This window comes from Prosthecobacter gellanilyticus (assembly GCF_007992435.1).
In the GTDB taxonomy this organism is placed as follows: Bacteria; Verrucomicrobiota; Verrucomicrobiia; order Verrucomicrobiales; family Verrucomicrobiaceae; genus Prosthecobacter; species Prosthecobacter gellanilyticus.
In genome coordinates, this window is record NZ_BKAG01000057.1 from 1 (window position 1) to 43,488 (window position 43,488).

Here is a 43,488-nt window from a genome sequence, read left to right on the forward strand (position 1 = left end):
TTCGCGACTTCGACGTCAAGCAATCACCCTTCCCAGCCACCGCCCATCGCCTTGTAAATGCGGACCCAGGCCGCGGCGGCACGCGCGCGACTGAGGACGACATCGTTCTGCACATTGATGGCCACGCGCTCGGCATCGAGCACGGCGAGGAAGTCGGCGATGCCGTCTTGATAACGCTGGCGGGCCAGCGTGGCGGCTTCGCGGGCACTGGAGGCAGAGGCCTCAAGGTGACGAAGGCGAACACGCTCGCGATCATAGGACGTGAGCGCATTCTCCGTCTCTTCGAGAGCCAGCAACACCGTCTGCTCGTAACGCGAAAGCGCGGCATCGGCACGATGACCGGCGGCTTTGATCTGCTGGCGCACGCGACCGAGATTCAGGAAGGCCCAAGTGATGCGCGGACCGAAGGTGAAGGCATCCGCACCGCTCTGGCCGAGGCTGGCGATGGTCTGGCCCTCCAGGTTGATGCGGCCATTGAAGGTCACACGTGGAAAGAGATCCGCGACAGCGATGCCGACACGATGAGTTTCAGCCGCGAGTGCATTCTCCGCCGCGCGGATGTCCGGACGACGGCGGAGCAGATCCGCAGGTGAGACGATGTTGATGCGTGAAGGCACCGAAGGCTGTCTCTTGCTCACACCGAGCTGGGGACGCAGATCAGACGGCTGACGTCCACACAGGACCGCGATGCGATGAATGGACCTCGCAACGTTCTCCTCATACGTCGGGATCTGCGCCTGCGTGGAGTTCCAGAGGGAATTCGCACGAGCCACATCGAGCTGCGTGCCTTTGCCCCCCTTGAGCGAGACTTCCGCGATGCGCATGGCCTCAGCCTGGTTGGTGGCGTTCTCACGAGCGACCGCGAGCTGCGCCTGCGCGCCACGAAGCTCGAGGTAGTTCAGCGCTACTTCAGACTGCAACGTGATGAGCAGGTCATTTAAATCAGCCTCGACCGCCGCCGAGGTGGCTTTGGCAGCCCTCACGGAACTGCGGACACGTCCAAAGATGTCGATCTCCCAGTCCGCATCAAAGCCGACTCGATACAACTCATTGTTACGCGCCTGACGCCCCGCCGGCGTGGTGAGACCGTTGCGGGTCTGCGAGTAAGTGTTCCCGACCGTGACAGTGGGCGCGTAGTTGAAGACCGCTTCACGCCACAGCGCGCGGGCTTCGAACAGACGCGACTGTGCTGCCGCGATGTCCTTATTCTGCGCACTCGCCTGCGCGATCAGATCATTCAGCGTGCTGTCATTCAGCTTGCGCCACCAGGCGGCATCCACGGCATCACCTCTGGCCGCACCGGCGCGCGAGGCGAAGTCGGCCGGCATGTCGGGCTGAGGTTTTTTGAATTTCGGCCCGACCGTGCAACTGGTGGCGGAAGCTGCGCACAGGATGAGCAGGAAAGGTTTAGTGAGCTGCATGGGGAGCGGGAGTGGTGGAAGCAGAGGCGAGACGACGTTCACGGCGTTCCACAAGGGCGCGCAGGATGACGTAGAACACAGGAGTAAAGAGCAAACCAAAGATGGTGACACCAATCATGCCGAAGAACACCGCCGTGCCAAGCGCCTGACGCATTTCAGCGCCCGCACCGGTGGCCAGCACCAGTGGCAGCACGCCGAGGATGAAGGCAAAGCTGGTCATCAAGATCGGGCGCAGACGCAGGCGGCAAGCCTCGACAGCGGCCTGTGCACGATCCATGCCCTCATCCTGGAGCTGCTTGGCGAACTCGACAATGAGGATGGCGTTCTTCGCCGCGAGACCCACCAGCACCACCAGACCGATCTGAGTGAAGATGTTGTTATCCAGCCCGCGCAGCCACACACCGCCGATGGCGGAGAGGAGACACATGGGCACGATCAGGATGATGGCCATGGGCATGCTCCAGCTTTCATACTGGGCGGAGAGCACCAGGAAGACGAAGACCACGCACAGCGGGAAGATGTAGATCAGCGTGTTCCCTGCCAGGATCTGCTGGTAGGTCAGGTCCGTCCACTCGATGGCGAAGCCGCTCGGCAGATGATCCTTGGCGAGACGCTCGATCTTCTCGATCATCTGACTGGAGCTGACACCTGGGGCGGTATTGCCATTGATGTCGGCGGAGTAATAGAGGTTATACCGCTGCACACGGTCGGCACCACCCGTCTTCACGACCTTCACCAGAGCGCCCAGAGGCACCATCTCGCCACTGTGATTGCGGATCTTGATGCGGGCCACATCGGTGGGGTCTTTGCGGAACAGCGGATCTGCCTGCGCGGTGACCTGATAGGTGCGGCCGAACAAGTTGAAGTCGTTCACATACACGGAGCCGAGATACACCTGCAGCGCCTCATTCAGATCTGCCAGGGACACCCCCATGGTCTTGGCCTGGGCACGATTGATCTCCAGCTTGAACTGCGGTGTGCGGGCGCGGAAACCCGTGACGAGCGAGTTCAGCCCAGGCTCATTTTGCGCAGCGGCGAGGAGCTTCTGCGTGGCACCTTCCAGCGCCTCCAGACCTGCGTTGTTGAGGTCCTGCACCTGGATTTTGAAACCACCGGCATTCCCCAGACCACGCAGCGGCGGTGGTGGCAGCACCAGCACGCGCCCATCCTGGATGGAGGCAAACTTCTGCCGGATGGTCGCCAGCAAACGATCACCTTTCAGTTCAGGTGTGGTGCGCTTGTCGAAGGGATCAAACACAAGGAAGGCCGCGCCGACGTTCGGCTGGTTGGCCTGCAACACGGAGGAGTAGCCGGAGATCGCGAAGGTGTGGGCAATGCCGGGGATCTTCAGCGCCATGGCCTCCATCTTCTGAACGACCGCATCCGTGCGCGCAAAGGCGGAAGCATCCGGAAGCTGCACAAGCACGATGCAGTAACCCATGTCCTGGGATGGGATGTAACCACCAGGCACCGTATTGAAGACCTTCTGCGTGAGGAAGAGCAGTCCCACGTAACCGATGACCACGATCACCGCGAGGCGGATCAGCCGGCGCACCAGGCCCGCATAGAGATTGGAACCGAACTGGAAGACTTTGTTAAAGATACGGAAGAACCAGCCAAAGAGCAGGTTAATGCTCTTCGTGAGCAGATCCGCCTTTGCCCCATGAGGCTGCAGCAAAAGAGCACACAAGGCCGGGCTGAGCGTGAGCGAGTTGAAGGCCGAGATGACGGTGGAAACAGCGATGGTGAGCGCGAACTGCCTGTAAAATTGCCCGGTGATGCCGCTGATGAAAGCAGTGGGAACGAACACCGCGCAGAGCACAAGCGCCACGGCGATGACCGCGCCGCTCACCTCCTTCATGGCCTGGATGGCCGCCTCACGCGGAGCCAGCCCCTTGGCGATGTTTCGCTCGACGTTCTCCACCACCACGATGGCGTCATCGACAACAATTCCGATGGCGAGCACGAGGCCGAAGAGGCTCAGGTTGTTCAGCGAGAAGCCGAAGACCTGCATGACCGCCAGGGTGCCGATCAATGACACCGGCACGGCAAGCAGCGGAATGACGGACGCGCGCCAGGACTGCAGGAAAAGCACGACCACAAACACGACCAGCAGCACCGCCTCAACGAGTGTGTGCAGCACCGACTCGATCGAAGCGCGAACGAACTGCGTGGTGTCGTAGTTGATCGCGTAGTCGATCCCTGGCGGGAAGCGCAGCTTCAACTCCGCGAGCCGTGCATAAACGGCATCCGCCGTATGAATGGCATTGGTGCCCGGAAGCTGGAACACACGGAGGGACACCGCGTTGTAGCCGTCCATGTAAGTCTTGCTGGAGTAGTCACGCGAGCCGAGCTCGATGCGTGCGACATCACGCAGACGCACGACATCTCCCTGCGCGCCAGTCTTGAGCACGATGTCACCAAACTCCTCAGCCTTTTTCAGACGGCCGGGAGCCGTGAGGGTATACTGGAACTGCAGCCCCTCCGCAGCGGGTGGCTGGCCGAGAGCACCGGCAGCGACCTGCACGTTTTGCTCGCGGATCGCCCGAACGACATCTCCGGCTGTAAGGCCGAGTCCGGCGGCTTTTTCAGGATCAAGCCACACGCGCATGGAGTAGTCCAGACCACCGAGAGCGGAAGCCTCGGCAACACCAGGCAGACGGGCGAGCTCGTTCTGAATCTGCAGCGTCACATAGTTGCTGAGATACGAGACATCACGCGAACCATCAGGGCTGAAGAACTGCGCGGCCAGCGTGAGGTCAGGCGAGCGTTTGTTCACCACCACACCGAGACGGCGCACCTCCTCAGGCAGACGCGCCACGGCAGCGTTCACGCGGTTTTGCACCAGCACCTGCGCCTTGTCGAGATCCGTGCCGAGACGGAAGGTGATGGTGATCTGCACCTTGCCATCACTGGTGGAGGATGATGACACATAGAGCATGTCCTCCACACCATTGATCTCCTGCTCCAGCGGCGTGGAGACGGTCTCAGCCAATGTGCGCGCATCCGCACCAGGATAAGTGGCCGCAACCACCACCGTGGGAGGAATGACCTCCGGATACTGCGCCACCGGCAGACTGAAGTAGGACAAGGCGCCCAGCATCGTGATGACGATGCTCAGCACCGCCGCGAAGATCGGGCGGTCCACGAAAACACGGGCGAAATTCATGGCTTCTTGTCCGGGGTGGAATTCGCAGCCGGGGCTGACGGAGCAGACGGCGTCATCTCTGCCAGGGTGGGCTTCACTTTCGCGCTGTTACGCACGCTCATGAGACCGAGAATAACAACGCGTTCATCCGCCTTCAATCCCTCACGCACCACACGCAGCCCATCCACCAGCGGACCGAGCTTCACCGGACGATAGGAGGCCTTGTCCTCCGCATCGATCACCCACACGTAGCTGCTGCCCTGGTCATCGCCGACGGCAGAGTCACGAATGAGGAGACCATCATATTCACCACTGCCTGGAATGCGCACCTTCGCAAAGAAGCCGGGTGACATCAGGCGGTCGGCATTCGGGAACACACCACGCGCACGGATGGTGCCGGTGGCAGGATTGATCTGGTTGTCCACGAAGTCGATCTCACCCACATGCGGCCAGCCGTCTTCATTGATCAGAGACATCTCCGCCGCGATGGTGCCGAAGAGGGCGCTCTTGCGCTCGCCCGTCTTGTGCATCACGCGATACTTCAGCACGTTCCGTTCATCGGCTTCAAACTCGAGGTAGATGGGATCGATGGCCACAACGTTGGTTAGCAGGGTGGCGATACCGGCTCCACCCGTGACAAGGTTCCCCTCCGTGACTCGGGCATCACTCACACGACCGCTGATGGGGGAGCGAATCTCAGTGAATTCGAGTTCCAGCTTTGCCGCAGTGACATTGGCTTCGGCGGCACGCACGGCAGCCAGCTCTCCAGCCGCGCTTTTCAGACGACGCTCGGATTCTTCCGAGGAGATCACCTGCCCGGCACGGAGTTTCGTGGCGTTTTGCGCCTCCACCTGGGCGAGATCGGCTTCCGTTTTCGCCTGGGCAAGCACAGCTTCGGCGCGCTGCGCAGCAGCCTCATAGGGACGCGGATCGATCGTAAAAAGCGGGTCGCCCGCCTTCACCTCCGCGCCTTCCTTGAAATGAACTTTGGTGATATAGCCGGACACACGGGCCCGGATTTCGACCTTGTCACGAGCGGTCAAACGGCCCGTGTATTCATCCCAATCGGTCAGGCGACGAGCCACAGGCTTGGCCACAGTCACCTCAGGAACAATGGCTTGCGGAGGCCCACCAGCAGTAGAGGCTTCCTTTTTACATGCCGGCAAAGCGAGGGCGATCAGCGCCCCCACGAGAAGTGGCTGACATAAAAGATGGGGGGAGGAGAGAGAGAATGACTGGGGTGTCATGGGATACGATTACGAACGTGGATGCATCTTAAATAGCGCATATACGACATATCGCTTATACAGTATTTGAATGACCAACCTGAATGACCTCCAGCAGATCCGCGAGTTTGTGCAGATCGCCGACTCCGGCGGGATCTCGGCGGCGGCGAAGATTTTAGGCATGTCCCAGCCCACGCTGAGCCGGCATCTGGCGGCCCTGGAAACCCAGATTGGCTCGCCGCTGATCCGGCGTGATACGCACACGATGAGCCTCACGGAAGCCGGGCGCATCCTGCTTTCGGATGCGCGGGAACTGCTGACTCTGGCTGATCGCATGGGCAGCCGGCTGCGGGCAGAAAGAGGCTCTCTGCGCGGGCACTTGCGCATCGTTTCCACGGTGGATGTGGGCCAGTGGATCATCTCGCGCGTGATTTCCCGCTTTCAGCGCATGCATCCACATGTGACCACGGAACTGCACCTGCTGAACCGCGCCACGAAATTTGTGAAGGAAGGTTTCGACTGCGGGATCACGGTCGGCGTGCCTTCGGACCGGCGGGTCGCCGTGAAGAAAATCGCGGAGCTGCATCGCCGCATCGTCGCGGCTCCATCTCTTTTAAAGGACCATTCGGTGCCCCAGCACCCGCAGGATCTGAACCACCTGCCCTGGCTGGGCATCCTGCAGCCGCATTTCTATTCCCGTGACCGCCTGGAGCTCTGGCAGGGCAAGAAGGTCGTGCGGCTCAAACTGCCGCCGGTGATGCTGCTGGATACCGTCACGGCTCTGCGGGAAGCCACGATCGAGGGCGCAGGGTTCACGACACTGCCCGAGTGGATGGCGGCGCGGGACATCTCCGCAGGTCGGCTGGTGGAGCTGTTGCCAGACTGGCAAATGCATCCCATCGACCTCCAGCTCGCCCATGCCTCTCATGAGCAGCTGCCCCAGCGGGTGAAGAGCCTGCTGGAGTTCCTGGAAAGCGAAGTCCCGGCTGAAATCCATCGGCTGGACCTGAATGAGAGGTGAGAAATGGCCTCTTTCCTGCCCTGAAGCGACACCAATTGACCCTTGCGGGGAAGCCCCACTTGCAGGACTTTGCCAGTCCCTCTCTCCTCCATCTCCATGCTCAAAAAGAACTGGTATCTCTTCACCCCCCTGCTGCTCATCGGCATGCCTGCCGTGATCCTGGCATATTACATCCTGGCCTTCGGTTATCCCGTGAACGAGGCCGTGGAGGCCACCAGCCACTTCCTGCAGTCGAACACGCGCTACGCGATGAAGTATTCGGACAACCACTTTGCTCGCGTGAAGCCGGGCATGACCGGCAAGGAGGTCTTTGACTGGCTCGGCGTTCCGTTTGAGCGTCGTGACAACGACACCGAGTGGCTCTTCTCCCTGCCCCAGGGTTCCACGAAGTATTATCATGAGCGCAAGGTCATCCTGGCCAAGGACAAGGGTGGCATCCCCCGCGTGAAAGAGGTGGTGCGCGCTTTCCACGCAGATTGATCGATCGAGACAACATCTGTGAGCACAAATCCCCCATCACAAGCCCTGCCTTCCCTCCTCGGCACCAAGCCTGAGGAGGTGGCTGCGGTCGTGACCAGCCTCGGCGAGCCAGCCTTCCGCGCGAAGCAGATCGTCGAGTGGACCTTCAAGAAACGTGCGACGGGCATCGAGGCCATGTCCAGTCTGTCCAAACCTTTGCGTCAGGCTTTGGCGGAGAAGTTTGTGACGCGCAGCATGACCCTTTCGAATGTGGCTGGGTCAGAGGACACCACGCGGAAGATCCTGCTGAAACTGCATGACGGCCGCTATGTGGAGACCGTGCTCATCCCAGCAAGCCCTGCGCTCTATAGCGAGCGCTCGGACCGCCTAACACTTTGTGTGTCCAGCCAGGTCGGCTGCGCCTATGACTGCAAATTTTGCGCCAGCGGTCTCGCCGGCTTTACGCGCAACTTGACCGCTGGAGAGATTGTGGAGCAGATCGTGCAGGCAGAGGCCTATGCCGCCGACCGCGTGGACAATCTGGTCTTCATGGGCATGGGCGAGCCGCTGGCGAATTTCTCCAACCTCGTGAAGGCCATCGAGATCCTGAACGCGGAGTGGGGCATCGGCATTGGTGCGCGGCACATGACGGTGAGCACCAGCGGCCTGGCCCCGCAGATCAAGAAGCTGGCGGATGTGCCCCTGCAAATCCGTTTGGCCATTTCCCTGCATGGCGCGAGTGACGAGGTGCGCAGTCAGATCATGCCGGTGAACAAAAAGCACAACATTGCCGAGCTTTTTGAGGCGCTGCAATACTGGCGCACGAAGCACAAGCAGCGCATCACCCTGGAATACATCCTCATCGAAGGTGTGAACGACATGCTGGAGCAGGCCCGCCTGCTGGCCAAGCGTGCCCGGTCCATCGATGCACGCGTGAACCTGATCCCTTATAACACGGTGGAAGGACTGCCCTGGGTTCGTCCCTCTGAAGCACAGTGCATTGCTTTCCGCGATACACTCGCCGCTGGCGGTGTGACAGCTACACTACGTCTCGAGAAAGGTCACGACATCGCCGCTGCTTGCGGACAGCTTCGTCTGAAGCAGGAGACCGAGGAAGGCATCATCGAGTCACCGATTCCCGAGAAGCGAATTACCATCGGGGCTGGTGCTGCATGAGCTTTGGTAGAAAGATCGAGGGTAGAAAAATTTAAATCTTTCTACCCTTCATTTTTCTACCAACCAAAGCCTCAAGCACACTTCGCAGCAGCGCTGGTTTCCATGGCTTCCCAGACGGCGTTGACGACACGCATGTAGCAGACGCCTTCGGTGAAGTCGGGCTTGGGACGAGGTGCAGAGGTATCACGGATGGCTTGGATGAAGTCGCGCTCGACAGTCCAATCACGCTGCATCTCGGAAGGCACGGGCACGAGCTCGGCCTTGGCGCCGGGTTTGCCGAGTGTGATCTCATCGGTCACGAAGTCATAACTGAGCGTGCCCGCGCTGCCGAAGATCCACAGCTTGTCCGTGGGGCCATGGGAGGCTACGCCGCTGAACATGAGGGTGGCTTCGACACCACTACGGAAACGGGCCATGACATTCACAAAGTCGGGTGTTTCGACACTGCAATCTCCACGTTGAGGAATGACGACATTGCCACGCGCTTCCACCTCGACGATGTGGCCGAGCCAGCGCTGGATGACCTCGATGTAGATGCCAAGCGTGAGGATCTGGATACCACTGATCTCCATCTTCTGCCGCCAATGCGCAGGCTGTGATGCATCGAGCCATCCACTGCCGAAGCTATGCAGCATGGCATGAAAGGGCGTGCCGATGGCACCTTCCTCGAGGAGCATCTTCATCATCTCACCATTCTTCATGCCCTGCGGTGCGGGGCAGATGCCGGTGACGAGCTCGGGGTAACGCTGTGAGGCTTCCCACATCCGCTCTGCCTGCTCCAGCGTGGCTGCCATGCGGGCCTGGGTGAAGACATGCTTGCCGCAGTCGAGCCCGAAACAGGTGGCATCATGATGCATATACGGATGCGCGCCCACCCAGACGATGTCCACGTTGTCATTGTCCACCACATCCTCCCAGCGGGCGATGGGACGCGCCTCGGGAGCAAATTCGCGGCAGAAGGCCTCGGAACTAGCGAGGGATGAGTTCGCCACGGCTGTGATCTGAATGCCAGGAAGCGCAAGCAGTCCGGGGAGGTGGCGCTGCTTCACGATGCCACCTGCGCCCACAATGCCGATGCGGAGAGGAGTGATGTCGGAGTTCATGCCCTTCCTTTGGCACAAAAGCTGGCGGGGCGGAAGCAGGAGTTCATTGCCTGCCACACGGCTCCGCCCCTCATCAACCGGCTTTCACAGACGAATGAGGCGTTTTCATGTGCAAGCGGGGATTCAACCGTGGAGTATCATGGACTCCTCGTTCTCTTCACCGTGAAGCTCCTCCACATCTACATCTCACCTGAGCACAACTACTTCGGTCATCATGGCAAGCCTCCTGGCGAGGCTCCGATGATCGAGGTGGATGAGGTGGAGTGCGTGGCAGAGAAAGGGCTGGTTGGAGACCGTTTCTTTGGTTGGAAAGAGGACTACAAGGGCCAGGTCACCTTCTTTGCGCATGAGGTCTATGAGCGTCTTTGCGAGCAGTTTCAGATCATGGGCGTGCCGCCATCGATCTTCCGGCGGAACATCATCACGAAGGGCGTGGATCTGAACACGCTGATCGGCCAGGAGTTTGAGGTGCAGGGGGTGCGCTTTCTCGGTATGTGCGAGTGCTCCCCCTGCTACTGGATGGATCAGGCCTTCGCTGAAGGTGCCGAGGCAGCGATGAAAAATAACGGCGGTCTTCGGGCGAAGGTGCTGAGCACCGGTGCGCTGAGCAAAGAAAGCTAGAGCGTCACAGGCACTCGCCGGGCAACTCCTAACCTTATGCTCGCTTTCACCTTATCACCCTGGATCCTTGTTCAATTTTGGGGTCTTGTTCTGCTTCCAGTTTTGCCCGGCCTCATCGTCTGCATCATCGCGCTGACGAAAGCCAGGCGAGGCCGAGCAGGAGTGCGCAAGACCTTCGGTATCGGCCTCGCGCTGCTGCTGATCGGCATCATCCTGGCCACCTGGCTGTTTCAGAACGCGTGATTACGCCTGATCAGCCAGCACATCCTTGCTCACGCGATACGAGTCCAGATCCAGCTTGGCCTTCATGGCCGCGTAATGGCTGGCGATGCGGCTGCGGGTCAGCTTACCGAAGTAGCTCATCATGCGGGTGAGCTTGTCGACTTCCGTCGAGATCATCGAGGCATCGGTGATCTTCGTTTCGGCATAACCAATAGCACAGGACCAGACGAAGAGCTCCGAGCCAATATCCACAAGGTGGCCGAGCAGGACCTGGCGCTTCTCCAATGAAGGACCATTCGCGGCCATCTCATGGAACAAGGTGCGGGCAAGCCTGCGGCTTTCCACAGCGATGGTGTTCAACTCCTCACGCAGAGCGGGATGCAGCTTGTCAGCGGCATCGCCAGCGCCAAAAGGCAGCCACATGCGTGGATACCATTTCGCGTAGCTCCAACCGGCACGCAGAGCGGCCTTCGCGCGTTGCTTCATGGGCAGTGTGCTGTTCACCACTTCCGCACCGATCTTCAGATGCGGCTCAAGGGCTTCACGAGCGATGAAGAGGCGCATGATCTCACTGCTGCCTTCAAAGATGGTGTTGATGCGGCAGTCACGCATGAGGCGCTCCACCGGTTCAGGCTCCTCACCACGAGCGCGCAGTGAATCAGCGGTCTCATAACCACGTCCACCACGGATCTGCATGGTTTCATCGACAATCTGCCAGGCATGCTCGCTGCCCCAGAGTTTGGCGATCGCGGCTTCGAGACGAACATCGGCATGCTTGTCTTTGTCCACCAAGGCCGAGACATAACGAACAGTGGCTTCCATGGCGAAAGCATCGGCGCTCATGCGAGCCAGCTTGTCCGCGATGGCGGCATGCTTGCCGATGGGCTGGCCCCACTGCACACGACGAGCTGCCCAGCGTTTGGAGATATCCACGCAACGTTTTGCGAGGCCCACACAAGCAGCGGGCAGCGTGATGCGGCCCGTGTTCAGCGTGGTCAGAGCCACTTTGAGCCCCTTCCCTTCACCGCCGAGGATGTTCTCACGGGGCACGCGGACGTTTTCAAAATGCACCACGCCATTGTAGAGAGCGCGCAGGCCCATGAAGCGGCAGCGGCAGATGATCTCAACACCTGGGGACTTAGCCTCGACAATGAAGGCCGTGGTCGCATGCGGCTTCTCTTTCGTGGGAGTGCGGGCCATGACCACGATGAGTCCCGCCTTGAGGCTGTTTGTGCACCAGACCTTCTCACCATTGATGATGAAGTGATCCGGGCCATCAGGCACCGCCATGGTGGTCATCTTGGCAGGGTCACTGCCGACATCGGCTTCCGTCAAAGCGAAGGCACTGATCTCTCCTTTCGCCACACGTGGCAGGAACTTGGCCTTCTGCTCCTCCGTGCCGAAAAGGATGAGCGGCTGTGGCACGCCGATGGATTGATGTGCGGAAAGCAGAGCCGCGAGATTGCCGCACACGCCACCGAGCAGCATGGCGCCGCGAGAATAGTTGGTTTGCGAAAGCCCCAAGCCACCATACTTGATAGGAATCTTGATGCCGAAGGCTCCGAGGGCGGCGAGCTCGTTCAGCAGGACATCTGGGATCTCACCGGTGCGGTCGATGGCATCAGGATCCGCATGAGCATCCAGCACCGCGCGAAGACGAGTGAGGAAGGCATCGCCCTGGTCCTTGTCCACATCCGACTGTTTTGGAAAAGGCACATGGCGGGCGAAGTCGGCATCGCCAAAGAAGATTCCGGCGGCGAGGCCGGTGTTGCTACGTTCATCACGTGCTGCTTCAGCCATTTCGAGAGCCGCCCTCTGGCCCTCGCTCATCTTCGAGGTATCGATCATCGTGACCGGGAGATCGGGAGTGGTGGATGTTTTCATGGGAGTTTAGTTGATGCATGATTGGTTAGGAACTTTGGCCGAAACGTTCAATAACTCCGACTGACTAATGCATGCTCGGACTCAGCAGCGGACGGAGGACCGGGAACCCAGTCCCCAAGGTCATGGCGAGTTCGATGTCCTCGTTGCTGCGGGCGATGCCTTCCTCCGAAATGCGACGGGCCTCCTCGCCAATCAGACCCCCGAGACGTTCGCGCACGCGCTCCATCAGATGATGATCAGCTTCCGAGAACGAGGTGTGATGCGAATGCTTGTCCGGATAGGTGTAGAAGCCCTCACCAGTCTTCTTGCCCAGCTTGCCCTGGCTGATCATGTCATGGATCATACTCGTTTTGGCAAAACGGCCTGGGAAAGCTTCATCAAGCGTGCGGCCCACATGAGCGGCGACATCGAGACCGATCTCGTCCAGCAGGCGCATGGGTCCCATGGGCATGCCATAGTCGAGCATGGCTTCATCAATGAGTTCAGCAGGCACACCGCTCTCATGCAGATGCACTGCCTCCATCAGGTAGGGCACCAGGATGCGGTTGACGATGAAGCCGGGGCTGTCACTGACCACCACGGGCACCTTGCCGAGGCGCTGCACAAAGCTCACCATAGTGGCGATCACGTCATCCGAGGTATGCGGAGTGGTGATGATCTCGACCAACGGCATTCGATGCACCGGATTGAAGAAATGCAGGCCGATGACACGTTCCGGATGCGGCACAGTCTCCGCCAGTTCTCTCACCGAGAGGGCCGAGGTGTTCGTGGCCAGGATAGTGTCGTTGCTGGCGCGGGCGGCGAGGTCCGCGAAGATCTTCTTCTTCACGCCCATGCTCTCCGTGGCAGCTTCAATGACCAGTTGCTGATGATTCAGCGGCACGCGCTCATGCTCGGGGATGATACGGTCCATGGTGTCTCGCAGGTTCTGCTTCGTGATGGCGCGGCGTTTGAGGCCTTCATCCAACAGACCTTTGATGCGCTCGATGCCTTTGCCGAGCGACTCGGTGCTGATGTCCTGCATCAAGACCTTGTTACCCCGCGTGGCGATCCAGTGCGCGATGCCTGAACCCATGACACCGGCGCCAATGACCGTCACATCGTGCACGGTCAGCGCGACTCCGGTCGGCCAGGGTTTCTTGGAGGCATCCTCCTTGCGGAAGAAGAAATCGATCAAGCGCTCCGTCTCCGGCGTCAGCGCCAGATCAAGGATGGCATGCTTCTCGAGTTCCATGGCCTTCGCCATCGAGGTGAAAGGCGCGCGCCTGACGACTTCCAGCGCGCGGAATGGAGCCGCATAGAGGCCGCGCATCTTGTGATGCAAGACCGACCTGGCCTTGCTGGCAATGAAAGGAGCGAACAGGCGATCACGGAAGCGTGCGACCGGCATTTCATGCTCGACCTCACTCATCATCTTCTTGGCGACCGTCTCCAGATGCTCACGAGGAGCCACAGCACTCACCAAGCCGACCCGCTTGGCCTCACTAGGCTTCAGTAGTTTGCCGGTCAGGATGAGATCCAGAGCCTTGGGAAGCCCGAGCAGCTTCGGCAGACGTGTGCTGCCACCCCAGGCAGGGATCAGGCCGATCTGCGTTTCTGGAAGGCCGAGGCGTGTGTAATCACTATCGCTGGCAATGCGGGCATCGCAGGCCAGCGTGAGTTCCAATCCACCGCCGACGCAGGCTCCGTGGATCAGGGCGATCTTCGGCATCTTCATGGAGGCCAGACGATTGAAGGTAGCCTGACCGAGGTCGATCAGTTCCTCCAGCTTGCGAGCGGCCGAGCTGCGCAGAGTTTTCAAATCCGCGCCGGCAATGAACACCTTGTCCTTCGCACTGCGGATGAAGAGACCTTTCACACTGCTGTCATGCACCACATGATCCAGGCAGTGGTTGAACTCCCGCAGCGTGGTGGTGTTCCAGACATTCGCCGAGCTTCCGGCCATGTCGAAAGTGATCCAGGCCCAGTGGTCGGCATCCACCTCCAGGCGGAAGTGCTTCAGCGGAGCATCAGAGTGCTCCGACTCCGGATGGATAACCAACGATTCGAGAAGGTGAGTTTTCATGATGAGCGAATGTGTTGAGATTCAGACCCTTTCGAGGATGGCCGCGCCACCCTGACCGCCGCCGATGCACAGGCTGACGAGCGCACGCTGGGCCTTGCTTTCGCGAAGCTGGTCTAGTGCGGTGAGGACGAGCCTGGCTCCCGTGGCTCCCACGGGATGACCGAGGGCGATGGACCCGCCGCGCGGGTTGAGTTTAGCCTCAGGGAGGTCGCCAAGAGGCTCCTCCAATCCGGCACGGCGGGCGCTGGCTGGGTTTTTCAAACATTGCCGCACCGCCAGCACTTGTGCAGCAAAGGCTTCGTTGATCTCGACGACATCTATGTCGTCGAGCGTCAGTCCGGCGCGATGCAAGACAGCATCCATGGCGCGCACCGGGCCAAGGCCCATGCGGCGCGGATCGCAACCGGTGTAAGTGTATTCGACCATCTTGCCGATGGGTTCCCAGCCGTGATGGTTCACAGCCTCCTCGCTGGCCACCAGAAGTGACACAGCGCCATCGGTGATCTGGCTGGAGTTGCCGGCAGTCACAGTGCCGTTCTCACGGGCAAACATGGGCTTGAGCTTGCCCAGCTTTTCCATGCTGGAGTCCGGGCGGATGCCATTGTCCGCCAGCACGGGCTGCACGCCCTTGCCGACTATGTACATAGGCGTGACCTCGCGCTGAAGGGCAGCGGCAGCCGCGGCAGCTTTGCGATGACTGCTCAAAGCGAACTCGTCCTGCTCCTCGCGGCTGATGCAGAACTCGCGGGCAAGCAGCTCTGCTGTCTCGCCCATGTTCATCTCCACCACCGGATCTGTGAGACCAAGCTTCAGACCAATCACCGGCGAGAAGTCGGCGGAGCGGAAGGCCGTCATGGCCCCAAACCTCTCGGAGAAGCCCTTCGCCTTGCCGAGATTGGTAAATTTATCCACCGCGCGGCGTGAGAAGTAGAGCGGCATCTGGCTCATGCTCTCCGTGCCACCGACGACGAAGACCTCCCCCTGCCCTGCGCACATCTTGGCATGCGCGGTGGTGAGAGCCTCGAGACCCGACGCGCAGTTACGATGCACCGTCATGGCCGGACGAGACTCCGGGAGACCGGCACGCAGGCCGATGACGCGGGCGATGTTCTGCGCATTCGCGGGCTGGCCCACGCAGCCAAAGATCACCTCGTCCACCACATGCGGGTCGATGCCGCTACGCACCAGCAGAGAGGAAACAGCCGATTTACCAAGATCCACAGCATCCAGAGATGCCAGTGAAGATCCAGCACGTGCAAACGGAGTGCGCGCAGCAGCGATGATGAAAAGAGGTTTCATGGCAGGTCGCTTAGTTGGATGTTTTTAATATACGGGCCGCGTCCTTCGGGCGGCTGTCCAGGATCTTGGCTTCTTTCAAAAGGCGTCCTACGCCCAGGCGATCCCGAAGTTCAGCCACATCGTGGAACTGGATCTCGTTTGGCCGGATCTCGGTGACCTCGGCGAAGCGACGGCCCAGGCGATGTTCGAGCTCGCCCGTGTTCATGCCATCTTCCGGAGCCACGTGGAGGAGGAGCTCATCCACCTCATGCGGATCGTCATGCAGCTTGCGCAGTTCCACCTGCCAGGCAGCCACGCCCTTCATGTCATCCAGCAAATGTTCGAGGATGTTAAAGTTCACCAGCGTGCCTTTGATCTTGTCAAACTGCAGCTCGCGCACTTCGCTGACGCGACTGATGGGGCCGAGCAGACGGCCACACATGCGACCGCAATGCGGGCACTGAGCCCAGCTCAGGCCACCCTCGGCAATATCACCCGTGCGATAGCGAATGACGACCGTGCCGCGTGCATCCAGCGGCGTGAAGACGATCTCGCCCGCATGACCTTCCGGCACGGGCAGACCCGTTGTGGGATCCACCAGTTCCACCAGACCGAGATCTGGACTGAGATGGAAACCGCTGGCTCCTACTTCCAGACTGGTGGGGCATTCCGGGAAGGCCATCTTGGCTTCCGTAAAACCGTAGGTGCTGATGATCTTCACATCGTCAGCGCCGAGTTCCGTGGCGAGCGCGTGCAGACGGGCACGCATGCCCTCCGCCACTTTCTCGCCACCGAGCACGATGCGCTTCATGTTAGGCCAGTGCTTGCCCGTTTCCACCGCCTCACGCAGCAGATGGTAAAAGAAGGTCGGCATGGCAATGATCACCTCAGGCCGCACCTTTTCGATCATGTTCATGTTCCCCTCGGTGCCGAGCACCTTGCCGCCGCCTGTGCTGACCATGAAGGTGCCGAAACCGAGACCGGCATGATGCGCCTGCCAGAAGGCCAGATGCGGCGCATAGGGGAAGGCGTTCACATGCTTCCATTCACGCTGGGAAGCACCAACCTCCATGAGGCGACGGCCCGTGACGTCCAGATTCGCGAGATCATGCTTGGTGAAAGCAAAGGGCACGGGATCTGAGGAACGCCCCGTGGTGCTAGTCATCATCACGGGACGGAATTCGCGCTCGATCTGCTCCTTGGCATAAGCAGAGCCGTGCGAGATGGCATTCCAGATGACTCCCCATTCGCGCTTCAGCGCCTTTTCATTGGGGATCAGCACAAATCCGCGCTGCTCCTCCTTGGACACGGTGAGGTCCTTCTTGGAGCTAAAAGGCACCCGGGCCCAGTCTTCATAAGTCTGGATGTCTTCCGGATGGATGTCATTCTCCGCGAACAAACGTTGATAGTGCGCGCTGAAGGGGAGCACACGATGACTCAGGTAGGTGCGGAGACGCTGAAGCTGCCAGTCATGCCAGACTTCAGGCCGCGAGGCATCCCATCTCGGTGGAGCAGAAAACAGTTTCATGGTTGGGGTTGGGTTGAGGTGATGTTCTTGAAAGCAAAGCACGAATGGCCGGGAGGGCTGCCTCCGCGGCATGGCGCCCGGTCTCGATGTAGCGGGCGTGGTTTTCGAAGTCGTTCCAGGAGCTGCCGCTATGGTAGGGATGGATCAGCACCTCGGCTTCACGTCCCTCTTTCTCACCAAGCCCGACCTGGGCACACATGAGGGCGCGGCGAAAGGTGTCGAGCACGTTGCCATCAGCCAGAAGGTTGATGGGACGCAGCAGTCGGGAAAGGAAACTCGGCTTCTTGGTCAGCGGAGCAAAGGAGGTGTCTCCACAAAGGGAGATGTCCTTGTGCGTGGGCATCACGTTCACCGCGATGACGGCATCGAGATTGAATTTCTGACGCAGCACGGTGACGGGCAGCGGGTCAGCGGCACCACCGTCGGTGAAGCGCTGATCACCCAGAGTCACCGGGATGCAGATGCCCGGGATGGCAGCACTGGCGTGGATGGCAGGCGCCACAGGGCCAGATTCGAAGACATAGGGCTGCATGGTGTCCAGGTCCGTGGCCACCACCAGCATGGGGATCTTCAATTGTTCAAAAGTTTGTTCGCCCAAGGTCCGCTCGAGGTGCTTGCGGATCTTGTTTCCCCGGATCAGACCAGCGGTGGGAGGGATCACAAAGTCCAGCAGACGCCTCAGCGCCTTCTTGTCCGTGATCTCCTTGGCGAGCCTTTCCAGCTCCGCTCCATCATAGCCGGCCGCATAGATGGCGCCGACATAGGCACCCATGCTGGCGCCAGCGATGGCGGTGATGGGGATGTTGTTCTCCTCCAAGACCTGGAGCACGCCGACGTGGGCAAGGCCACGGGCGCCTCCGCTTGAGAGAGCCAATCCGATTCGGGGGGGGGATGCCGGGGTGATCGAGGAATTCGATCCGTGCTCGGCAGCGTCGTTGGCTGAACGCAAAATTCCCGGCCCTGGCTTTTGGGTGGGATAGGTGTTTGTCATGGTGACCTCCTTGTTCTATTCGACGGAGGTCCCCCCTATGGATGTTCAATATGGAATGCTGATTTATGCGCGCAGAGTGGCACATTTCCAGACATCCAAAAGGGACGCCATAAACGTTCAATCTTTTGCAGGACGGTCATCCGCCGCCTCAATGACGCTAATGTTGGTTAGCGGTTGCTGGCGGAGCGGATAAACTTGGAAAGATCGTCCTTCTGCTTTTTGAGGTCCGGCAGATTCAGGTACATCATGTGGCCGGCGGTATAATCCGAATGGGTGATGTTCTTGAGAAGATCCGGGTGCACGCGCAGGTGGTTGAAGGTGTAGCGGCTGGCGAAATACGGCGTGGCCATGTCAAAGTAGCCATTGGAGACATGCACTTTGAGGAAGGGATTGGCCGTCATACTTTCGGACAGCACTTCAGACACATCCGCGAACTGGTTTTCCGCATCCCAGTTCCATTTACCCACGCTGGCGAGGATGTGATAGGGGCGGTCGTCTTCAAAGCTTAGTTCATTGCGCACATAGTGATAAAAGGTGGAGGCATAGGCGCTGAACACCGCATCCGCGCTCGGATCACTCTCCGCGCTCTCGCTGAGCGGATCGCGGACATAGTTGGTGTAGCGGCTGTCGAAGCGACCGGTGACGAGGCGCTTGTCACGCAACAGCTCGGCATTGAAGCGGTGCAGCGGCACGCGGAGGTTCGAGCCATCCACAAAGGCTTCCGAGAGTCCGGTGAGTTGCGCCATGCGCTTCACGATCTTTGTGCGCTCCGCAGCCGGCAGTCCGGCACCCATGAGCAGGGCACGGTTGTAGTCCCCGGAGGCGAAGGCCTCGGATTCAGCGAGCACTTCCGTGAGCGGCTTTTTCAGCAGCTCCGGAGACAGCTTCTTGTGATACCAGGCCGCCGCTGTGAAGCTGGGAAGGTAAAGTAGGTTAGGCAGGTCATTGCCCTCACCACCCCAGATGGTCTGAAAGTTCAGCACGGTGGAGACGAGCATGATGCCGTTCAGATTGAGACGATGAGAGCGCATCAACTCGCCGCTCAAGGCAGCGGCGCGTGTGGTGCCGTAGCTTTCGCCGATGAGGAACTTCGGTGAAGGCCAGCGCGAGTGCTTGCTAATATAGAGACGGATGAACTCGCCGATGCTCTTCGCGTCCTCGTTCAAGCCATAGAAGTTCTTGGCATCTTCCGGCTTGGCTGCGCGACTGTAGCCCGTGCCCACAGGATCAATGAAGACGAGGTCGGTTTCGTCGAGAAGGCTGAACTCATTCTCCACAAGCTGATAAGGCGGCGGCAGCGCGAAGCCATCATCACGCAGCTTCACGCGCTTCGGTCCCAGCAGACCCATGTGCATCCAGACGGAAGAAGAACCCGGACCACCATTGAAGGAGAAGGTCAGAGGACGAGCCGCCGCATCCGAGGCGCCCTTTTTCGTGTAGGAGATGTAGAAGATGTCCGCCGTGGTCTTGCCCGTGGCATCCTTGAGCGCCAGCGTGCCAGCCGTGGCCGTGTAGTCGATCTTCTGGCCGCCGATGGTGACACTGTGTTCCGTGGAGGACTTCTTGTCTGCCTTGTCTGCCTTATCATCTTCCTTCTTCTCTTTGTCCTCCTTCTTGTCTTCGGCTGGAGGTGGCTGCTTGGCCGGTTCCTGGGCTTGAACAGCGAGGGTGGTGAATGCGGAAAGGGCGCACAGAAGCAGTGGTCGGAGCGGGGTCATGGTGGTTAGGATAGCGATACGTAAAATAAAGACATCTTTTCCCTTGCACAATCTCTGCTTTATAGCAATCTCCGCGCCCGCTCAACAGAGCATGACCCCTTCGTCTAGCGGTTAGGACACATCCCTTTCACGGATGCGACACGAGTTCGATTCTCGTAGGGGTCGCCACTCTCCTCAGGAGAGTGTGAGGACTGGAAGCAAAGCTTCCCAAGTCTTGGCAACATGCAGGACCCGCAGTCTTCTCATCTCAAGAGAACCCGGCACATGCTCGACAAGGTACTCATGCGCTTTAGCGCGTGAGGTGTCGTCGTCACCGTAGCAGACGGTAATTTGTGACTCGGGAACATTCGATCCTTCCACCTCAGTGCGGGCTGAAGCCCTGCACTACTTTCACCGGAAGCCTTGCAGTTTCTAACCTGCCTGCTCTAAATAGTGTGTCTTTTCACGATCCTCTCCCCCCGCATGACCACCGACGCACCCGCCCCAGCTCCCAGCAAGCGCCGCGTGTTTGCCTCCCGTTTGTTCAGCACGCTCATCTTGTGGGGTGTCATCGCCACGGCGCTGCAGTGGAAGAGCCACTGGATGATCGTGCTGCTCACAGGCTTCTTCGGCGTGGCAGGTGCCTTTGAATACTTCCGCCTGCTGCGGCTGGACAATCACATCCGCGGTTTCAATCTGCTCGGCCTCAGCATCTGCCTGGGTTACTGGATCACCACCACCTGGTGGGTCACAAGCCAGAAGAGCGCGCCGCCCATGTGGCTGGAGCTCGCCGCGCTGACGGCCAGTGTGCATGGCTCCTTCCTGCTTTGCTATCGCCATCAGCTTGAGGGCATCGTCACGCTGCAGCGCATCTTCCACAATGTGTTTGGCGTGGTCTACACGGTGATCTTCTTCGGCTTCATCGTGCGGCTCATGTATTTCAAGCCGGACGGCAGCACGATGACGGGCCTCTTCCTGGTGCTCTATCTCATTGTCGTGACCAAGTTCAGCGACATGGGCGCTTACACGGTTGGCGTGTTGTTCGGGAAGCATAAGATGATCCCGCACATCAGCCCGGCAAAGTCCTGGGAAGGATTGGTCGGTGCGTTCATCGGTTCTTTTGGTGCGGCGGCGATCACTCTCTGGCTTGCCGGACCAAAGCTCGCACCGCTGAACTGGATGCATGGGCTGCTGCTGGCTCCGGTGCTCTGTGCCACGGCGGTTTCAGGCGACCTGGCCGAGTCCGTGCTGAAGCGCTGCGTGTCTATTAAAGACAGCGGGCACAAGCTTCCCGGTATCGGCGGCATCCTGGATCTCACGGACAGCCTGCTTTTCACCGCGCCGGTGTTTTATTTTTATCTGGAGGCCATCACGGCCTGAGGCATTGGAGAACGAACGACGCATGATCAAACGACGCAAAGTCCTCCTCCTCGGCTCCACAGGCTCCATCGGCACCAGCGCGCTCAAAGTGGCACGCGACATCCCGGAGCGCATGGAGATCGTGGGCCTTGCCGCGCAGCGCAGTGTGGAGGCTCTCGTGGCCCAGGTGCTGGAGACTGGCGTGAAGCAGGTGGCGCTGACCGATGAGGCCGCTGCTGCCAAAGCGCGCGCTCTGCTGCCTGCTGATGTCACTTTGCATGTAGGTGCCAGCGGTCTGGTGGATCTGGTTCGCGCCAGTGATGCGGACATGGTGCTGGTGGCGATCGTGGGTGTGGCAGGGCTCGCGCCGGCTCTGGCAGCGATTGAAGAAGGCAAGCATCTCGCAGTGGCGAGTAAAGAAATCCTGGTGATGGCAGGCGAGGCGGTGATGGAAGCCGCGAAGCGCAAGGGCGTGGACATCCTGCCGGTGGACAGCGAACACAACGCCATCTTCCAATGCCTGGAAGGGCATCGTGGTTGTGAGGTGCGGCGCATCCTGCTCACGGCGAGTGGCGGACCTTTCCGCCAGCTTCCTGCCGAGCAACTTCCGGATGTCACGCTCGCTCAAGCGCTGAAGCATCCGACTTGGACGATGGGCCGGAAGATCACGATCGACAGCGCCACGCTCTTTAACAAAGGCCTGGAGATGATCGAGGCGCGCTGGCTCTTTGATGTGCCCATGAGCAGCATCGAGGTGGTGGTGCATCCGCAGAGCATCGTGCACAGCATGGTCGAGTTCACGGACAACAGCGTGATCGCCCAGCTCAGCCACAGCGACATGTGCTTCCCCATCCAGTATGCGGTGACCTGGCCGGAGCGCGTGCCTAACAATCTTCGCCCACTGGATTTTGCGCGGCTGGCCTCGCTGACCTTTGAGGCACCGCGCACGCAGGACTTCCCTGCCCTGGACCTGGCCCGGCATGCGGGAGAGGTCGGTGGCACGCTGCCAGCCGTTTTGAATGCCGCCAATGAAGTGGCGGTGGAGGCTTTCCTGAACGAGCGAACGAGCTTTCCGTCCATCTGGAAGACCGTGGCGCGGGTGATGGAGAAGCATCAGGTCATCCAGCACCCAGGCCTGGAAGCGCTGATCGAGGCAGACGCCTGGGCTCGTCGAGTGGCGGCAGAGTAGTAGAATCCCTACCCTGTGCAGGCTTGACTCCGGGAGAGAGAGGGAGGATGAAATCGACCATGAACACCTCATGGAAAACCGTCGGAATCCGCATGGCATTGATCGCTGCGATGATCGCCATGGGAGCAAGCTGTGCATCGACTCACGTTGAACCTCTGCCGGGTGTGCCTCCGGGCGCCACCGCGAAAGACGAGCTGGGCTCGATCGGCAGCGGCGCGTATGTGGTATTGAATTCGCCCAACAACGAGATTGTCCTGCCGAACGGCAAGCGCTGGACGGGACGCGTGCGCGGCATTCGCGACCTCATGCTGGTCCGTGACAACACGATCACCCCTGCCACCGAGGTGCCTGAGGCCATGCAATCCAGCTACCAGGTGATGGTGGATTTCCAGCGGAACGGCATCAAGTACAGCTTCTTTGATGTGAAAGAGGGCGGTGTGTATCCGAGAAAGTGACTGAAGCCACAGGCTTTCCCAATCACACCTTTGGTTAGCCCTAGGGCTCAGCGCGCGGAGAGCAGGTAGCCCAGGATCATCACGGCCAGCAAAATGGCCGCAACGATCTTCCACATCTGCTCCTTACTCAGCGAGGGCCTTCCCTCTCTGTCCTCGCCAAACTCACGTTTGACGAAGTCATCATAATCAAAATCATCCTCATCATCCGGAAGATCCACGCCGTCATAGGTGTCGGCATCAGCCTTCCAGCCGGACTTCGCGCAGGCGCCGCAATCATCACAGGCCACGGCACCTTTGGGCACCCACTCGCCACAGTTGGGGCATTGACCGGGTGGTTTGAAGGCAGGCATGAGAGTTCGGAGGGCTGAGTCCGGAAGTCGGAGTTAGGAAAAGGGTGCCTCGTGAGAGTCTGGCGCAGCTTGGGGAAGAGTCTGGGGCTGAAAACTACCCCAGCATCAAAGCGAAATCTCCCATGTTCATTCCGCCCCATAAGGCTGAATTTCCCACTCTAAACTCCGCCTTCCGAACTCAGAACTAAATCAAATCATCCCGAGCTTCATTTTGCCCTCGATGGAGATCATGCCCTGGTTCCAGGCAGGTTCCCAGACGAGTTCCACGGCGGCGTCATCCATGTCTTCGATCGTCATGATGCGGCTCTGGGCATCGGCAGCGATGGTGGGCCCCATGCCGCAGCCAGGGGCGGTGAGCGTCATCTTCACGAGCGCCTTGCTTTTGCCGTCTTCGGTCTGCTCGACATGGCAATCATACACGAGGCCGAGGTCCACGATGTTTACGGGGATTTCCGGGTCGTAGACGTTTTTGAGCTGGTTCCAGACCTGGGCTTCGAGGTCGCTGGCATCATCCGGGATGTTGGAGGAGCTGCTTTCCTGCTCCTTTTTCTGCGCCTCGGGGTCGATCCCCAGGGCATCAACATCCTTGGCGCTGATTCGGGCGAGGCCAAAGTCGGTCGCCACGGTGTAAGTGCCGCCGAGGGACTGCGTGATGATCACCTTCAGGCCGAGCGGCAGTTTGATGCTTTCCCCGCTGGGGATCTGGACGGCTTCGACTTCGCGCTTGAGTTCGAGGGAGGTGTGCATGGAAAGGGGGAGGAGAGAGGGTCTGGCCATGGTGGCGGCCTTTTAAAACAAACGAAGGCCGCCAGTCGGCTGGATGCTCCGAGAATGCCGCCCTGGGGAGGGGTGTCAACCCTGTGAGCCACTCTTCTCCTCGGATCCCTGGTAGATTTCCTTCTCGACGCCCGATTTGAGTGTCGCTATTTCGTCTCCCCTCTCAACCTTCCCTTTCCCCCTCCCCCCATCATCATGCGCAAAGGCATCCTCGCAGGCGGCAACTACATCATCGACTACGTCAAACTGATCAACGGCTACCCGGAGCAGGACATGCTGGCTGACATCCGCAGCGAGACCTCCAGCAACGGCGGCGGCCCCTACAATGTGCTCAAGGACCTGGCCGCCATGCGTGCGGACTACCCGCTGGCTGCCGCCGGACTGGTGGGCAAGGATGCCAATGGTGACTGGATCCTCCGGGACTGCCAGAAGGCGGGCATTGATACCGCTCAACTCCGCCAGACGGACCGCGCGCCGACCTCTTACACGGATGCGATGACAGTGATCAGCACGGGACGGCGCACTTTCTTCCACCAGCGTGGAGCGAATGCACTGCTCGGCGAGGCGGACTTTGATTTCAGCACCACCACGGCGCGGGTGTTTCATCTGGGCTACCTCATGCTGCTGGATGAGATGGATCGTCTCCTGCCGGATGGCAGCACACCGGCGGCCCGGGTGCTGGCCAAGGCGCGTGCGGCGGGACTGATCACGACCGTGGATGTCGTCAGCACGGAGAACCCGCATTTTCAATCCATCGCCGAAGCGGCGCTCCCGCATACCGACTACCTCATCATCAATGAGGTCGAGGCAGGAAAGATCGTCGGCATGAACCTCAAGACGGTGCCGGTGAATGTGTCCGCTGTTTCCGATGCGGCGCGTGCCTTGCTGGCCAAGGGCGTGCACAAGCAGGTGGTGATTCATTTCGAAGCTGGGGCCGTGGTGGCTGACAGTGAAGGTCATGTGACCATCCAGTCCTCTCTGAATCTGCCTAAAGGCTTCATCATCGGTGCCACGGGCGCGGGCGATGCCTTTGCCGCTGGCTATCTGCACGGAATCCATGAGGGCTGGCCGATCGTAGACTGTTTGACGCTCGCCGTCTGCACGGCAGCGAGCTGCCTGACTCATCCCACGCCTTCAGAAGGTCTGCGCCCTGTGGCCGACTGCCTCCGACTGGCTGACGAACACGGATTCCGACTGTCATGAAAACTCCTCTGCTCAGCTCTGAAGAACTCACCGCGAGCCTCGCCACTTTGAATGGTTGGGCCGTGGAGGGGAAAGAGATCGTGAAGACCTTCAAGTTTGCGGCCTATCTGGCAGGCATCGACTTTGTCTCGAAGCTTGGGCACGCTGCTGAAGCGATGAATCATCATCCCGATCTCATTGTCGGATGGAGAAAGGTCACCGTGAAGCTCAGCACGCATAGCGCGGGTGGCTTGACGGAGCTGGACTTGACCTTGGCGAGGGAGGCGGAGAAGATTGCTTCAGCGTAGACAAACCCGCCAGAGTGCGGGGTTTGATGAGCTCATGCATCGCCACTGACCTCGTTCTGGCGAACGAGCCTACAACAATAGGCCGGTCGCCCCAAAGAGGAGCGGCCGGCCGTTCTGGTTGGACACACTAACAAAGAATGCGTTTAGTCGTCGATGACAACGCGGTTGATCACGCGGGTCTCGCCTTCCAGGCCGTAGTGAACACTGACGGGGATGCCCACCTTGATGCGGGTTTTCACATCATCGTCGGTCAGGATCTTGCCGCTGCGGGTGACATAGGCCACCTTGGTGCCGTAGCGATAGGTGATCGGGCCGCTGGTTTCCTTCACAATGAAGGTGGAGCCAGGGGTATACTCGGTGAGAGTCCCGGAGGTGGTGACGGTTTTCGTGGAGCGTGAGGCCGTGCCGTCTTCATTGACGGTGGTCGTGGTGGTCTGGGTGGTGCTTTGAGCCTGGACGCTGAAGGCAACGGCCAGAACAGCGAAGGCGGCGCTTTGGAGGAGTGTTTTCATGTTGGGTTCGATGGTTTGTTCGTCTTCCCATCTTGAAGGATGGTTTCCCTCATATCGCCCTGACTCCGGCATCCGGTTGGAGTGGATATCCCCTAGCGTGACATCAGGCCCGCCTGATGCCTTGATCAGCCCAATGGAGCCCAACCTACTTTCCAACAGCGCGCTTCAGCTCGTGCTGGGCGGCATTGAAGTTTGTCACTGATTGCACGCGGCTCTGACGGGCACGGGTGAGTTCCTCACGGGCCAGCAGATACTCCAGCACCACGCCGAGCTGGCTGGCCTGTCGATCCTTGGCCAGCTTTACCATCTCCTCGGCAGCATCCACCGCCTCATCATTGATGCCGACCTGATCATAGGCGCTTTGGGATCTGGCAGCGGCCTCCACGACCTCACGACCAATGGCGGCTTTGATCTGGCCGGTTTGGAGCTGCGCGGCTTGCTCACGTGAATCCGCGATGACCTGCCGCTGACGATCAAAAAGACCACCGGGGCCAATTTTCCATCCGAGTCCGACAAAAAAGTCCTGGGTGGTGCCCGAGTTGCCTGTGCGACCTCCGTAACCACCGCCAAGCCCGCCTGCGGTATAACCCGCCTGCACGTTGGGGATGAGCGGTGCCACACGTGCGCGATCGCTTTCAAGCCCAGCTGCCTGGTTCATAGCCTCCGCCGCTTTCATTTCAGGGCGATGCTGCGAAGCCTGGGAGATCAGCGTGGCGACACCCGTTTTGCGATCCAGCAGGCGCACCGGAACCAGGTCTGCTTTCGCAGGACGCAGTTCGGTTTCCGCCGGCAGGCGCAATGTCTCAGCGAGAGCCGCAGCGGCAAGATCGCGCTTCTCCTGATGCTGGCGGATGGCGAGCTTTTCACGACTGACCTGTGTCTTCACCCGCAGAAGATCGGCACGAAAGGCCGTGCCTGCATCCACCGCTCCACCGATCTGCTTTTCATAGTCCTGGGTGAGGCGAAGATCATCCTCAATGATGGCCAGGGAGGCCTCAGCGCCTAACAAATCATAATATCGACCTGTTGCCTGAGTGACGATGTCTCGTCGTGATTTCTCGGCGAGTTGCTCGGCCGCGAGGACCTTCTGTTTCGCCACCAGCGCGGAATAATAGATGTCTCCCGGCGACCAGTCGATCATGATGGACGGCCCCAGCGTGTATTGCTGCTTGCTCGCATCAAAGACCGCTCCTGCCACATCCTGGATGCGTCCGTCATGGCGCTTGTAACCTGCGCCGAGGCTGAGGCCAGGCCAGAAGCGCTGCCAGGCGAGCTTGGATTCCGCGATGGCTTCTGTGTGCTTCACTCGAGCGAGTTCGATCTCGTCATTGTTAGCACCCGCGAGCTTCATCACGGTGGGAAGGTTCACATAAACGGGAGCAGCCATGCTGGAACATGTGACCGCGAAGATGCAGAGCCAAAGAGGTCGGAGAACAGAGGACATGGCGTTCATTTGGCGGTGACGGCTTGCTTGTCCGTGAGGGTGACGGTGCCAGGAACGAGAAGGACATCATCGGCCTTGAGCTCGGGGACTTCGACGTTGGTGCCGTCGTTGAAACCGATCTTCACGGCGGTCTTCATGGCTTTGCCATCGGTGTGCTTGAAGACAAAGGCGTTGGTCTTTTCCATGACCAGAGCGGCGACGGGGATAAGCGTGGCGTTGTCGTGCTTCTCAACGGCGATCTTGGTCATGGCATACATGCCGGGGCGCAGTTTGAGCTCAGGGTTCTTGAGGTCAGCCTCGGCCAGCATGGTGCGTGTGGCGGGATCAAGCGCATAGGCGATGCGGCTGATGCTGGCCTCCACCGGAGTGGCGGCGGCACCGAGGGCATCAATCTGCGCTTTGACGGGCTTGCCGACGGCGACGAGTCCCGTCTCGAGTTCCGTCACAGGGATCTGCAGACGAAGGGTGCTCAGGTCTGTGACTTCCAGCAGCTTGGAAGTATTGGCCGTGGCAAGCGAACCGGGGTCGGCATGGCGGGCGGTGATGATGCCGTCAAAGGGCGCTTTGAGGGTGGCGAACTGGATCAAGGTCTCCACCCGTTCGAGACTGGCTTTCGCAATGGCGAGCTTGGCTTCGGCATCATCCACGGCCTGAGGCAGCACGAGGTCGGGTGACTTCGCGCGGGCCTCGTGAAGGCGCTTCACCTCCACCTGCGCCGCGGTAGCCTCGGCCTTGGCTTTGGCAATGTCTGCCTGAAGTTCAGGAACTTCCAGAGTTGCGAGCACCTGCCCTGCTTTGACGGCATCGCCCTTGTCCACGGTGATGCTGGCGATGTAACCCGTGACCTTCGAGTACAGCGTGGCCTGCTGCCAGGGAGCCAGCGTGGACGGCAACGACACCCAACGATGGATGGTGCCGGTCGTGGGCTTGGCCGTCGGAAGCTCAAGAGCTCCGGCGAAGGTGGTGAAGGCTAGGAAAAGCAGGGGGCGCATGAGATGGCAAAAAGATAAAAACCAGGCTCTAGAGATGCTCCATCCAGTCATCGAGTCCGACGATGTGCATGAAGTCACCAATGTATTTCCCGACCTGTTCGGCTTCCTCGGCGTTCTCTTCATCAAACTGCTCCTGGAGTTCCTCGGCTGCCCTGTAGAGAACATGGGCCGCCGTGCTGCGGGAGAGCAGAGCTTCGCACTTGTCGAGGAAGGCATTCACACGCTTCTCACAGCGGACGCGGGTTTCTTCATCGACGGCACCGGGATAGTATTCAGCCTCGAGAAACTTCTTCTCGAGCTTGAGGGCTTTGATCTCGGCCTGGTATTTGGGGGTGAGCTTCATGTCAATCGTTGAGGGGTTCGAGGGACGCCTCCTTGGCGTTCTTCGAAGCTAGTAGCGCATACACCGCAGGAAGCACGAGAAGTGTGGCGACGGTCGCGAGGGCAAGGCCGCCGATCGTGGCGATGGCGAGCGGGCTGGTCTGGCTCTTCGCCATCGCCATGGGGATCATGCCGGCGATCATGGCCAGGCTAGTCATCAGGATGGGGCGAAGGCGGGTGGTGGCGCTTTCCAGGGCTGCATCACGTTTGGTTAGGCCGGTCAACTGGGCGCGATGCGCAAAGGTGACGAGCAGGATGGCGTTCGCCACGGCCACGCCCACTGCCATGATGGCACCCATGAAGCTCTGGATGTTCACCGTGGTGCCGGTGAGCATGAGCGCCAGCAGCACACCGAGCAGGGCCGCAGGAATGGTGGTGAGCACGATGAAGGCGAGACGGATGCTCTGGAAGTTCGCTACGAGCAGCAGGAAGATGGTGATGATGGCGATGAGGAGGCCGGTTTGCAGACCGCTCTGCAGTTCCTTCATCGGCGGCACCTGACCGCGGAGGGCGACATTCACACCTGCAGGCGCGGGAGTATCGGCGATGACTTTCTCGACCTGCTTCGCAATGGTGCCAAGCGGCTTGTCATGCAGGTTCGCCAGGACTGAAACCGTGCGGGACATGTTGTAGCGGTCGTATTGACCGATGACACTGCCTTCGCTGATCCTGGCGATGTTGCGCAGCGGAATGGGCGGCCTGTCTTGGGCGGAGACAGGCAGGTTGCGGAGGTCTTCGAGGCTCTTCATCAGGGTCTGCGGCACTTGAATCTGCAGACTCATGCTCTGGCCGGTCTTGGGGTCCGCGTAGTAATTGGGCACCGTGAAGCGGCTGCTGGCCGTGGCAGCGACGAGGCTGCGTGTGGCATCACTCATCTTCACGCCGAGAAGACCGGCGCGCTCGCGGTCGATATGCACGTCCACGCTGGGATAGTCGAGTGTCTGGCTGAACTGCACGTCACGCAGATCCTTGAGCTCAGCGAGCTTCGCACGCAGCACTTCCGCGTGCGCACGGCTGGCGGCGTAATCCTTGCCGCTGACGGCGACCTCGATGGGTGTCGGCGAACCAAGCGCCATGACGCGGCTGACGATGTCCGCAGGCTCAAAGGAGAAGAGGACGTTCGGGAACTCCTTCGCAAAGCGGGCACGCAGTGTCTCACGAAGTCCATTGATCGGCTTCGAACCGGGCTTGAGCTGGATTTGCAGCATGGCTTCCTCGGGGCCGCTGTTCCATTGATGGATGAGGTTCACCGGATAGTTCGGCGCATGCACACCGATGAGGCCCATGCTGGTGGCAATGGGTGATTCCTCCGCGATGATGGCCAGCACGCGCATGGCGATCTGCTCGGTGGTTTCAAGACGAGTCGCAGTCGGCGCGCGTAGGCGAAGCTGAAGCTGGCCGGCATCGATGCGCGGGAAGATCTCGGTTCCGAGGAATGGCAGGATGACGGTGATGGCGAAGATCACGCCGCCGAGATAAGCCGGGACGAGGATGTGACGGATGGTGAGCGATGGAAGGAAGAGCCAGCGCAGAGCCGACTCGTTGGCGGGCTTGGGCTGAACCGCATGCTTGGGTTCTTTGTGCCACCAGATGCTCAGGATGGGCACGAGGGTAGAGGACAGCAGGTAACTTGAGATCATGCTGAAGCCCACGGCCAACGAGAGCGGCATGAAAAGAGCCTTGGCAGCGCCGGTCATGAAGAAGCTCGGCACGAACACAGCGAGGATGCAGAGCATCGACAGCGAGCGCGGGCCGATGGTTTCTTCGGAGGCATCCAAGACAATGCGGCGCAATGTCGGACGAACTTCACTGTTCGTCCCCTCGGTGGTGCCTGCGGGAGACCGAACTGGAAAGTTCGGTCTACGCATGCGGCGATGGATGTTCTCGATCTCCACGGTGGCCTCATCGACCAGGATGCCGACAGCGAGGGCGAGACCGCCGAGGGTCATAAGATTGACGGTGTAACCGGTGATCCAAAGCGCCAGGAGAGCCCCCGCAATGGCGATGGGGATGTTCAGCACGACAATGAAGACGCTGCGCAGATCCCGCAGGAAGATGAGGACCATCAAGCCCGTGAGGCAGGCACCGAGGAGGCCTTCCTTCACAAGGTCATCGATGGCGCGGATGATCCAGGGGCTTTGGTCGAACTCGAAGGTGACATTGATGTCCTCGGGACAGGCGGCTTTAAACTTGGGGATGTTTTGCTTCACCAACTCCACCACACTGAGCGTGGAGGCATCACTGCGCTTCGTGACTGGCATGTAGACGGTGCGGCGGCCGTTCACAATGGCGATGCTTGTGGTTAGGTCGCTGCCGTCGCTGACCTCGCCCACATCCCGCACATAGACCGCGCCTTGGTCCGTAACCTTCAGCGGCACGGCGGCGAGGTCCTGGATGTTCTTCACCACGGCATTCGTGGGCACGATGGGATAGCTGCCGGGCAGTGCCAGATTGCCGCTGGGGCTCATCGTGTTGGCCTCGGTCATGGCCTTCACCACATCATCCGGAGAGAGGCCGTAAGCGCGGAGGCGGTCGGGTTTTACGTTGATCAGAATAGTGCGGGCACTACCGCCGAAGGGTGGAGGCGCGGAAACACCCGGCAGCGTGGCAAAGAGCGGGCGCACCATGTTTAGCGCGGCATCCTGCATCTGGCCGACGGTGCGGGTGGGGTTCTCGGTGGAGAAGACGAGATTTCCCACGGGCACACTCCCCGCATCAAACCGTGTCACGAAAGCTCCCGGCGTGCCGGGAGGCATGAAGGAGCGGGAGCGGTTCACATAGGCGATGGTCTCCGAAAGGGCGGCCGACATGTCCGTGCCGGGATGAAACTGTAGCTTCATGATCGAAGCGCCCTGGATGTTCTTTGACTCCACGTGCTCGATCCCGGCGATGTAGAGGAAGTGATACTCGTAGTAGTAGGTCAGATAGCCCTCCATCTGCGCCGGGTCCATGCCGCCATACGGCTGCGCGACGTAGATGGTGGGAATGCCCAGCGGCGGGAAGACATCTCGTGCCATTTTTTCCTCCGCCTGCCAGGCCCCGAGCAGAATCGCCACGACGATGACGATGATGGTCCAGGGGTGACGGAGAGCGAGGCGTGGGAGAGACATTCGGGAGGAGACGAAACAAAGAGGGCGAACAAGAAACTGTCCAAAAGACTGGTTCTTTCAGTCAAATCATGACCATAGGTGCTGCGCAAGTCCCGCCAGGGCGCAGGCGCCGATCACGGGCATGAGACCGACCTTGAAGCGCTGCATGGCGATGAAGGCGACGACGGCGAGAATGGCAATGAAGGCATCAAATCCGCCGCTGGCAGGCCACAAGGCGTGAAGGGTAAATTTGACACCGAGATTGAGGATGACTCCTACCACGGCGGCGGTGATGGCGGTAAGAGCGGCGCTCAGTCTGGGTTGCTCTCCTAGCTTCTCGATATGCGGGGCCCCGAGGAAGATGAACCAAAAGCATGGCACAAAAGTGACCCAGGTGGTGATCAAGGCACCGAGCACGGCTCCGGCATGGGGCGACAGAACTCCCGGATTCTGCCAGCCACCGACAAAGCCGACGAACTGCAGAACCATGATGAGCGGACCTGGGGTGGTCTCAGCGAGGGCGAGGCCGCTCATCATCTGTGGATGCGTGAGCCAGCCGTGGGTCTCCACCGCCTGCTGAGCGACATAGGGCAGCACCGCGTAGGCCCCGCCGAAGGTCACGAGGGCTGCTTTGCTGAAGAACAGCCCCTGCTGGGCCTGGGTGCTGCTCCAGCCCAGCCAGGCGGCGATGGCAAGGATCGGCAGCCACCAAAGCGTGAGGCACAAGGCCGTGATGCGGAAAGCCCGTGACCAAGAAGCCGGCTGAGCTGGTGGCAGCTCGAGCGCTGGCAAGGAGTCCTTGGCGGCTCCATGACCTTTGCCGGCTGGAAACTGCTTGGGAGACACTCGATTCCCAACATAACCAAGCACGGCGGCCGCGAGGATGATGAAGACGAAGGAGATCTTGAAGACAAAGATGGCGACGAAGCTCAGCGCTGCCAATGCCCAGAGCGTGGGGCTTTTGAGAGCTTTTTTGCCAATGCGCAGCACGGCCTCCGCCACCACGGCGATGACCGCGGCGAGCAGACCGTGGAAGATGGCGGCGAGCCAGGGCAGATGTCCGCCTGCCATATAGAGCCAGCTCAGGCCTAACAAAATAAACACTGACGGCAGCACAAACAGAGCTCCCGCAGCGAGGCCGCCCTTCGCGCCATGCAAGCGCCAGCCTAGATAGGTGGCGAGCTGCTGGGCCTCCGGTCCCGGGAGGAGCATGCAGAAGTTCAGCGCATGCATGAAGTGGGTCTCACTGATCCAGCGACGTTTATCGACGAGCTCATTGTGCATGATGGCAATCTGCCCCGCAGGACCGCCGAAACTGATGAAGCCGAGCTTGAGCCAATAGCGCAAGGCTTGGGCAAAGGTAGGCATGGGAGGGAGTTCGGAGTTCATCACTTGGCGGGAGTTTTGCGGGTTCGTGTGGAAAGCTGGCGATACAGGGCATCGAAACACTCAAAGCCATGGGCGAGGATCTCGTGATCACTCCAGCCCATTAGCGCCCAGCCGCGAAAGATGGCGAGCAGGCCGTGGCCTTCTTGCGTGCCGTGGCGGCCATCGCCCAGATCCGCATCGTGAATGATGGCGGCGACTTGCTGAAGCGCCGGATCCTTGAGAGCGAAGCGTTTGATCAGGGTCTCGAAAGTGCAGTCGTCCCCTTGATGACCAAACTCCACGCCGACCATGTCATAAGGCAGGGCTTCAGGATGGGCGGATGTCTCAGAGGCAAAGATAAAGGTGGCCTGAGCATCAATGAAGCGCTGGATGAGCCACGCTGATCCCACGCGATCCACCTCCGGCTTCGGACGAGTCAGCCAGACTCGGATTTGGTAGTCTTTGATGGTGAGTTTCTTAGAGGAGGCGCTCGCGGGTTCATCGCCGACACGGCGCAAGAGATCCTGCACTTCATCGCCCTTGGGGCAGTCAAAGAAGTCGATCTGGCGCACGGCTTGATAGCGAGAGGCGATCTTCTCCACCTCCTCAGGACTTGCCTTGGGCTTTTTCGCTTTCGCTGGCAGCAGAGGACGAATGGTTTCCAAAATCTCTGCATAGTCCGCCGCCCGGGCTTCCTGAAACATCTGGATCAATTCGGCATCGCTGATGCCGTCCACGTCTTGAGAACGCACGAGGGTGGCATTGCCTCCCTGCTCTCGCACACGCTGAGCCAGCCACTGGAAGCTCTCATAGAGCTCGGGACGGTCTGGCAGCACGGAAGCTGCAGTCTTCAAAGACACTGCGCCGAGCCGTTTGAGCTGACGCCATAGGGACAAGCGGAGTGCGCCGCTGTTGGGCGGCAGGCTGTGCAGGAGCAGGAGCCAGGGGAGTTTCGTCATTTGTAACACTTGTTACAAACAAGAAACAAACGTTGCAAGAGTAAGTTTTTGACGTGGCAGAGGTTCGCAAGCTGTCTCAGAAAGACAGTTTCAAGCCTGAACCACTTGGGCTCTTTAGACACGCATCCAACGCCAAGTTTTGACGTGTTGAGACGGCTTCACGCAGTCGCGACTTCGGGAGGGCTGTTGTCCTCCAGAAGCGCTGCCAGCAGATCCGCGATAGGCAGAGACACGATGGCCGTGGCTTTGTCACTCATGGCATAGGGGAGGATGAGCTGACCGCCATGGACGAGGGAGCCACAACTATACACCACGTTAGGCACGTAGCCTTCACGCTCCACGCCCTCCGGGCAAAGCAAAGGGTGGCGCAGGCGACCGATAACGCGGGTAGGATCATCCAGATCCAGCAGCACGGCACCGATGCAATATTTGCGCATGGGACCGACACCGTGGGTGATGACCAGCCATCCTGCATCGGTCTCGATGGGCGAACCGCAATTGCCGAGCTTCACGGATTCCCAGGTCTCCGCAGGACGCAGGATGAGATGCGGGTCGGCCCAGTGGTGCGAATTGTCGCTGAACATGACGAAGAGGTTTTCATCATCCTGGCGGGAGAGCATGACATAACGGCCGCGGATCCGGCGCGGGAAGAGGGCCATGCCTTTGTTCTGGACGGCGGTGCCATTGAGAGTGAGCACGCGGAAGTGCAGGAAGTCCTTTGTCTCGATGAACTGCGGGAGGATGGCCCGGCCATTGTAGGCGGTGTAGGTGGCACAGTAGGTCACGGTGCCGTCATCATCCACAAAGCGCACGAACCGGGCATCCTCGATGCCATTGCTCTCGTTTTGAGAAACCGGAAAAAGGATGCGCTCACTGACGGCGAGCTTGGAAGAAAAACACAGCTCATAGTTGGAGTCGGCAAGCCACTGCACACACTCCAGAGTGCGGCGGCTCTCATGGGAGAGCGGCAGGCTTTCACGACGCACGCTGGCGACGCGGGCAGCGAGCTCGCTGCGGGAGAAATCGTCGGCCAGTATGTCCATGACCGAGGCCGTGCATTCGTTGTCAAAGCCCATCTCATGAAGCTTCACGATGAAGCGCTTCTTCCGATAAGTAGGGTTTGGCAGCACCTCAGGGAGACTGACGTAACGCGAGACCGGCACGAGTGTGATGTGCCCGTCAGGCGAGATCGAGCCCTCACGAAACTCAATGGAGGAAATGTGTCCCTCACCCGTGGCGCGGAGACTCATGATGAAGCGCAGGCCGCCTTCAGGCACGCCGCTTTGATCAGGATGCGAGACGATGGAGGGATTGAAGAGGGCCGCAGCCTCCAGTGAGTATTCACCACTGAAGATGGCGCCGATAAGGAGCTGCCGCGAACGTGTGAGCGGCCGCTGGGTGAAGATCTCTGACTGCACTTTGGCAAAGTGGCTCATGAGCACGGGCTCAATGTCCAGATGACGGCTGTCGAAGTCCGCGTGCACGGCGGCGAGCTCAGTCTCCACCTCCTCCTCAGTCAGCGCGAGCGCACGGCCGATGATGGTGGCGAGGCGCTGCGGATTGGAGGGGATGAACGGGCGGATGATGACGCGCGCGCTCTCCGGCTGCAGCATGATGTGATGGCGGCGAAGGGCGAGGCAGGTCATACGCGGGCGGGAAGCGGATACTGGGCAAGGGTCATCTCAGCGAGAGCGATGTGGAAGGCGAGGGTGGACTCCGCGCCCTGATTTTGATTCACGCGATCAGGGTGCAGCCCATCAGCACAGCCACCGGTGGCAGCATCATAAAGAGGCAGCCCCAGGTCATTGCGACCGAGGAACCACTCAAAGGCACGCCGCGCCTCACGTGACCAGACTGCATCGTTGGTTAGCTGATATGCCGTCACACAAGCCGAGACCATGGCCTGGGCCTCGACAGGCTGCTGGTCAAAATGGGCACGGGCGCCGTCACGAATGCAGAAGCCCTCGCTGCCGATGGGCCTGAAACTGCCATTCGGCGTTTTTTGGATGGAGACGAGCCAGGTCAATGACTTCAGGCCGGCATCCAGGGCTTCCTCATTTTGCAGAGCCTGGCCGGAAATCATGAGGGCCTGGCTGAGACGGGCATTGTCATAGGTGGCACCGGGCTCAAACCACGGCCAGTCGTCACTAGCGCATCCCTTCCATAGCCGGAGAAGATCGCCGGTCAGCACCTCGCGCGCAGCTTTGGCAGCGCTGTTGTCCGGAAACTGGCTCAGATACTCATGAATGCCCAGCAATGTGAAGGCCCATGCGCGCGGAGAGGTGAAGCCCTCCACACTCGCCAACCCGACATCGAAAATCTGGGCGCAGAGCGCGCGATGACCTTCATTGCGCGCGCGTGCCGCACCCAGCCCTGCGGCCCAGATGCCACGGCCATGACTGTCCTCGCTGCCCGCCGTCTCCAGCCACTGCCGGTCAAAGCTCATGAAGTTACGGAAGCGTCCGCTTTCGCGGTCGAGCGCCGCGGAGAGAAACGCCAGATAGCTTGTGGAAAGATCATCCAGAGCACCGACAGGCTGGCTGCCGCCGATGTTGTCCCGCAAACAGCAAAGAATGAATCCGCGAGCATTGTCGTCCGTGCAGTAACCATGCTGGAAATCAGGCACGGTATAAAGGGCATGCTGAAAGATGCCGGTGCTGTCCGTCATGTGTCTCAAGTGATCCAGTTTGAGACGTGGCAGCTCGGCCTTGTGCCCCACGGTCCAGCCTGCAAAGGCCGTGCGTGAAGGCACGCGGTAATCCGCGCGGGCGTGCTGGAAGACCTCCATGTACTGCTTTGCCACGGCTGACCAGATCATCTCCCGCCCGGCATGCCAGGCGGCCTTCTGCGTCCTGAGCATCAGCCCCGGACGCTCCAGATACTCACAAACTGCTCCTGTGATGGCTTCCGGCTGGCTGAAGGGCACCAGGATGCCGCGCCCCTCCGCCAGGAGTTCCTCGGCGTGCCAATAGTGAGTGGAAACCACTGCGCGTCCCGCACCAAACACCTGGGCCAACGTGCCTGATGTGATCTGCTCCCGGTTCAAGTAGGGCGTCACATAAATGTCCGTGGCACTGATGAACTCCTGCAGGTCTCCAGGAGATACAAAGCGGTTGTCAAAGATCACGTGATCCTTCACTCCGTTTTCCTCCGCCAGCCATTCCAGGCTGCTGCGGTAGCGCTCTCCCTCACGGGCCAGCAGATGCGGGTGCGTGGCCCCCAGCACAATATAAAGCGCCTCGGGATGCCGCCGGACGATGCCCGGCAGCGCCTGGATCGCGGTTTCGATCCCCTTCCCCGGACCGATCAGGCCGAAGGTCAGCAGCACTGTGCGCCCGGCGATGCCGAACTGCGCCTTCGCCGCCTCCGTGCCGCCAAAAGGCACATCCGGGATGCCATGCGGGATCACATGGATCTTCGACTTCGGCGCCCCATACGTCTCTTGCAGGATCTCTGCCCCCTTCCGGGCCATGACCACCAGCCGGTCGCTGCGGCGGATGATCTCGTCCATGACCTTGCGCTGGGCGGTGCCTGGTTCGCGCAGGACCGTGTGCAGGGTGGTCACCACTGGCATGCGCACCTCTTTAAGAAGTGCCAGCAGATGGCTGCCCGCCGGGCCACCATAAATGCCGAACTCATGCTGCACACAGAGCACGCCGGTGTTGTTAAAATTCAGGTAGTCCGCCGCACGCCGGTAGGAATCGATGTCCTTCTCCAGCAGCTCGAACCGCACTTCCTGCGGGTAGTTATAACCCTCCGCCTGATCATTCACCGCCCCCACGTAGCATTCCGCCTCCGGAACTGCAGTGCTGACAGCTTCACACAGATCCCGTGTGAAGGTTGCGATTCCGCAACGACGGGGAACATAGTCCCCGAGGAAAGCCACCCGTCTTAATGACGGCTGACTGCTCACGAGCCGAAGCTCCGGTAAATTAGCATAAGACAGCAGACAGCCCGCCCAGGGAATAGCAACCGGTCATTTGCACACTATCCGAGGCGTGAAGCGTGCCAAGGCGCGCTCTTAACAGACCTGGCCCCGGAAAACCTTTTGTCCGACTTATTGACAGACTGTTTGACAGGCGGGGGAAGACGTCTACTATCGCCCCCCCTCGCCCGTGCTGGGCGCATACTTTTATGGCAAACGTCGAAGTCATCCTCAAAGAAAAAATCAAAGGTCTCGGAGCCGAGGCCGATGTCGTCAAAGTGAAGCGTGGCTACGCTCGCAATTTCCTGGTCCCTCAGGGCAAGGCCTTCGAGGCCAGCTCTGGCAACCTGCGGAATCTCAACCACCTGAAGGCAGCCCGCGCCGAGCGTGAGGCTAAAGAACTCCAGGAAGCTGAGAAGATCGCTTCCAAGCTGAAGAAGCTGAAGCTCAAGCTGACCCTCCAGACCGGTCAGGCTGGCAAGGCTTTCGGTTCCATCACCAACATGGATATCGCCAAGGCAGTGCTTGAGAGCTCCGCGAAGGTGGAACTGGACCGTCACCAGATCCAGCTCGACAAGCCAATCAAGAACACCGGCACCTTTGAAGTGCCTGTGAAGCTTCACGGCGACGTGAACTGCTTCCTGAAGGTCACCGTCACCGCCGCTGACGGCGAAGGCGCGACTGAAGAAGCCGCTGACAGCGAAGATTAATCTTCCATTTCCTCTTTTCCAAAAAGCCGCCTCCTTCACGGGATGCGGTTTTTTGTTTGGGATTCGGTTCGCGGTTCAGCGTTCTCGGTTCACAGTTCCCTGCATTCGAATCTCCAACATCACCCGCCATGTCCGACCTGCCCAAAGTTTATGACAACAAGCCCTGTGTCCTGGAACTGGAAGCGGGTGACCACTGGTGGTGCGCCTGTGGATTGAGCGGACATCAGCCGATGTGTGATGGATCGCACAAAGGCACGGGACTAGGCCCGAAGAAGTTCACGCTCACGGAGCCGAAGAAGGTCTGGCTGTGCAACTGCAAGCACACGAAGACCCCGCCCTTCTGCGATGGGTCTCACAAGACGCTCGGCTGAAGTGTCAGCCTTGAGCGCAGCCATCATGCGGTGCCGGCTTGATTCACCAGAGAGGCTATGGCGGCTGGAGTGGTGAAGTGCTCACGTTTCACCATGATGGGGGGGATGGTGACGGCAAAGGTGCTCTCGAGATGAAGCATGAGCTGCATGGTGGCGAGGGAGTCCAACCCCAGCGCAAAGAGGTCGCTGTCAGCGCGCACTTCCTCCTCGATGTCGAGGATGTGATGCTCCTCCATGAGTGTGATGATGGACTGGGCGGTGATGGCAAGAGGCATGAGCAGATGACAGAAAAAGCTGGGAGCAGGAAAAACAACGCCTGCCGGGGCCGTCAAGGACTGTGTGATTTCTTGCAAGCCTGCCCCGAACGCCTACTGTCGCCCCCACATGCCCTCCCGAAACTTCTCCGCTTTGGCCCTGATCGCGCTTTTCTTTGTCTGGATGACCTCCGGGGTGATGGCCCAAGCGCCTAAAGGGACTCCAGCCACAGGCGCGCCGGCAGCTGCGGCGAGCAGTGCGGCACCGGCGGAAGAAAATCCATATGCGGCGGCACTGACGCTGGAAGGTTTCGTGCAGCGCACGGGCGTGATGGCCTATCCGTTGATTGCGTTGTCGATGATCACGGCCTTCTTCATTGTGCTCTTCACCTTCACGGTGCGCCAGGGCACGGTGGTGAGTGATGCCTTCATGAACAGCGCGGATGCACTGATCCGCAAACAGGACTATCTGGGTTTGCTCGCGGTGTGCAACCGCCGCAATGAGTGCATCGCGCGCATCACGGCGAAGACACTGGACTTTGCGACACGCAACCCAACGGCGAGCTTTGAAGAAGTGAAGGAAGTGACCGAGGCGGAAGGCAATCGTCAGTCGAGCCTGATGCTGGCACGCATCGCCTACCTCGGTGACGTGGGTGCGGTGGCGCCGATGCTGGGATTGCTGGGCACCACGCTGGGGATGATCACGACCTTCCATGAGATCTCCGCCACGGAGTATGGTGGCAGCAACCAGCTCGGTCTGGCGCAGGGTGTGTCCGAGGCGCTCTTCTGCACCGCGAGCGGTCTCGCGATCGGCATCCCGGCGCTGATTTTTTACTCCATCTTCCGTGGCAAGGTGAACCGCCTGATCTCCGAGATGGAAGCGGCCACCACGCACATCATGGCGCTGCTGGCGGTGCAGTACAAGCGGGCAGCCCGTGCGGCAGCCGGCCGCCCTGAGTGATCGTGATCTTCCTCTGAAGCATCCACCATGAACTTTCGCAAACAACACTCCATCGAGCCCACGCCCATGCAGCTCGCGCCGCTGGTGGACGTGCTCTTCCTGCTGGTGATCTTCTTTGCCGTGACCTCGCACTACGCGAAGAACGAGCAGGTCATGGACATCAGCGTGCCTGCCGCTGAGGAAGGTAAAGAAAAAGAGTCCCGCAATGTGGGTGAGATCATCATCAACATCAAAACCGAGGGCGAGATCATCGTGAACGGTGCGCAGCTCACCGAGGATGAACTCCTGGCGAAGCTGAAGAACATCGTGACCGTTTTCAAAGACCAGGCCGTGATCCTGCGAGGTGATGAGGTCGTGGACTACAAGCACGTGATCCGCGTGCTGGACACCTGCCAGAAGGCGGGAATCTGGAACATCGCCTTTGCCACCCGCAGACCTGAAGCTGAAGCTCCGAAAAAGCCGTGAAGTGACATGAGCCACCGCACGTCCCACCTTTCTCCCCAGCCCCGTCTTTCCTTTTACATCATGCGACCCGCGCTCCGAGCTTTCCTGTGTGCTGCCACTCTGAGTCCCTTTGCGGACGTGACGGGGCAGTCCGTGCCCAAGGCGGTGCCGATCGATGAAGACAGGCCCGTGCCGAAAGCGGTGCCGGTGGATCCGAATGATGCGCGCACGATGCAGCCGCCTGCGGCCCCCGCCCCGACCAAGGGTCCGGATGATGATCTTTTTGATTATGCCAGCCTGGCCTATGACCGCAGCGAATGGGCGATGGCGGCGAAGTCCTTCGGCCAGTATCTGCAAAGCTATCCCTCTGGCAAACACGTGCCGATCGCGATGTTCCGCATCGGCGAGTGCTACATGAAGCAGAACCAGATCAAGGTGGCAGAGACCTACTATGAAGAGGTGGTGAACCGCTATCCGAACAGCGAAGGAGCGCCCTCAGCGGCGTATCGCCTCGGCGCGGTGCGTTTCAATGCGAAGCAGTATGATGAGGCCGCGCGCATGTTTGCGCTGTGCGAGACGAAGACCACGCTGCCGCAGGTGCGCCTCGCGGCCGGGTTTAACAAGGCACGCGCGTATCAGATGCTCGGCGACATGAAGCGCCAGATCACCGCGCTGAATGCGGTGGTGGCCGTGAAGACGGACAATCCTTATCGCGAAGCCGCCCTGCTCAGTCTGGGCACGCTGCAGCTTGCTGATGACAAGAAGGCGGAGGCCCTGCCGCTGTTTCAAGAGTTGATCGCGAGCAGCAAGGACAACGCGACCGTTTCGGAAGCCTCAGTGAAGGCAGCGGTGCTGCTGGCCGAGGCAGGCAAGCCGGAGGAAGCTGTGGCGCTTTTCGAAAAGGTTCTGAAGATCACGGAGACCAGCCCCTCAAATCGTGGCATCGCGTTGGTGGGTGTGGTGCAGGCCTTGTTTACCAAGGGTGACTACGATGGCGTGATCAGCAACTACAACGCGAACTCCACCATCCTGCCGGAAGGTGACACGCGGCCGAAGATGCTGCTCATGGTGGGCAATGCCTTCCGCATGAAGAAGAGCTATGCACGTGCCGTGGAGACCTATCTCATGGTCGAGCAAGGCGCGCCTGGCAGTGATGCCGCTTTTGAGGCGGGTTACTGGAAGCTGTATTGCTTCTATCTTTTGGATGACAAGGATCTCGCGGAATTCGCCACGGGCTACATCGCCAAATACAAGGAAGAGCGCGTCGACAGCGAGTTCCTGAACCTGGCGCGCCTCATCCGTGCGGATCACCATTTCAACAAGCAGCGCTATGTGGAGGCTGCCTCAAGCTTCAGTGATGTGCAGCTCGAGAAGCTGCCCGCGAAGCTGCAACCTGGCACGCTCTTTAACAAAGCCTGGGCGCTGGCCGAGGCGCAGCGTCCGCAGGACGCCATTGCTGCCTTTTCACTCTTCCTGGCGCAGAACCCGGGGCATGAACTGACGGCCAAGGCGCTAGCGCGCCGTGGTCTCGCCTACCGCGAGATGAAGGACCTGCCGAACGCCATGGCGGACTTTAAGAACGTGGCGCAAAACCACCCGAACTCCGAGGCGGCCGAGCTGGCTTACCTGCAGATGGGATTGATCGCCTCCGAACAGCGGGATCACAAGGCCACCATCGCGGCCTTTGAGACCCTGGTGAAGAAGTTTGCCACCAGCCCGGCTGCCGGCCAGGCCTGGTTTGGCATCGGGCGTGCAAACTACTCCCTGCAGCAGTGGGAACCTGCTGTGAAGGCGCTGCAGCGCGCCATCGACGTGGATCGCAAAACCTATCTCGACCAGGCCAGCCAGATGATCATCCAGGCACAGTACGTGCAACAGAATGCCGAGGAGCTGGCGAAGAGTATCGACGAGTATCGCCGTGCCAATGCGAGCGGCAACATCCCGCCGAATGTGCTTACTTGGTTAGGCCTGACGCTGTTCAACAAGAAGGCTTATCCACGCGCCACGCAGTATCTCTCCCTGGCCTCCACTCCCACCGCGCCGGAAAACACGGATCCCCGGGTCTGGAACTACCTGGGTATGGCCTTCCTGGAAACGAAGGACTACGAGAGCAGCGTCAAGGCCACGGACAACTTTCTCAAGGTGACCGCCGATGGCGCCCCCAAGGCCCGCGCTTTGGTGACCAAGGGACGCGCGCTGCTCGGCCTGGGCAAGCATGATGAGGCGGAAGCGGTGGTGCAGGAAGGTCTGGCCTTTGCCAAGGATGGCAAACCGCAGGCTCTGCTGCTGATCCTGCAAGGGGACATCCTCTTTGCGCTGGGTGACAAGCTCACCGGCGAAAATCAGGCGGCTGCCGCGACGGAGAAGTATGCCGGCGCTGCTGGCAAATACATGGTCCCCGCGCAGTTCTTCGATGACGAAGAGGTAACGCCTGAGGCCCTGGACAAGGCCGCGCAAGCCCTGGAGAAGAGCGGCCAGGCTGACAAGGCCGGGGAGTTCCGCAAGCTGCTGAAGCAAAAGTATCCGGGATATCAGGCGCTGTGAGCCAAGAAGGTTAACCGCAGATAACGCAGAGGGCACAGATGGATCAGAGACTCAGGCCATCTGAGATCTCTGGG

General features: G+C 60.0%; 37 protein-coding genes and 1 tRNA gene. 16 read left to right on the forward strand and 22 right to left on the reverse strand.

Translation table 11 applies throughout. The features are described from left to right. Nucleotides 1–23: 23 nt before the first annotated feature. Genes BGE01nite_RS24860 through BGE01nite_RS24870 form a run of 3 tightly spaced genes read right to left on the reverse strand, consistent with a single transcriptional unit; the run spans nt 24 to nt 5,666 of the window. The gene (locus tag BGE01nite_RS24860) at nt 24–1,421 is read right to left on the reverse strand and encodes an efflux transporter outer membrane subunit (RefSeq protein WP_146854854.1); all 1,398 of its coding nucleotides are present in this window, start codon (nt 1,419–1,421) and stop codon (nt 24–26) included. Continuing rightward, the gene (locus tag BGE01nite_RS24865) at nt 1,408–4,590 is read right to left on the reverse strand and encodes an efflux RND transporter permease subunit (protein ID WP_146854856.1); all 3,183 of its coding nucleotides are present in this window, start codon (nt 4,588–4,590) and stop codon (nt 1,408–1,410) included. Before BGE01nite_RS24865 ends, BGE01nite_RS24860 begins: the two co-directional genes overlap by 14 nt. After that, on the reverse strand, nt 4,587–5,666 hold the full coding sequence (locus BGE01nite_RS24870) for an efflux RND transporter periplasmic adaptor subunit (protein WP_218033094.1): 1,080 nt from the start codon (nt 5,664–5,666) through the stop codon (nt 4,587–4,589). Before BGE01nite_RS24870 ends, BGE01nite_RS24865 begins: the two co-directional genes overlap by 4 nt. Before the next feature lie 220 nt (nt 5,667–5,886). Here BGE01nite_RS24870 and BGE01nite_RS24875 point away from each other — a divergent pair, with 220 nt between their 5' ends. The 3 genes from BGE01nite_RS24875 to rlmN all read left to right on the forward strand — a co-directional run bounded on the left by BGE01nite_RS24875 (nt 5,887) and on the right by rlmN (nt 8,451). Beyond that, nucleotides 5,887–6,816: a LysR family transcriptional regulator gene (locus BGE01nite_RS24875; RefSeq protein ID WP_146854860.1), complete on the forward strand. Its 930-nt coding sequence runs from the start codon at nt 5,887–5,889 to the stop codon at nt 6,814–6,816. A 69-nt stretch (nt 6,817–6,885) separates the two neighbouring features. Beyond that, a complete protein-coding gene (locus BGE01nite_RS24880) occupies nt 6,886–7,296 on the forward strand; it encodes a hypothetical protein (RefSeq protein ID WP_170267042.1) in 411 nt (136 codons plus the stop codon). Nucleotides 7,297–7,314: 18 nt separating this feature from the next. Beyond that, nucleotides 7,315–8,451, forward strand: coding sequence for a dual-specificity RNA methyltransferase RlmN (rlmN, locus tag BGE01nite_RS24885; RefSeq protein WP_146854864.1), 1,137 nt, complete (start codon nt 7,315–7,317; stop codon nt 8,449–8,451). A 71-nt stretch (nt 8,452–8,522) separates the two neighbouring features. Here rlmN and BGE01nite_RS24890 read toward each other — a convergent pair whose 3' ends face one another. Then, complete coding sequence (locus BGE01nite_RS24890) at nt 8,523–9,554, reverse strand: Gfo/Idh/MocA family protein (protein ID WP_146854866.1); 1,032 nt, start codon at nt 9,552–9,554, stop codon at nt 8,523–8,525. 9 nt (nt 9,555–9,563) lie between these two features. Between BGE01nite_RS24890 and BGE01nite_RS24895 the strand changes: the two genes are divergently transcribed. Together BGE01nite_RS24895 and BGE01nite_RS29145 are read left to right on the forward strand one after the other, a co-directional pair. Beyond that, nucleotides 9,564–10,175, forward strand: coding sequence for an MOSC domain-containing protein (locus BGE01nite_RS24895; protein ID WP_246145796.1), 612 nt, complete (start codon nt 9,564–9,566; stop codon nt 10,173–10,175). Nucleotides 10,176–10,277: 102 nt separating this feature from the next. Beyond that, a complete protein-coding gene (locus BGE01nite_RS29145; protein WP_218033095.1) occupies nt 10,278–10,418 on the forward strand; it encodes a hypothetical protein in 141 nt (46 codons plus the stop codon). Here the strand turns inward: BGE01nite_RS29145 and BGE01nite_RS24900 are convergent, their stop codons facing one another. The 6 genes from BGE01nite_RS24900 to BGE01nite_RS24925 all read right to left on the reverse strand — a co-directional run bounded on the left by BGE01nite_RS24900 (nt 10,419) and on the right by BGE01nite_RS24925 (nt 19,861). After that, the gene (locus tag BGE01nite_RS24900) at nt 10,419–12,281 is read right to left on the reverse strand and encodes an acyl-CoA dehydrogenase family protein (RefSeq protein WP_146854870.1); all 1,863 of its coding nucleotides are present in this window, start codon (nt 12,279–12,281) and stop codon (nt 10,419–10,421) included. It lies immediately after the preceding gene. Between the two features lie 64 nt (nt 12,282–12,345). Then, the gene (locus BGE01nite_RS24905; protein ID WP_146854872.1) at nt 12,346–14,346 is read right to left on the reverse strand and encodes a 3-hydroxyacyl-CoA dehydrogenase NAD-binding domain-containing protein; all 2,001 of its coding nucleotides are present in this window, start codon (nt 14,344–14,346) and stop codon (nt 12,346–12,348) included. Between the two features lie 21 nt (nt 14,347–14,367). Continuing rightward, nucleotides 14,368–15,645, reverse strand: a complete 1,278-nt coding sequence (locus tag BGE01nite_RS24910; protein WP_146854874.1) for a thiolase family protein — start codon at nt 15,643–15,645, stop codon at nt 14,368–14,370. 10 nt (nt 15,646–15,655) lie between these two features. After that, complete coding sequence (locus BGE01nite_RS24915; RefSeq protein WP_146854875.1) at nt 15,656–17,152, reverse strand: phenylacetate--CoA ligase family protein; 1,497 nt, start codon at nt 17,150–17,152, stop codon at nt 15,656–15,658. Continuing rightward, complete coding sequence (locus BGE01nite_RS24920) at nt 17,106–18,143, reverse strand: patatin-like phospholipase family protein (RefSeq protein WP_146854877.1); 1,038 nt, start codon at nt 18,141–18,143, stop codon at nt 17,106–17,108. Before BGE01nite_RS24920 ends, BGE01nite_RS24915 begins: the two co-directional genes overlap by 47 nt. 167 nt (nt 18,144–18,310) lie before the next feature. Then, on the reverse strand, nt 18,311–19,861 hold the full coding sequence (locus tag BGE01nite_RS24925) for a S10 family peptidase (protein ID WP_146854879.1): 1,551 nt from the start codon (nt 19,859–19,861) through the stop codon (nt 18,311–18,313). Nucleotides 19,862–19,954: 93 nt separating this feature from the next. On the opposite strand from BGE01nite_RS24925, the gene BGE01nite_RS24930 reads away from it, so the two are divergent. From BGE01nite_RS24930 to BGE01nite_RS24945, 4 genes are all read left to right on the forward strand, one after another. Further along, nucleotides 19,955–20,029 (forward strand) — tRNA-Glu (locus BGE01nite_RS24930). A 294-nt stretch (nt 20,030–20,323) separates the two neighbouring features. After that, nucleotides 20,324–21,220 carry a phosphatidate cytidylyltransferase gene (locus BGE01nite_RS24935; RefSeq protein WP_146854881.1) on the forward strand — a complete coding sequence of 299 codons (897 nt, stop codon included), beginning with the start codon at nt 20,324–20,326 and terminating at the stop codon, nt 21,218–21,220. Between the two features lie 22 nt (nt 21,221–21,242). Continuing rightward, nucleotides 21,243–22,388 carry a 1-deoxy-D-xylulose-5-phosphate reductoisomerase gene (locus BGE01nite_RS24940; protein WP_146854883.1) on the forward strand — a complete coding sequence of 382 codons (1,146 nt, stop codon included), beginning with the start codon at nt 21,243–21,245 and terminating at the stop codon, nt 22,386–22,388. A 92-nt stretch (nt 22,389–22,480) separates the two neighbouring features. Beyond that, the gene (locus BGE01nite_RS24945) at nt 22,481–22,843 is read left to right on the forward strand and encodes a hypothetical protein (protein WP_218033096.1); all 363 of its coding nucleotides are present in this window, start codon (nt 22,481–22,483) and stop codon (nt 22,841–22,843) included. 47 nt (nt 22,844–22,890) lie between these two features. On the opposite strand, the gene BGE01nite_RS24950 is transcribed toward BGE01nite_RS24945, so the two are convergent. Further along, nucleotides 22,891–23,193, reverse strand: a complete 303-nt coding sequence (locus BGE01nite_RS24950) for a hypothetical protein (protein WP_146854887.1) — start codon at nt 23,191–23,193, stop codon at nt 22,891–22,893. Nucleotides 23,194–23,382: 189 nt separating this feature from the next. Continuing rightward, complete coding sequence (gene sufT, locus BGE01nite_RS24955) at nt 23,383–23,940, reverse strand: putative Fe-S cluster assembly protein SufT (protein ID WP_146854889.1); 558 nt, start codon at nt 23,938–23,940, stop codon at nt 23,383–23,385. Between the two features lie 225 nt (nt 23,941–24,165). On the opposite strand from sufT, the gene BGE01nite_RS24960 reads away from it, so the two are divergent. Both BGE01nite_RS24960 and BGE01nite_RS24965 read left to right on the forward strand, forming a co-directional pair. Further along, nucleotides 24,166–25,173 carry a carbohydrate kinase family protein gene (locus tag BGE01nite_RS24960; RefSeq protein WP_146854891.1) on the forward strand — a complete coding sequence of 336 codons (1,008 nt, stop codon included), beginning with the start codon at nt 24,166–24,168 and terminating at the stop codon, nt 25,171–25,173. Next, nucleotides 25,170–25,460: a 4a-hydroxytetrahydrobiopterin dehydratase gene (locus tag BGE01nite_RS24965; protein WP_146854893.1), complete on the forward strand. Its 291-nt coding sequence runs from the start codon at nt 25,170–25,172 to the stop codon at nt 25,458–25,460. Before BGE01nite_RS24960 ends, BGE01nite_RS24965 begins: the two co-directional genes overlap by 4 nt. Nucleotides 25,461–25,603: 143 nt before the next feature. On the opposite strand, the gene BGE01nite_RS24970 is transcribed toward BGE01nite_RS24965, so the two are convergent. From BGE01nite_RS24970 to BGE01nite_RS25010, 9 genes are all read right to left on the reverse strand, one after another. Further along, on the reverse strand, nt 25,604–25,972 hold the full coding sequence (locus BGE01nite_RS24970) for a hypothetical protein (protein WP_146854895.1): 369 nt from the start codon (nt 25,970–25,972) through the stop codon (nt 25,604–25,606). Nucleotides 25,973–26,117: 145 nt separating this feature from the next. Then, nucleotides 26,118–27,359, reverse strand: coding sequence for a TolC family protein (locus BGE01nite_RS24975; RefSeq protein ID WP_170267046.1), 1,242 nt, complete (start codon nt 27,357–27,359; stop codon nt 26,118–26,120). A gap of 62 nt (nt 27,360–27,421) precedes the next feature. Then, the gene (locus BGE01nite_RS24980; RefSeq protein WP_170267047.1) at nt 27,422–28,408 is read right to left on the reverse strand and encodes an efflux RND transporter periplasmic adaptor subunit; all 987 of its coding nucleotides are present in this window, start codon (nt 28,406–28,408) and stop codon (nt 27,422–27,424) included. A gap of 28 nt (nt 28,409–28,436) precedes the next feature. Next, the gene (locus BGE01nite_RS24985) at nt 28,437–28,751 is read right to left on the reverse strand and encodes a DUF4844 domain-containing protein (protein ID WP_146854901.1); all 315 of its coding nucleotides are present in this window, start codon (nt 28,749–28,751) and stop codon (nt 28,437–28,439) included. Nucleotide 28,752: 1 nt separating this feature from the next. Then, nucleotides 28,753–31,899 (reverse strand): efflux RND transporter permease subunit, encoded by a 3,147-nt coding sequence (locus BGE01nite_RS24990; RefSeq protein WP_146854903.1) that lies wholly within the window; start codon nt 31,897–31,899, stop codon nt 28,753–28,755. Nucleotides 31,900–31,965: 66 nt separating this feature from the next. Continuing rightward, nucleotides 31,966–33,246 (reverse strand): chromate efflux transporter, encoded by a 1,281-nt coding sequence (chrA, locus tag BGE01nite_RS24995; protein WP_246145798.1) that lies wholly within the window; start codon nt 33,244–33,246, stop codon nt 31,966–31,968. Nucleotides 33,247–33,266: 20 nt separating this feature from the next. Continuing rightward, the gene (locus BGE01nite_RS25000) at nt 33,267–34,205 is read right to left on the reverse strand and encodes a chromate resistance protein ChrB domain-containing protein (RefSeq protein ID WP_146854907.1); all 939 of its coding nucleotides are present in this window, start codon (nt 34,203–34,205) and stop codon (nt 33,267–33,269) included. Nucleotides 34,206–34,363: 158 nt separating this feature from the next. After that, complete coding sequence (locus tag BGE01nite_RS25005) at nt 34,364–35,851, reverse strand: glycoside hydrolase family 130 protein (protein ID WP_146854909.1); 1,488 nt, start codon at nt 35,849–35,851, stop codon at nt 34,364–34,366. After that, nucleotides 35,848–37,977: a glycosyltransferase family 4 protein gene (locus BGE01nite_RS25010; RefSeq protein ID WP_246145799.1), complete on the reverse strand. Its 2,130-nt coding sequence runs from the start codon at nt 37,975–37,977 to the stop codon at nt 35,848–35,850. Before BGE01nite_RS25010 ends, BGE01nite_RS25005 begins: the two co-directional genes overlap by 4 nt. 362 nt (nt 37,978–38,339) lie before the next feature. On the opposite strand from BGE01nite_RS25010, the gene rplI reads away from it, so the two are divergent. Together rplI and BGE01nite_RS25020 are read left to right on the forward strand one after the other, a co-directional pair. Then, nucleotides 38,340–38,840 carry a 50S ribosomal protein L9 gene (gene rplI, locus BGE01nite_RS25015; protein WP_146854912.1) on the forward strand — a complete coding sequence of 167 codons (501 nt, stop codon included), beginning with the start codon at nt 38,340–38,342 and terminating at the stop codon, nt 38,838–38,840. A 128-nt stretch (nt 38,841–38,968) separates the two neighbouring features. Then, entirely contained in the window at nt 38,969–39,211 is a 243-nt protein-coding gene (locus tag BGE01nite_RS25020) for a CDGSH iron-sulfur domain-containing protein (RefSeq protein ID WP_146854914.1), read from the forward strand. A 23-nt stretch (nt 39,212–39,234) separates the two neighbouring features. Here BGE01nite_RS25020 and BGE01nite_RS25025 read toward each other — a convergent pair whose 3' ends face one another. Next, the gene (locus tag BGE01nite_RS25025) at nt 39,235–39,486 is read right to left on the reverse strand and encodes a phosphopantetheine-binding protein (protein WP_146854915.1); all 252 of its coding nucleotides are present in this window, start codon (nt 39,484–39,486) and stop codon (nt 39,235–39,237) included. A 109-nt stretch (nt 39,487–39,595) separates the two neighbouring features. On the opposite strand from BGE01nite_RS25025, the gene BGE01nite_RS25030 reads away from it, so the two are divergent. The 3 genes from BGE01nite_RS25030 to BGE01nite_RS25040 are packed head-to-tail and all read left to right on the forward strand — an operon-like array spanning nt 39,596 to nt 43,414. Further along, nucleotides 39,596–40,426 carry a MotA/TolQ/ExbB proton channel family protein gene (locus BGE01nite_RS25030; RefSeq protein ID WP_146854917.1) on the forward strand — a complete coding sequence of 277 codons (831 nt, stop codon included), beginning with the start codon at nt 39,596–39,598 and terminating at the stop codon, nt 40,424–40,426. Nucleotides 40,427–40,453: 27 nt separating this feature from the next. Further along, nucleotides 40,454–40,891, forward strand: coding sequence for an ExbD/TolR family protein (locus BGE01nite_RS25035; RefSeq protein ID WP_146854919.1), 438 nt, complete (start codon nt 40,454–40,456; stop codon nt 40,889–40,891). A gap of 60 nt (nt 40,892–40,951) precedes the next feature. Next, nucleotides 40,952–43,414 carry a tetratricopeptide repeat protein gene (locus tag BGE01nite_RS25040; protein WP_170267048.1) on the forward strand — a complete coding sequence of 821 codons (2,463 nt, stop codon included), beginning with the start codon at nt 40,952–40,954 and terminating at the stop codon, nt 43,412–43,414. Nucleotides 43,415–43,488 lie beyond the last annotated feature (74 nt).

Excerpts from the sequence above, each read along its gene's own strand:
- BGE01nite_RS24860 (WP_146854854.1), bottom strand. The coding sequence starts at position 1,421 with ATGCAGCTCACTAAACCTTTCCTGCTCATCCTGTGCGCAGCTTCCGCC.
- BGE01nite_RS24865 (WP_146854856.1), bottom strand. The coding sequence starts at position 4,590 with ATGAATTTCGCCCGTGTTTTCGTGGACCGCCCGATCTTCGCGGCGGTG.
- BGE01nite_RS24875 (WP_146854860.1), top strand. The coding sequence starts at position 5,887 with ATGACCAACCTGAATGACCTCCAGCAGATCCGCGAGTTTGTGCAGATC.
- BGE01nite_RS24890 (WP_146854866.1), bottom strand. The coding sequence starts at position 9,554 with ATGAACTCCGACATCACTCCTCTCCGCATCGGCATTGTGGGCGCAGGT.
- BGE01nite_RS24900 (WP_146854870.1), bottom strand. The coding sequence starts at position 12,281 with ATGAAAACATCCACCACTCCCGATCTCCCGGTCACGATGATCGATACC.
- BGE01nite_RS24905 (WP_146854872.1), bottom strand. The coding sequence starts at position 14,346 with ATGAAAACTCACCTTCTCGAATCGTTGGTTATCCATCCGGAGTCGGAG.
- BGE01nite_RS24910 (WP_146854874.1), bottom strand. The coding sequence starts at position 15,645 with ATGAAACCTCTTTTCATCATCGCTGCTGCGCGCACTCCGTTTGCACGT.
- BGE01nite_RS24915 (WP_146854875.1), bottom strand. The coding sequence starts at position 17,152 with ATGAAACTGTTTTCTGCTCCACCGAGATGGGATGCCTCGCGGCCTGAA.
- BGE01nite_RS24920 (WP_146854877.1), bottom strand. The coding sequence starts at position 18,143 with ATGACAAACACCTATCCCACCCAAAAGCCAGGGCCGGGAATTTTGCGT.
- BGE01nite_RS24925 (WP_146854879.1), bottom strand. The coding sequence starts at position 19,861 with ATGACCCCGCTCCGACCACTGCTTCTGTGCGCCCTTTCCGCATTCACC.
- BGE01nite_RS24935 (WP_146854881.1), top strand. The coding sequence starts at position 20,324 with ATGACCACCGACGCACCCGCCCCAGCTCCCAGCAAGCGCCGCGTGTTT.
- BGE01nite_RS24940 (WP_146854883.1), top strand. The coding sequence starts at position 21,243 with ATGATCAAACGACGCAAAGTCCTCCTCCTCGGCTCCACAGGCTCCATC.
- BGE01nite_RS24945 (WP_218033096.1), top strand. The coding sequence starts at position 22,481 with ATGGCATTGATCGCTGCGATGATCGCCATGGGAGCAAGCTGTGCATCG.
- BGE01nite_RS24950 (WP_146854887.1), bottom strand. The coding sequence starts at position 23,193 with ATGCCTGCCTTCAAACCACCCGGTCAATGCCCCAACTGTGGCGAGTGG.
- sufT (WP_146854889.1), bottom strand. The coding sequence starts at position 23,940 with ATGCACACCTCCCTCGAACTCAAGCGCGAAGTCGAAGCCGTCCAGATC.
- BGE01nite_RS24960 (WP_146854891.1), top strand. The coding sequence starts at position 24,166 with ATGCGCAAAGGCATCCTCGCAGGCGGCAACTACATCATCGACTACGTC.
- BGE01nite_RS24965 (WP_146854893.1), top strand. The coding sequence starts at position 25,170 with ATGAAAACTCCTCTGCTCAGCTCTGAAGAACTCACCGCGAGCCTCGCC.
- BGE01nite_RS24970 (WP_146854895.1), bottom strand. The coding sequence starts at position 25,972 with ATGAAAACACTCCTCCAAAGCGCCGCCTTCGCTGTTCTGGCCGTTGCC.
- BGE01nite_RS24975 (WP_170267046.1), bottom strand. The coding sequence starts at position 27,359 with ATGGCTGCTCCCGTTTATGTGAACCTTCCCACCGTGATGAAGCTCGCG.
- BGE01nite_RS24980 (WP_170267047.1), bottom strand. The coding sequence starts at position 28,408 with ATGCGCCCCCTGCTTTTCCTAGCCTTCACCACCTTCGCCGGAGCTCTT.
- BGE01nite_RS24985 (WP_146854901.1), bottom strand. The coding sequence starts at position 28,751 with ATGAAGCTCACCCCCAAATACCAGGCCGAGATCAAAGCCCTCAAGCTC.
- BGE01nite_RS24990 (WP_146854903.1), bottom strand. The coding sequence starts at position 31,899 with ATGTCTCTCCCACGCCTCGCTCTCCGTCACCCCTGGACCATCATCGTC.
- chrA (WP_246145798.1), bottom strand. The coding sequence starts at position 33,246 with ATGCCTACCTTTGCCCAAGCCTTGCGCTATTGGCTCAAGCTCGGCTTC.
- BGE01nite_RS25000 (WP_146854907.1), bottom strand. The coding sequence starts at position 34,205 with ATGACGAAACTCCCCTGGCTCCTGCTCCTGCACAGCCTGCCGCCCAAC.
- BGE01nite_RS25005 (WP_146854909.1), bottom strand. The coding sequence starts at position 35,851 with ATGACCTGCCTCGCCCTTCGCCGCCATCACATCATGCTGCAGCCGGAG.
- rplI (WP_146854912.1), top strand. The coding sequence starts at position 38,340 with ATGGCAAACGTCGAAGTCATCCTCAAAGAAAAAATCAAAGGTCTCGGA.
- BGE01nite_RS25020 (WP_146854914.1), top strand. The coding sequence starts at position 38,969 with ATGTCCGACCTGCCCAAAGTTTATGACAACAAGCCCTGTGTCCTGGAA.
- BGE01nite_RS25025 (WP_146854915.1), bottom strand. The coding sequence starts at position 39,486 with ATGCCTCTTGCCATCACCGCCCAGTCCATCATCACACTCATGGAGGAG.
- BGE01nite_RS25030 (WP_146854917.1), top strand. The coding sequence starts at position 39,596 with ATGCCCTCCCGAAACTTCTCCGCTTTGGCCCTGATCGCGCTTTTCTTT.
- BGE01nite_RS25035 (WP_146854919.1), top strand. The coding sequence starts at position 40,454 with ATGAACTTTCGCAAACAACACTCCATCGAGCCCACGCCCATGCAGCTC.
- BGE01nite_RS25040 (WP_170267048.1), top strand. The coding sequence starts at position 40,952 with ATGCGACCCGCGCTCCGAGCTTTCCTGTGTGCTGCCACTCTGAGTCCC.